We start from the raw sequence: 43,228 nt of genomic DNA on the forward strand, positions 1-43,228 counted from the left end.
GAGCAGATTGGCGATGTCAAAGGTAAAGCCACTACCCTCAACAACATGGCACTGGTATTCGCCCAACAAGGGGACATCCCTAGAGCGATCGCACTCTACGAGCAATCCTTGGAAATATCTGAGCAGATTGGCGATGTCAAAGGTAAAGCCGCAACTCTCAACAACATGGCACTGGTATTCGCCCAACAAGGGGACATACCTAGAGCGATCGCACTCTACAAGGAAGTTGCTGCCACACTTGCACAAATACGTGCTTATAGTGATTTGGTAACAGTTCTGAGTAACTTAGGCTTAACGGATGAAAGCAACGGTTTGGTTTATCTAGCTCAAGCAATTTGGCTGACGCTGAGAATTCAAGCGCCCTTAGCAGATACCATTCAGTTAATCCGTGCTTTATATAATACAGTGCCTCAAGGGGATGAATTAGAAGCTTTGCTAGGTGCAACGGCAATGTTCTTTTGCAATTACCGAGGTGAAAATCATCCCCAGTTAGAGGAACTCCAAAATGTAAGTTTCAAGATGATATCAGGGGCGGCGAGTACACAAGGAATTGAGACACAGGAAGCATTTGAAGCTTGGTATGTCCAGCTACGGCTCAACGATCAAGAATATTTCCTCCCCCGACTCAATCAACGCCTAGAGAAGATTGTCGGGGATGGGTGGTTGTTTGACCGCAGTCAAGTTTCAATCGGTGAATAAACGGAAATGCGATTCCGTTAATCTTAATGATTTTTGTTGGCTTGCCCAGAGAGGAGATGCGATCGCGCTAATCTTAAATTAATTGCTAACAATGTAACCATAACCAGCTTATGCAATCCATTAATCTCACACTGCCAGATGCGATATGGAACCTCAACTAATACAGAGTTCTCAAGAAATTCTTTCTGGTACACCTGTTTTCTATGGAACTCGCGTACCAGTACAAACATTGATTGATTATCTCGAAGCAGGCGATCGTCTCGACGACTTTCTAGAAGATTTTCCCACTGTGAGCCGCGCACAGGCAACAGCGTTTCTCAAGTTAGCTCTGAAAACTGTATTATCTTCTTATGAAAGTGCTGCTTGATGAATGCCTGCCTAAGAAATTAAAGCGAGAAATCATAGGTCATGAGGTTGTGACTGTACCAGAGCAAGGATGGGCAAGTAAAAAGAATGGTGAGTTACTACGACTAGCGAAGACAGAGTTTGATGTATTCATCACCATTGATCAAAACTTAACTGCCCAACAAAATTTGAATAATATCAACTTAGCTATAATTGTTCTCGCATCTCTCAGCAATCGTTTAGAAGTTCTGAAACCTCTGATGTCTAAAGTTTAAGAAGCTTTAGCAACGATTCAAGCAGGTGATGTGGTTACTATTACACCGTAAAGTAAAAAATTCACTCTGCTGTAAAAGCAAAAGCAAATACCGCCTTTAGTGCTTCTGAGGTAAGAGTCGGATAGTTTTCTAGCACTTGTTGTTGTGTGCATCCCGCAGCAAACAAACCTAACAAAAACTCTACAGATAAACGAGTTCCTTTCACAGTCGGCTTACCCAGCAGAATTTTGGGGTCTGAATGAATGTACTCTCGCCAGTCCATAGTTTGTACTCCGACGAAACTACAGTTATTGTTGCACAATATGATTTATGTTGGATTGCTGAGGGGAAATGCGATCGCGTTAATCTTAAATTAATTGGCAATAATGTAAAAAGTTTCTGCAATCTAGTCCTCTAGACTCGTTCACGAGTATCAAAGACTCGTCGGCGAGTATCAAAGACTCATTCACAAGTATAAAAGACTCGTTCACGAGTATCAAAGACTCGTCGGCGAGTATCAAAGACTCATTCACGAGTATCAAAGACTCGCTCACGAGTATAAAAGACTAGTTTACGAGTATCAAAGACTCGTCGGCGAGTATTAAAAACTCGTTCACGAGTATCAAAGACTCGTCGGCTGTTCTGACTTTTCCAAGTATCTGGAAAACCTCTCTCTAAATCTCTCTCCTACAAGGAGAGAGACTTTGAAATTTCCCCCCTTCCCGCGTCGGGGAGGGGGTTAGGGGGTTAGGTTTTTCGTGGGCTTTTTCACTTGACTTGAATTGTCAGATCGGTTGTTTGGTAGAGTGTCTTAGCGACAACATAACGCAGTAAAAACAACTTGGAAGGTGCTTTACCTTCCTAACCCACCTACAAAGGTTATTAATCTACTTCGTACATCTGTTTATGCTTGGCTAAAAGCTCTTGATATTTCTCGTTTGTCTTTGCTTCTACCCACTTGGCTTTAAATATTGCTGCTGATTCCGCTTTAACTGAGTCTACTTCATAGGGAAGAATCTCTTTTTTGTCACCTGAAGTTTCCGAATTTTGTTTATATTTCCTGCCACTCTTATGATTAGCATAACGGCGGGAGCGAGTATAGCCCATTTGGATAAACTTCCTTGCCATATCCGCGCCGACAAAATCATCTTTCTCTAAATAATCAAGAAAAAGCTCGTAGATTTTTTCACTCGACTCTCTAGCAATATCAGGAGTTTTAAACCGCCAGTAGGGAAGAATTTCTGATTTGTATGGTTCAACCAAAAGTACACCCTGCTCACCCTTGCCAACACGATAGAGTTCAGGATGTTGGCGAAAATCGAGATTTTTAAAGTCTAAAGAATAATCAAAAGCCATGCGAAGTGTTTATTATTCATAATAAACTTTAATAAAAAAGTCCAGCTTCTATCTCTGTAGGGAAATTTTGTTTTATTATGCTATCTAGCACCCAATCTGTGAATAGTGCCCTTGCTCCGGGCAATCTGCGTAAAGTGCATCACATTGCCCTCAATGTCCAGGATATGCAAGCTTCCCGCTACTTTTATGGCACAATCCTGGGTTTGCATGAACTGACAGGCGACGAAGTACCCGCAACCCTGGTGGAACTTGTCGCATCTGGGAAAGTAGCCAACTTTATTACCCCGGATGGGACGATAGTGGATTTATTTGGGGAACCAGAGTTATCACCACCAGATTCCAATCCAGAAAAGACATTCACCAGAGCGTACCATCTAGCCTTTGACATAGATCCGCAGTTATTTGAGCAAGCGGTGGCAGTGATCAGAGAAAATAAAATAGCGATCGCTCATGGCCCAGTCACTCGTCCTACTGGTAGAGGAGTGTATTTTTACGATCCAGATGGCTTTATGATTGAAATTCGTTGCGATCCAGAAGTTAGTTAACTTAGAGGCGATCGTAAAAGTATCTACTATGAGCGGGAAACTTATGCAAATATTTAAACTAATCGAAGAGATAATCACAGAACCGCCAATTCCACACGAACCATACAAGCAATCATTGAAAGCTTGGGCGATGTATTGTTTGCGATACAAAGGTTTTAAAGTCATTTATGCCCAAAATGCTGACTTTGCCATTGAAACTAAAGGCGCAGAAAAGCTGTATTTCAAAGTTTCAAATAGCGCCGATGATTTAGATAATTCTTTTAGCTGGATTGTTTGGGATAGTGCAACCAAAAGCGCCAGTCTCATTCCCAAAAAATAGACTGATGTCAAAAAATCGCTGTGACTATCTTCGTTCCCCAGACAACTGCTGCACAAATATTTGATGTTCTGGCGAATTTAATCCCAACTGCAATACAGCCAATACTTGCTGCATATTGCTAGCAAGTAAATCTGACATTGACAACCACAAACCAGGAAATACTTGACTTTTGATAATTCCATCTGCATCCACTTCTAAGGACATATATTCTCCTTGTTGGAGGCGAAACCAATCTAATTTGTTTTCAAATATTTGCCAAACAATATATTCTTTTACCCCATTACGACCATAGACTTTTTTCTTGTCATGTAAATCAATAGCAACACTGCTAGCTGCTATCTCTATTACGAGTTCTGGCGCACCTTCTATATAATCATCATCGCTGAAACGAGATTGTCCTTTAGCTGTTGGTGTGATTAATAGCACTCCATCTGGTTGCGGTTCATTGTCTCGATCTAAGCGGACTGTTGGCTCAATTCCCAATCTTACACCAGGAGTTGATGCTTCATAAACTCCCAACCAAGTGATTGTATGACCATGTGGTTCAGCATGACTTTCAAAACGTAATGGGGATGCCAAGTATACAACTCCTTCAATTAATTCTGCCTTTTGATGACGGGGCATTGCTTGATAGCGTCGTTCAAATTCGTAGCGAGTGAGGCGATCGCCATTTTCTAAAGGAGGAATTCGCTGCTTGAGTGATAGGTTGACCATGATTTTCTGCTCTGGCAAAGAGTATTACTTTATTATGGCTTGGTGCATATTTTTCTTGTGATCCACTGCCCAAGCCTCATCTTGTCAATAAATCGCTAGAATCAGGTTTCTCAAATACCATTAAATGCTGTTGAGGTAACAAGTTTTTGGTTTCCCGCCAAACCAAACCAACAGCTTGCATTTCTTTACGCACTTGCTTTTGAGTCATCTTGTGCAGACCTTTAATCAGAATAAAGGGATTTTCGCCCCGGTACTCAACTAAAACCACCCTTCCACCTGGTTTCAGTCCTTTCACAATTCCTTGCATCACTTCTTGGGGGTACTCCAATTCATGGTAAGTATCTACCATCAGCGCTAAATCGACACTTTCAGGTGGTAGGTTTGGGTCAGTAAGGGTTGCCAAAACAGGTTCAACATTGGTGATATTTTTTTCTTTTTTGAACAACTCAATGATTTCCAACATTTGGGGCTGAACATCTACAGCCAACACTTTACCTGCTGTTAATAGCGGCGCGATCCGAAAGCTTAAGTAACCTGTACCAGCACCAATATCCGCCACCAGATCATTAGGTTTCAGATTGAGGAGATTGACTACCTTACTTGGCTGTTCCTCTCCCTCTCGCCTTGGACGTTCTAGCCAGCCAGCGCCTGTGTATCCCATAACTTTGGCAATTTCTCGCCCCATGTAATATTTGCCGATACCATCTGGATTATGGATAATATGCTGTTCGTAAACTGTGGTGGATGAAGAAGCAGCTTGTGCTGTCAGGGTTGGGTTCAGCAACGAGCAACTCAACATCACAACAAGAGTTACTATAAAGTGGAGAAAATTTGACATTTGTTTATGACTGATCTGGATAGCTATAAGCAGCAACTAAGAGAATTTTATGGTAGTAGAACGACTTATGACCATGAGCAAGGTACTCGCCATCCTCTAGAAGCCAAGCTTCTACTTGAATTTGTGCCGCTAAATTCGGGACAGAAAATCCTTGATGTGGCGACTGGAACAGGTTTAGTTGCAATTCCCGCAGCTGAAAAAGTTGGTTCAGAGGGCTATGTGATTGGGATTGACATGACCCCTGGGATGTTGCAGCAAGCAAGACTTAAGATTGCAGCAGCAAAATTACAAAACATCGAGTTGATTGAGGCAGATGCAGAATATTTTAACTTTAGTGATAGTAGTTTTGATGTTGTCTTTTGCTGTGAGGCAATTGTACTTTTTCCTGATATCCTTGCTACTTTGCAAAAGTGGTACGGCTACTTGAAAACCGGAGGGTATGTAGTATTTACCTGTCCTCCCGAAACTGCTTTTACGGCATCTCTTCAGCAGAGGATCTGCGCTAAAGTTTTGGGCGTATCCTTACCATATATTCTTGAACCACTGGGGACTCTAGAAAAATGTCGAAATTTGCTCAATCAGGCAGGTTTTAGAGATATCGAAATTAAGATTGAGCCATCAGGACGTTATCGCCCTCTTAGGGATAGCAGATTATCTGGGACACTAATTAATATAAATTTTAAAGGTAATCCTTTGTTGTCAAAATTATCACAAGAACAATTAAATCAGTTGCAAGTTGAGTACAAAGTAGAAATTGAAAAACTAGCAACTGATCAAGGTGTTTGGGAAGACACTACAAAGTTCTTTGTTCGCGCTCAAAAATAAGTTGATGAGAAAGCTTTGTTCCTGACCTGACCAATGATTCCTTGATGGTATAGAGTAAGCAGATTTATCCGTGGGTTCAATCCAAAATCCAAAATCTAAAATCCAAAATTGTCTGACAGTTTAATCCCTAGACCGATGTAGAAGTAAACATTTTCAGATTTACTTGAAGCAGCCCCTTGAAAAATTTGTAATCCAACCTTTGGACGCTTATATGCAAAACCTGTCCCTAATGTTAGTGCCTGTACTCGCTGCACAGAAAGTAGCAGGTGACGGTTTAATTAAACCTCTCGGTCATCATGAGCTGCTGTTGGTGCTGGTACAACTCTCACTGTTGCTTCTGGTAGCGCGGGGATTAGGTGAGTTGATGCGCCGGATTAACCTCCCGCCTGTTGTTGGGGAATTACTGGCGGGTGTGCTGCTGGGCCCTTCTCTATTTGGTTTGCTCCTTCCAGACTTACAGGCGCACATCTTTCCCAAAAGTCAAGAACAGTCTAATTTACTTTCGGTGATTTCTTGGTTAGGCGTGTTATTTTTGCTGATTGTGACTGGGTTGGAGACGGATCTAAAGCTGATTCTTCGTAAGGGTAAAACGGCTCTGCTGATTTCACTGGGCGGAATTATTGTCCCGTTTATCACCGGATTTGGACTGGGCTGGTTATTGCCAGCTAGTTTTTTAGCCGATCCCGAAAAGCGATTAGTATTCAGTCTGTTCATCGCCACAGCAATGAGTATTTCGGCAGTACCAGTTATTGCTAAGGTACTGATGGACTTAAACCTGATTCGCCGTGACATTGGTCAAGTCACCCTAGCCGCTGGTATGACTGACGACACCATCGGCTGGATTTTACTTTCTGTGGTTTCAGGTCTAGCTAGTAGCGGCAAATTTGACTTTGGGACAATTTTCCATTCCGTAAGTGCAGCAATATTGTTTCTAGCGATCGCCTTCACCATTGGGCGTACCATCGTAGACCAGATTTTGCGCTGGGTTGATGACTACGTTGGCGGAATCTCCGCTAGTATATCGGTTGTACTGATTCTTTCGCTCTCGGCAGCAGCACTTACCCACGCATTAGGTCTAGAAGCAGCATTAGGTGCTTTCGTGCTGGGGATTCTGGCAGGTCAATCCCGCCGCTTTAGCAATGAAGCAGGACATATGCTAGAAGTCTTCACAGCAGCCTTTCTAGCGCCAATTTTCTTTGCTTCAGCTGGCTTGAAAGTTAACTTGCTAACCCTGTTAGTGCCCCAGACGTTGATATTTGGCTTGATTGTTCTGGTTGTTGCCTGTGTTGGTAAATTTACAGGTGCTTACATTGGTTCTCGCGTCGGCGGCTTGAGTCATTGGGAAAGTTTGGCAATGGGTTCCGGGATGAATGCTCGCGGGGCGATGGAAATTGTCGTTGCCACAATTGGTTTATCTTTGGGAGTGCTGAATCCCCAGATGTACTCGATTATTGTCATGGTGGCGATCGTCACTTCCCTAATGGCTCCACCCCTTTTGCGCTGGACTTTGTCGAAGGTGGTTATGAGTGAAGAGGAAGCTCGACGTTTGGAACAAGAAGAACAGGATAGCCGCAGCTTTATCAAGCAAATCCAGCGTGTCTTAATACCTACTAGCGGTGGCCCTAATATCCAACTCGCGGCGCAACTAGTCGGCCACATGGCTCACCAAAACTCCATAGAAGTTACATCTCTATATGCCCTGAGTGATAAGCAACCTCAAAGCAAAGCCCGCCGGGCGGCAACCCAGGTTAAAGATACCGCTGCCGAGCAAGCTCTTGCCTCTGTGACTGAGGAAATGCAGCTACCTGCTGATACCATTTTGCAAACAAAAACGGAGTCTGGGCGTAGTAAAGCGGAGGTAATTTTGAATGAAGCGAACAAAAGCTATAACTTGATCGTACTGGGAGCTTCTGAACAGATACGCCCCCAGAAAGCACTATTTAATTTGCTTGTAGACCGGGTAGTACAAGAAGCACCTTGTGCAACGATGGTGGTAAAGTCGCACCTACCTCAACCCAAAGGCGAGATATGCAAAATCGCTCAACAACAGCTGACAAAGATTCTGGTGCCAACAGTAGGGACAGAATATAGCAAAAATGCTGTAGAGATGGCAAGTACGATCGCTGCTCAAACAGGGGCATTAGTTATGATCGTTAACGTAATTAATTTGCCGCAGGTTGAGTATATTCTTTACGAGCAGCGATCGCTAGCTCCAGTGAAGGAAATTGCCCATGAGCTGCTCGAACAGCAAGCAGCAATTGGCCGCAATCTGGGTGCTGATGTCAAAACCTATATTCTTCAAGGAACCAGCCCAGAAAGAGAAATCCTCAAGTTTGCCCAAACCAAGGAAGTTGACCTAATTATTCTCGGGAGTAGTATCCGAATGGTTACAGGTCGCGTTTTCTTCGGTCATAGAGTGGATGCAATTCTGAGTAAAGCCCATTGCCCAGTAGCGGTAATTACTACGCCATAGTCCTTCTAATTAGATGCATTTAGTTTGCTTGAATATAGCTATATCCACATAGATTACCAATCTCAGGATCTAAGCAAACTTTTCTTTAATGATTTGACCTTAGCGCGAAGCCCTGGAAGTGACTGCCCTTTGCAAATTAGCTAGAGCGCGATTGTAATCCAGAATAGATGTGACTCGATTACCTTCTGCTCTTGTCAGGTCATTTTCAGCATCAATCACCTCGGTTTGAGTACCCACACCAGCTTGGAACCTCAGCCTTGCTAAATTCACAGCTTCCCTAGCTTGATTTAAAGCCACACTAGAAGTTTGCACATTATCTAAATTGGATTGCAATTGAGAATAGTACTGTTCTACATCAAAGCGAATTTGGTCGCGCTGGCTAGCAAATTGAGACTCTGCGATCCCAATATTAGCTCTCGACTGATCCGCACGCGCTTTTGCTACTCCCGCATCAAACAAACTTAGATTTCCTTGGAGTCCCGCTGAATAACCATCAGTAATGCTGACGCCATCATTATACCGATCTAGCAGATTGTAGTTGCCTACCAAACTAATTTGCGGTCCTAGCTGTGAAAGCGCCTGTCGTCGCTGTTGCTCGGAAATATTTCGTTGTGCCAAATACTGTGGCAATTCTGGACGATTTTGAAACGCTCGGACAATTGTTTGTTCCAGTGTTGGCTGCCAAAGACCCGCTAGTTGTACGGGATCTGCTGCACTGATATTAACTGACTGCGACAGACTTAACAGGGTGGCAAGCTGACGACGGGCAATTTGCTGCTGTGAGATCGCATTAGTCAAGTCTTGTTGGGCATTTGCTAAATTCACCTGAGCTTGCAGCACATCAAACCGCGTACCCACTCCAGCCTGTTCTCTGGCTTGAGTATCCCGCAAACTAGCTTGGGCATTTGCCACAGCAGACCGATTAATTCTTACTGATTCATCAGCTTGTTGCAAATCGTAGTATTGAGTGGTGGCATTCAACGTAATTGTAAGAGACTGACTTTCAACATTCAATTCATCCACACGTAGTTGTTCCTCAGATGCTCGGATAGTTGCCTCTCGATTACCGGAGGAATAAAGGTTATAATTCAGTTGTGCTGAACCATTGAAAGTGGTGCTGCTTTGAGATGAACTGCTAGCAAAACCATTCCCATTATTAGTCACACTACTGTTAAAACTAAGAGTAGGAAATAAGGCAGCTTGAGACTCGCGTAGCCCCGCTCGAGTGCGTTCTAACTGTAATAGGGCTACCTGTAAGTCGCGATTGTTGCGTTTTGCTAGTTCCAAAGCCTGTGCCAAACTGATTGGCACAGTTTGCTGAATCCTTACTTCCTCCGGTTTGGTAGGAAATTGGAGAGGATTGGGATTAGGGTTAAGGTAATCGGGAACCTGTACAGAGCTTGAGGAATTCTGCGGTTTTGGGGGAGTTGCTGCACTTGCTGCATTTGGAAAAAGAATGGCGAACGCTACGGTAATCCAGGTAAAATGCACGAAGAATAAGCTGAACTTCATAATCTAGATGTAGTGATTAATTAGGTTTCTTTGAGGATACAATCACCTGATTGACCTGACAATCGTTTAAATTTTAAATTCCCCCTCAAATAGTTGATATTAACAAATTAGCCTACAATCAAACCATCCTGAACTCGAATAATCCTTTGAGTTTGAGCAGCAATATCAGGTTCATGAGTAACAATCACAATTGTGATTCCTTGGTTATTAAGTTCTGTCAGCAAACTCATCACCTCATGGGAAGTTTCAGTATCTAAAGCTCCTGTTGGCTCATCTGCTAAAACTAATGCAGGTCGGTTGACCAAAGCACGAGCAATAGCTACCCGTTGTTGTTGTCCGCCAGAGAGTTGACTGGGACGGTTAGCTATGCGTCCCCCTAATCCTACCTTTTCTAAGGCTTCTAATGCCCTTTCACGGCGTTTTGGCTTAGGTAAGTTAGCGTAAACCATTGGTAACATGACGTTTTCCAGCGCTGTCGCCCGCGCCAATAAGTTAAATTGTTGGAAAACAAAACCTATTCTTTGGTTGCGGATATAGGCTAATTCATCATCATCAAAAGTCGTCAAGTTTCTGCCTTCAAAAATATAGTCTCCAGTTGTGGGACGATCCAGACATCCTAAAATATTCATCAGCGTGGATTTACCTGAACCTGACGCACCGATAATGGAGACGTATTCCCCTTCCTCTATGGAGAGTTGAATTCCCTTGAGGATTGGAACACTAACTTCTCCTAAGTAGTAGGTTTTGGTAATAGATTCCATCCAAATCATTGTTGTCATATTGATTTAGGCTTAATAAATTGTTAGTTGTTGGTAATTTTCAAAAAACTACATTGACTGTATAACCTGCAAATAATTAAAATTCCGTTTCCAGATTATTTGCAAATAAGCTGTAATGTTAATATGTAAAATTTGTAGTAAAGAGAATATAGTTACTGCAATCCCAGCCACTACTCACCATCTAATTAAGATTGGTAGTTGTGAGCCAAAATCTTGTGAATTACCTTCCTTGGCGTTATCAAATTCTATTTCTAGTTGGTAAAGATTGCCTTGTGAAAATTGCACTAATCCCAGATTAATTAGCGTTATAACTTCAGCAGAAAAGTTTTGAACATCGGGTAAGGTGACTTGTAATGCTGTAATTTCTTTGAATCCAACTTTATGAACTAAAGGAGGTCGCCGTTCTAACGGGTAATTTGGAGGTTTTTGAGTTGCGGGTGAAATGAAAATTAATGGTTCTGATAAATTGTCACTATTGGTTGCGATCGCAATAGAAGCTCTTGGTGACCGATATGCTGCATGGTAATCCCAAGTAGGAAATGGCATTTCTCCTAAATCTGATGCTGTTCGCCGGAATGAAATGCCAAAAGGGCAAGCCTGTGTTTCTTGCCAACGACAGCGTGACCACAAACCTGTAGGGCGAACAAGAGGAGACTGGATTTCGTTAGTGTCAAAAAGCCAAAGTAACTCAAGATAAGCATTATCAAAGAAGAAGCAAACGTTTGCAGTACCTTGACCTTGATGAATTCTCCGGCTACCTTCTGTAAGTCCAAAAGCAGTTAGCAAATCTGCTAGTGGTGCTTCTGTTTCAACACAGACAAAGATATGGTCTAGTTCAAGTTGCATATATTCACCTGTTTTAAGAGAAGCTTTTAATTTTTCCAGTTTGAATTATTTAGTCACTACGTAAAGCGGTGATTGGATCTAATTTTGATGCGTTCTGTGCTGGAATTACCCCAGCGAGTAAGCCAACCGTTAACGAGAGTACAAAGCCAGCAATGATCGACAATAAAGAAATTACAAACGGAAATTTGAAAATGTTTGCAGCTACAAAAGCTAATAAAACGCCGGTCGCAATGCCAATACCTCCGCCGACAATGGAAATCACGATCGCTTCGGCTAAAAATTGATTAAGTATTGCCGAATTGGTAGCTCCTACAGCTTTGCGAATCCCGATTTCTCGCGTCCGCTCAACCACGGAAACTAGCATAATATTGGCAATGCCAATTCCACCAACCACTAACGAAATTCCGGCGATCGCTACCACCATTACTGTAAATAAACCCACAATACTAGTGAAGGTACTAACAATATCAGCTTGATTAGTCAGCCGAAAATCATCAGCTTGCGGCGGATAAATGTTGTGACGCAGCCGTAAGAGATTGGTAACTTGAAACTGAGCGGCTTCTAACTGCTCCTGATTCGCGCCTTTGACTAAAATTCCATTTACAGAAACGCCTACCAGGGCATTGTTACCAACCAGTCTTTTCGACATAGTAGTTAGAGGGATGAAAATCTGGTCATCTCGATCCATCGGGCCTTGAGCGCCTTTAGGCTCCATCACCCCAATTACTTCATAAGCCTCTCCCTGAATCCGAATTCGCTCACCGATCGGATTTACACCCTTTCCAAAGAGCGTGGTTTGGACTGTGGGGCCTAGAATGGCAAGCTGTACGGCAATATCTAGTTCTTCTTGGGTAAAATATCTCCCTTGCTGGGGGTGGGTATTTCTGACTTCTGGGTAGTTTAAATCTGTGCCATAAATGGTTGTTGAGGTGTTCTGTCCTGCATATACAACTTGGGCGCTGCGTTGGAGATAAGCAGAAACCATCTGTGCTGATGGTGCTTGTGTAGCGATCGCCTTTGCATCTTCCCAAGTCAAGGTGCTGCTAGAACCTACTCCTTGACGGACATTCCCGCTTCTTGCGGCACCCGCTAAAATTTGGATGACATCTGTACCCAATGCTTGTATCTGTTGCTCAACCCCCTTTTGCACTCCCTGACCGACAGAAGTAATGGCAATGACTGAGGAAATCCCAATAATCACACCCAACATAGTTAGACCTGTGCGTAATTTGTTACTCCACAAAGTCTCTGCCGCCATTGTCAAGATTTCCAGCAACGGTACTGTGCGGGTATTCTTCGCTTTGTAAAAGCCCTTAAATATCTTAAACATAAGGTTGTATTTAAAACTAACTTTAAGGGGAACCACCACCTTGAGAACGACCACCACCGCCTTGACCACCACCGCCTGAACGACCTCCGCCTCCTCCTCCTAGACCAGGAAAAACTCCTCCTCTTGGTGTTGATTGCGGACGTGACCCTGGTGGGAAACTGAGTAATACCCTTTCGTTTCCTGTCAATCCAGACTTAACTTCGGTAAAGTTATTCGCAGTGACACCAGTCTCGATGGGAGTGAACACAGGTCTATTATTCTTTCCTGCCACAAACACACCTGTGGCATTTTCTTGGCGCACCACTGAGGCTGTTGGCACTACTAAAACATTTTCAACTTGACCGACTTGAAAATCTACTTCCACATTCATCCCAGACCGCAGTAGCCTTTGAGGGTCTAAAAGTGATACTCTCACTTCAAAACTGGTGACGTTTTGCTCTACTATTGCTTGGGCAGCAATTTGGCTGACTTTACCTTCAAAGGTTTTTCCTGGGTAGGCATCTGCTTTAATCGAGACTTTTTGACCAAGGCGGATTTTGGAAATATTTGTTTCCGCTAAACTTGCGACAACTTCATTTGTTGAAGCTAGAGACAAGATTGAAGAAGAAGAAGAAGAAGCTACTTCACTACTGGCTGTTGTAGGTGTCACGAAAGCGCCTGGATCAGCAAACTTCTTTGTCACCACACCATCGAAAGGTGCGCGAATTACCGTGTCATTGATTTCGGCTTGGATGTTTTGCAGCGAGCCGCGAGCAGATGTTACCTGGGCGCGGGCTGCGTCAATATCTTCTTGGCGCGTTCCTGCTTTCAGAAGCGCCAAAGCTTGCTGTCTCTGCTTCACCACAGCTCGGGCTTGCTCAATATCTTCTGGACGCGACCCAGCTTTTTGCAACCCTAGTGCTTGCTGTACTTCATTTACACTAGCTTGGGCGCTGTCGCGAGTTGCACGGTTTTGGTTAAGAGTCTGAAGGGAAATACCGCCTGCATTGTAAAGTTGCTGATTACGAACAAAATCATCTTCTGCTTGGCGAAGGGTGGCTTGAGCGCTTTGCAAGCGTGCCTGTGCTTGGGCAACATCTTGAGAGCGATTGCCTGCTTGTACCTTTTGCAGATTTGCCTCAGCTTCGTCTAATACTCCTTGTGCTTGAGCAATATCTTGAGGGCGATTGCCTGCGATCGCCTTTTGCAAATTCGCCTCGGCTTGTGCCAATTGTCCTTGAGCAGAGGTGAGTTGCCCCCGCAGGTTGGAATCATCCATGTAAGCTACAATCTGTCCTTGCTTGACGAGATCTCCTTCCTTCACCAGCAGTGTTTTCAAGATGCCGGAATTTTTCGGGCTGAGGTTGATTGACCGCTCAGGCTTCACCGTTCCGTTCGCTGAAACTGTGATTGTTAAACTCTGCCTTTCTACAGGCTTTGTCAGCACCCGGCGTCTGGCTTCTTGCCGGGAAACAACTGTTACTTGGTAATAAACTCCATAGCCAATTCCACCCAAAAGGCAAAGAGCAATTAGCCAAGAAAGCCAATTACGTCTGCCCTTTTTTTTCTTTACCTCTGGAACTAAAACTGATGAATCTACGGTATTTGGTGTATCAATTTTCATGTCCACTTTGTCTATAAAGAACGGCTACCGAGCTAGTTATTCACGCCTAAAACTATAGCCTGGTAGCCCTAATACTGACAATTATTTTGAGTTCTTGGTGTTTTAAAGGTTTATTTGCAGTACCAATCCACCAGGAAGTCTGAAGTAATCATCATGCACTCTCACTAATCTCCCAGCAGGAACAATTTCCTGATTAGGAAGAAGAATATCCCCGTTGGGAAGTCTGAAGTAACCTTGATTATGCAATCTGGCTATGTTCCTAGAAGGAATAATTTGCCCATTGGGATATCTGATGTCACCATTACCAAGTCTGACTACTCTGCTATAGGGTTCGTTGTCGCGGTTCCAATTGCCCCTGTCTCCAAGGTTTCTGACTTCTCTAGGATTATATCTGCCATCACGGTTCCAATTGCCCCTGTCTTGGAGGTTTCTGACTTCTCCAGGATTGGATCTACCATCGCGGTTCCAATTGCGCCTGTCTACCGGAGTTGTAACTTCTCTAGAATTGGGTCTGCTGTCGCGGTTCCAATTGCCCCTATTTGTGGGAGTGCTAACTTCTCCGGCATTGGATCTGCCATCGCGATCCCAATCTCGATCGCGTTCACCCGTCTGGGCATTTGCAGGCGCAGTCAAGAGAGCGGGAAGAATGATCAAGGCAGCAGCAGCTAAGACTATCGATACACGGTTTGCTTTCAACATGGAATTGACTCCTTATTTACATTAAAGTTCTATTCTGCTTAGGTTCAGATTCAGCAATTTAGACAGTTGCTTTTGTTTTGGCATCAAGATGTCTAATCTTTAACCTAGCGTATAAATTCATACATAATAATTATGGATCAAAAATTCCCAACCGATGTATGACCAAAGTCACTAGTAATTCCAGACTGATGTATGACGAAAGTCATCAGTTTTTATAATAGGTACTGGGGAAAGGGAGACGCGACTAAATTATTTCTACAAATCTCTTTGCGTCTCGGTGTAAGAGCGTCCCGGCGTCGGTTTACTTAATCCTAGCTTGGTGCAATTCCTTGCCAGACAATATCCACAATGCTCAGCACAAATACTGGCACTTCAGTGGTACGATCTTCAGAATTTAAGTAAGTTCCTATTGCTAATTCGGCAGTTGGCATACTGACTTGGGACGACATCTGCTCTAAGAAAACATAGTTCATCACCGATCCTACTAAGATATGAGCCACTGTCTTGGCATCGCAAGAGCGAAGGCGATCTTGGTTGATCTCACGCTCTAAGAAAGCAGTCAGTACTTTCACATCTAGCATCGGTCTTGGTTCTTTACCTCCAAGTTCTGGCATTGCATTGCCTCGCGATCGCAGCATCATTATTTGAGGCAGCACCTCGCGATAAAATTCCATAATCTGGAGGCAAATATTGATTAGATTTTCTTTGAGATTGCCTTTGCCACAAAGAGATTCCAACTCGTTCACCCAAGGGGGTTTTTCTGGAATTCCCATTGCCGCAAAAAATAATTCTTCTTTCGTTGAGAATCGCTTGAAAATAGAAGCTTCAGAAATACCAGCCTGTTGAGCAATTTCTAATGTTGAAGCACCAAATCCTTGTTGTAGGAAAACTTGACGAGCTGCTTCTAAGATTTGCTGGTTGGTGATTCTGGGTGTACGAGCCATAAATAAGTAATAACTTACTTATTTATATATGGCTTTTGTTATGGGGATGTCAAGAATTAATCACGTAAGATTGTGCTACCGTCAACAGCGGAGATCGTTTAAGCTAGCTGAAAGATTCTTTGATTAGTGGCTTAAAGGCGGTAGTGTGCCTAAACATGTTCGTTTGATTTCTCTTCTAATGGTCTGTAGTTTGTGGAGTATGCCAAAAGCCGCTAACGCGCAGGCATTAATACCCCATACACTGCAACTAGATGCAACAAAGTTAGAAAAGCAGGGGTTGAGCTTGGCACAAGAGGCGGCTCAATTAGCTCAATTTCAACAGGTTGAATTAGCTTTGCCACGGGCGCGGCTGGCAAGTCAACTGGCTCCTAAGAATGATAAGGTGTGGTTGCTGTTAGGTGGATTGCAACTGCAAACTAAAGAGTTTGATGGGGCGATCGCTAGCCTGAAAAAGGCGCAATCTATCAACCCTAAAAATGGTGATATTCTGTTTGCTTTGGGTTCAGCTAATTTTCAGCAGAAAAATTACCAGGCAGCTGTTGTCAATTACCAAGATGGCTTGAAGTTAAAACCCAATGACCCAGAGGGTTTGTTTGATTTGGGTAATGCTTACTATCTGCTGGGTCGATTGCCAGATGCGATCACACAGTACAATCAAGCCGTCTCCCAAGATAAAAAATTCTGGCCGGCGCTCAACAATATTGGCTTAATCAACTACGAACAGGGTAATATCCCCGAAGCGATTAAGCGATGGCAATCTGCTATAACCCTTGAGAAGCAAGCCGCAGAACCTTTATTGGCCTTGGCAGTGGCACTGTATACCAAAGGCGATCACCAACAAGGACTAACTTTGGGAGAAGCCGCACTCCGCATCGATTCACGCTATGCTAATTTGAATTTTCTCAAAGAAAATCTTTGGGGCGATCGCCTACTATCTGATACGAAAAAATTCCTAGAATTACCCCGTATTCAAGCAGCTCTACTGCAACGAGAAAACTCATCATCAGCCCCTAAACAACAGCCTACCCAATAGTAAAGTTAGGAGTTAGGAGCAAAGCCGGAGACGCTCCGCCTCCGGTTAGGAGTTACGAGTTAAAAGTTAGAAGTTAAAAGTTGGGAGTTGGGAGTTAAATATTTCAACTCCTCACTCATAACTCTTAACTCCTAACTCTCTAATCACCACTTGCCTAACAGTACCTTTTTATAGTACATATATACTAACTTAATCCAGGAATTAGTCGCCCAAAAAGCTTGGCGGGTGAGTATTCCTGAAATAAGTCGTTAATTCTCAGTGGTCGTCTTTGGGTAGAAGTGCGATGATTTGGTCAACAAACTGTTGATGGTCAACAACTGGCTTAGAAATGTAGCCATCAGCGCCGCTTTGCTTGAGAAAGTTCTCGCGATCGCCTTCCATAGCATGTGCCGTGACCAGAATAACAGGTAAGTTTGCTGTTTTTGGATCAGATTTTAACATTTGTGTAATTTTGATTCCATCAACAGACTTACCTTGATAAACACTTCTGGACAGAGAAACATCCATCAAAATCAGGTCGGCTTCTCCTGATTGGGCAATTTTTATGACTTCTTCGACATTTTCAGTGTGTTTTACACCCAAGCCGCCACGCTTGGACAAAATTTTGGAAAAAACACGAGCATTAATTAGATCGTCTTCGACAATTAAAACAGTTTTCATGAGAATTTTAGTTATAGAGGTGAGGGGATTCAAGAATTCCAGAATTCAAAATTAAGAAATGCAATCATGGTAAGTATCATGGCTACTAAGTTTATGTAGATTATAGTCGTCTGCATCCTTTTTAATAGTCAATGTACATCTTCGTCATCAAGGATGATACTACTGCTTTTTCTTCTATGACTATCAAAATTTTGTGATCAATCCTATTTCATCCGTTATGCTGTGGTTGCCGCAGTGTTGAGTTCCATCGGCTTTTGTGTAGTTAAATTTCAGGGAAAAAACTCATGGCAAAACAGTTAAACCTGCTCTCAACCGGACAGGTAATTACAACAGCCCTGCACACCGAGATGCAACGGTCTTATCTAGAATATGCCATGAGCGTGATTGTCGGGCGAGCGCTACCAGACGTGCGTGACGGCTTAAAACCAGTGCATCGTCGCATTCTGTATGCAATGCACGAACTCGGTTTAGTACCAGATAGACCCTATCGAAAATGTGCCCGTGTAGTGGGTGATGTGTTGGGTAAATACCATCCCCACGGCGACCAATCAGTTTACGATGCCTTAGTGAGGCTAGTGCAGGACTTTTCTAGCCGCTATCCTTTACTAGCAGGACACGGTAACTTTGGCAGCGTCGATAATGACCCTCCAGCGGCAATGCGCTACACGGAAACGCGCCTAGCACCGATCAGCCATGAGGGAATGCTGACAGAAATTGGTGAAGAAACTGTGGAATTTGTCGGGAACTTCGATAATTCCCAGCAAGAACCAACGGTGCTACCTGCTCAATTGCCGTTTCTGTTGCTCAATGGCTGTTCTGGTATTGCCGTGGGAATGGCGACGAATGTTCCACCCCACAACTTGGAGGAAATTGTCGATGGGTTAATTGCCTTAATCGACAACCCAGATTTGTCAGATGAAAAGTTATTTGAGCTAATTCCGGGGCCAGACTTTCCCACTGGTGGAGAAATAGTTGGTGAGACGGGAATTCGGGAAGCATACACCACAGGTAAGGGTGGAATTCTGCTGCGGGGAGTCGCAACTCTAGAGGAAATTCCAGCCAGTCGGGGAAGCAAGCGACGCACGGCAATTATCATTACAGAATTGCCTTATCAAGTTAATAAAGCTGCCTGGATTGAGAAGGTAGCGGACTTAGTAAATCAAGGGCGCCTGCTAGGAATTTCTGATCTTCGGGATGAAAGCGATCGCGAAGGGATGCGGGTTGTAATTGAACTCAAACGCGATACCAATCCCCAAGAAGTTCTCCAGCATTTATATCACCAAACTGCTTTACAAATGACTTTTGGGGCAATTCTTCTAGCAATAGTGAATGGACAACCCCGCCAATTAAGTTTGCGTCAACTGTTGCAGGAGTTTTTAAGTTTTCGAGAACAGACGCTAAACCGTCGCTACAATTACGAGTTGGAGAAGGCCCAAAGTCGTGTGCAGTTGGTAGAAGGTTTGCTGAAAGCACTGTCTAATTTGGATGAGGTAATTGGAATTTTGCGCCAAGCTCCCGATGGTAGTACGGCAAAAATTAATCTTTGTAGCCAACTGGATTTGAGTGAGGTACAAGGAGATGCAATTTTGGCTATGCCATTGCGCCGCCTCACCAGTTTAGAACAGCAAAATTTGCAGCAGGAATTTGAGCAGCTAAGTGAACAAATTAGATTGTTAGAGCAATTGCTCAATGATCGCCGGGAATTACTCAAGGCGCTAAAAAAAGATTTGCGATCGCTCAAGCGCAAGTACAGCGATCCCCGGCGGACAAAAATAACAGAGGAGCAGAGGAGCAAAGGAGCAGAGGAGCAGAAAAGCAGAGGAGCAGAAGATGATCAAGACAATCCAAAATCCAAAATCCAAAATCCAAAATTAGAACAGCCGGCAGAGGAAGCAATTTTAGAATTTACCCAACGGGGTTATGTCCGCCGTACCCAGCCATCTGGGAGAAAGTCAAAAGGTGAAAATGGTCTGCATGATAATGACTTCATTATCCAAACTGTGTTGACCGACACAGAGAAAGACTTGCTAGTACTAACCGCTGGCGGCAAAGTCTATCCTGTGAACGTGGGAGAAATTCCCCCAACCACTGGACGTTCTCCACGGGGAAAACCTTTGATTACTATGCTCAGTAGTACTGCTCAAGGTGCTCAAGAAGCGGTAGTCAGCCGTTTTTTGCTGCCGGAAAATCTTGAAACTAGGCAGATGATTCTCCTTACAAAACAGGGACGAATTAAGCGTCTGTCTCTGGAAGAATTTACTAACTTGACTCGGCGCGGAATCACGATTTTGAAGCTCAAAGACGATGATGAATTGTCATTTACCCAGTTCACCACTCCAGGGGGGCATCTGATTTTAGCTAGTTCCGGTGGGCGACTGTTGCGCTTTGCAGTCAATGATGAACAATTACCGATTATGGGCCGCACAGCGATGGGTTTACAAGCATTTCGGTTATTGAAAAATCAGCAAATGGTTGGCTGTGTCACTGTCGGTAAAGATGACCAACTGCTGCTAGTTACTCAAGAAGGATATGCCAAGCGGATGGCTGCCAGTCAGCTAAGAGCGGCTAATCGCGGCGATTTAGGCACGCAAGCCCTGAAATTTACCAGCAAAACTGATAACTTAGCTGGTATGGTCATGGCGATGCCTTCTCTACGAGACGCTACGCGAACGGCGGGCTACGCCAACGCATCTGGCGAGGTAGCTTTAGTGACGAATAAAGAGCGGGTAGTGCGGATACCTGTGGAAACAATACCTATCTTAGGCAGAGATGTCAAAGGTGAAAGCATCCTCCAACTCAACCGCGATGAAAAAATCATCACCGTCGCCGAAGTGCGATCGTAAATCAGGGTGATGTTCAACTTGCGACAAACGAACTTGCAGGAGTTGGAGGCGCTGATCCAACTGCGTCTCCAACTCCTGCGGGAGACTGGCAACATTAGACCTCTTGCAAAAGTCCAAAAATCATGAATGTCATTCTGAGCAGAACGCAGTGGAGAGAAGAATCTCACAGCTATTTTGCTCCACTGGATATGACAATTTAAGCATTTATGCAAGAGGTCTATTAAAAGTGACTCTGACACCGCAAACCTAGCAGAAGCAACTCGAAAATATCTTGGCGAAATAAATGCCACTGGGTGAGTTTTTAGCTTGGGTAACTGAAGTGGATAGTCAAATTGTTAGCACTAATACCGCAAGGCGGAAGTCAAAAGCCAAAAGTCAAGGCTTCGGCTTTGCTCAGCCTTGACCCTGAACGCAGTCGACTTGTGCCGAGCGAAGCCGAGGTAAGGGTCAAAAGTCAAAAGTATTATGGAATGGGATTTTTAGAGTTTTTAAATGGTTACTCTATTTACGCTGTGACGTACTAGCGGCTTGGTATTTTTTCAACGACCCCCCTACAAAGGCAATCTCTCAGGCTTAGAAGCCTACGTTATGAACGTTTCTACAATTCCTCCGTGGCGAGGACAGGGAATTGCTACGGCATTGTTAAGGTAAATTATCAGCTTTGTGAGAGCAACTGAGGCAAAACGCCTCTGGCTTCACGTCACTGAGGATGGTAAACGTATCTACGAGAAGCTTAGTTTTGTCTCGACTTCAAAATGGAAATTGTCTCGTACTGACTTAAATTATCAATTTCTTTTAATTACAAATAATAAAATCTATGGAAATCAGGCAATACACATGAATCGTTTGACAATAAATCTCAATAATATAAGATTGTTGATGACCCTAAAAGTCTGAATAACATTTCTTCAACCTCAGTAAATCTAACTGAAGGCTGATATTCTAATATGTATAAATAGCTATTTATATTTATGTCAAGCTATAAAAACAAAACTATAAAAAACGTTGCATTTATCAAAATATTTGTTATATTAATTTACATAAGCCAATAAACCTTAAGAATTAAATTCGGAGTCCCAATCATGACAAATGCAACCACGACAAAAGTTACTACTCCAGTAATTGAAGATCGCAACGCTTGGCGTTGGGGCTTTACCCCACAAGCAGAAATTTGGAACGGTCGCTTGGCAATGATCGGCTTTTTAGCAGCTGTTTTCGTTGAGCTTTTTTCTGGTCAAGGCTTCTTACATTTTTGGGGCATCCTCTAAGTTTTAATATCAAAGATGACCTATAAATAAAAAAACCTGGAGTGCTAATTCACTACCAGGTTTTTTATTTGTTTGTCATTTGCCTAAGCCTAATGACTAATGACAAATGACTCTTGACTACCGAATATATTCCTTGAGAACGCTGTTGCGATTTGGATGGCGTAACTTGCGGAGTGCTTTCGCCTCAATCTGACGAATTCGTTCGCGGGTGACGTTGAAAATCTGTCCGATTTCCTCAAGGGTCTTCATCCGACCATCATCCAAGCCGTAACGCAGTCTGAGAACATCCCGTTCACGAGGACTGAGACTGTCGAGGACTTTTTCAAGGTCTTCGCGCAGAAGATTTTTAGAAACTTGGTCTTCTGGCGTCTCACCATCGGATTCAATAAAATCACCCAACCGAGAATCTTCTTCTTTCCCAATGGGCGTTTCTAGTGAAATGGGTAACTGGGCAGATTTAGCAATAAACCGCAACTTCTCAATGGTCATTTCCATGCGAGTAGCGATTTCTTCTTCAGTGGGTTTGCGACCCATTTCTTGAGACAGGAGCTTGGTAGTTTTCTTAATCCGAGAGATAGTTTCGTAAAGGTGAACTGGAAGGCGAATCGTGCGGGATTGGTCTGCGATCGCGCGGGTAATTGCTTGACGAATCCACCATGTAGCGTATGTAGAGAACTTATAGCCTTTTTCGTGGTCAAACTTTTCAGCGGCACGAATCAAACCGAGACTGCCTTCCTGAATTAAGTCTTGGAACGACAAACCACGATTCATGTACTTTTTGGCAATTGAAACCACAAGACGGAGGTTAGATTGCACCATCTTGTCTTTCGCCCTGCGACCAACATGGAGGCGATAACGAAAGGCTGGTAAGGGTAGTTGCACTGCTTCTGCCCATTCACTATCTCGAGGATCGCGATCCAACTGCTCACAGAGTCTTTCCCGCACCCTTTCTAATTCCAGCAAATCGGCTATTTTCCGCGCCAATTCAATTTCTTCGTCTGCCCGCAACAGCCGAATTCTACCAATTTCTTGCAAGTAAAGCCGAATTGAATCTTCAGTGTAGTGCTTTTTCTTGCTTTGTGTCCGACGACGCGATTTAGCGGCTTTTCCAGACTTTGCGTCGTCCTCATCAGACTGAGGCTCTAAAAATTCCTCGTCACCTTCATCGATGATCAGCAAGTCCTCTTCTTCGTCTATTAAGAGTTCTTCTAACTCGAGCTCAGGCTGATTCATTATTTCTAGGTCAGGCTGATATATGCTTTCGAGTACGTTGTTAGCCTGGTTCATGCCGCGTTCCTCATGCTCCTTGCAGAATCAATTACTCAAGATGTGTTTACTGCTCTTTTAAACGAGCTAGTTGTCAACCGAAAATAAGCTTTTTGGCAGGTTTGCCAGAGATATTTTCGCACGTTTTACACCTCCGGTCGGAGGGTTTCTACTTTAGTTTAAGCAATTACTAAAGGTGACTTGCTTACTTTAGTAAATGTTATATGTGTTGCTATCACACACTGCTTTCAACTAACTGGTCAAAAAAAAGACTCACCTTTATCAAAAAACTTGCCACTCTATACAAACAAATTCAGACTGTTGGCAGATTTTTCTATAAAGACTCTTCCGATTGTAGCCTGTTTCACAGAAATTGCACTTTTTTTGTGTATTAATCATGAATTCCCACAGTAATTGTTAGCCACTATTACCAAAAAGACATTAAAAACGAGAGTTACACCCTTAAATTTTTCTCCACTTTTCGCAATTGCAGTGACGCTCTTATTACATTACAAAGTAAGTAAACTTGCTTGTGCGGAATTACATGTATTTTACACAACCTTAATTACTTAGAAAGAGTGCATTTTATGTTAACTCAGACGATTCGTCTTAATCTAGCCATTTTTACATTTCCTTCATAAATTACGCATTCCTTAGACTAAAGCAGGTCTTGACCTTGGGTAAATACAACAAGGGTGATAGTGCTTGCCTGAAAGCAGTTAACCTTCTGCCTACTAATTATCCTTAACTGAGGAGTTGAGGCTGTGGCAGAATCGACCTGATAGCAGATCAATTTAGGTTTAACTAATTTGGTCTTATTCACACGTTAGCGCACTGCGGCGATTTCAGCCCTATGAAACTTGACAAACTTTTCTTATTGTATACAAGGATATTTTAATCAACTCAAAAACAATTTGCCCTGCGAACTCGCCAATATAGTCCTATTTAAGCCAAAAGTTCATTAGATACATACGATACAATCGCGATCGCCACAAGAGTACATGAAGATATTAACAAGTTTGCTGCCAGATGGTGTGTGCTTCCAGTAGCCATTACCTCGAACAAAGAGAACCCAGAAGATTGGCTAATGATTTAGTTACAAAGTTTATTTGCGTAAGCAAATTGTAAACTTCAATACTTTTATTTCGGTAAGTTTTTGTTATCTTATGATGATAAATCCTCAATAGACTTATTAGCTGCTGTTTGATAGATGATATTTAGTTATTTTCTTAAAGCATAACAAATGTGTTTCTAGCTGGTGGGCAAAATTAATCAGCTAGTCAGTCCAACGAGTATTGTCTTGACTAAATTCCTAATCAAGTTGGTAGTTTTGCTAACAGTAGAACATTGAATTTTCGTAAAATATTGACAATAAGCAAATTATATGGTTTATCACTAACTGAAAAATTTAGAATTTTTGTATTTACGTAGCACTTATTTAGCACTTATGTGTTAAAGTAACCTAAATTTTTTGAATTGATTGTTAGCGTCTAGTTCAAAGTCAGGGTGGCTTTCAAACCTACCCTTAGCGAAAACTAGAAACTATGAGCTTTGCTGAACTACTGTGGTGTTGGGGTGGTGTTTAGACTTGGGGTAAATTAGGTGGCAGAAGTATCTGGTCAACTATATGAACGATGCCATTGCTAGCTGGGATGTCTGACTGAGTAACTTTTGCATTGTTGAGTGTGATTGAGTTGTTGGCACGATCAAACCGTGATTTTAACGGGGAGTACCCTCAACTGTTTTAACTTGTCCAGATGTCAATTGCTGGGAGGTATGACAATAGTTAATGAATTTATAGATATATAGCAGTCCTAAAGGATTTATGAAATTCTCTGTTTCTTTTCTTCTCTTCTCTACCTTGGGCTGCGCCAACGAGACGCTGCGCGTACCCCTATGGGAAAGCAAGCTACACGTAGTGTCTTGTAGAGAAGGCGGTTCGATAGTTTTTACAACTGATTTAGGATTGCTATAGTCATTCATCTAACGGCATACTTTCTCAAGTGAAAAATATTTCTACAAAAGTTTGACTAATTTTATAGTTTGTGATTAGCCAAAAAACGTAGATTTTAGTCTGGATTTTCCGTATTGAAAACAGCTATAAATTATAAAAAAAGCAATGGGTAATAGGTTTTCACCCATTACCCATTACCAACTTCACAAATTTTCAGAGTAGTGTCAGGGAATTGAGATTAGATATCTAGATCGGTGAAGTTGAGTTTAGAACCATAGGTTTCGATAAATTCTCGTCTGGGTGCGACCCGATCGCCCATTAAAATTGTGAAGATGCGATCGGCTTCGGCGGCATCCTCAATTTCGACTTGCTTCATTTTACGGCTTTCTGGGTTCATTGTGGTGTCCCAGAGTTGTTGTGGCATCATTTCACCCAAACCTTTGAAGCGTTGGATGGTATAGTTGGCGTTAGCAGGAAATTTGGCGATTGCTTGATTTTTTTCGCGATCGCTATAGCAGTACTCATGATTACGTCCCCGTTCTACTTTAAACAGTGGGGGACAAGCAATAAAAATAAAGCCTTGTTCGATGAGCGATCGTTGATATCGATAGAAGAATGTTAACAACAAAGTGCGAATATGCGCTCCATCTACGTCAGCGTCCGTCATGATGACTATCCGGTGATACCGCAGTTGGGTAGAATCGAATTCATCACCTTTAACACCTAAACCGAGTGCTGTAATTAACGATTGAACTTCGTTATTTTTATAGATTTTAGCGTCGTCGGTTTTTTCAATGTTGAGAATTTTACCACGTAGAGGCAAGATCGCTTGAGTGCGGCGATCGCGTCCTTGTTTGGCGCTGTTATGGACAAACACACCACAGGCTAATAAAAAGTTATGAGTTTCGGGAACTTCAATGTCATAAACATCCACCTGTTCTTCTAGATATTGAACGCAAGAAACTTCAAGCGTAGAAGTAACCGGAATCTCACTATTTTCGGAAATTACTGAAGCAAGACGCGGGAGACACCAGAGCGGATCATAACGGGTTAACTGTTCAGCCGGCTTGTAAGTACCATCTTTTAACAAGAAACGGTGATCTGGAGTACAGATAACGCTATTACCAGTATTAAATGTTATCCTCACGACTTTAGCATTTGCTTTAGTCATTCGGGGGTTGATAATGCGTTCTACACTTTGAGTACCGTCACTACGAATAGTTAGGCAAAAATGCTCTTTCCCTTCTTTTTGTTCAGCGACAATTTCTTTAAAACTGAGCTTACGCTGATCATCTAATGTCACAAGTGTATCACCATGAAAACATCCACCGGCTGAGTCGCCTTCCACGATGAATATTTCTGATTCGCTGGGGTCGCGAGAACTACAATCTGCCAATTTCCCAGGTAATGGCGAAGATTCCAGCACCGATTTGCGCCGAACTAATTCCCGCGCGTGACGGGCTGCTTCTGCGGCTTTGAAAGCTTGGATAGCTTTATCTAAAATTGAGTCTGCGATCGGCGGATGAAATTCTAGGTATTCGGTGAGGACTTCTCCCACCAAAGAATCGACAATTCCCCGAACTTCGGTGTTGCCAAGTTTGGTTTTGGTTTGTCCTTCAAATTCTGGATCGGGGACTTTTACGGAAATTACGGCTGTCAGACCCTCGCGGACGTGTTCACCACTGAGGTTAGGTTCATTCTCTTTAATTTTATTGCGCTTGCGGGCGATCGTATTTAATGTCCGAGTCAGAACCGCTTTCAACCCTTCTAAGTGCGTACCACCATCTACTGTGCGAATATTGTTGGCAAAACCCAGCACATTATCCGTGTAAGCATCAGTACACCACTGCAAGGAAACTTCCACTTGTACGTTGTTCCGTTCCCCCTGCACATAGATAATTTCTTCATGCAGGGGCTGCTTCTCACGGTTCATGTAGGCGATATATTCTTTAATGCCACCCTTGTAATCGTAGGATTCTACCTTGGGTGTATCGCTTTTCAGTAATTCCAGACGGTGGTCAGTAAACGTAATTTTGACACCAGCATTCAGATACGCCAATTCCCGTAAGCGACCTGATAAAGTGATGTAATCAAACTCAATGCTAACAGTGAATATTTGGGTATCTGGTTTAAAAGTAACAGAAGTTCCGGATCTATCTTCTTTATAAGGCTTGACTTGCAGTTCAGTAACTGGGATACCCCGTTCATAACGCTGAATATGAACTTTTTTATCTCGCCAAACTGTAACTTCCACCATATCAGACAGGGCATTAACAACAGAAATACCAACCCCGTGCAATCCTCCAGAAACTTTGTAGCCACCGCCGCCAAACTTACCACCGGCGTGCAATACCGTCATCACGGTTTCCAAAGCCGATTTCCCGGTGCGCGAGTGAGTATCGATGGGAATACCGCGACCATCATCTGTTACAGTCACCGAACCATCAGCGTTGATATCCACCTCTATATGAGTGCAATAACCCGCCAAAGCCTCATCAATTGAATTGTCCACCACCTCGTAAACTAAATGGTGGAGTCCTCGCGGTCCAGTAGTACCGATGTACATTCCTGGTCGTTTGCGGACGGCTTCCAGACCTTCCAGAACTTGAATCTGATCGGCACTGTAACTGCTCGTCATGTAAACTCTCCTGATGCGTGGGGTTTAAGTCGCCGAAAGGCAAACAAAAGTAAAAACACTCCAAAATTGTAACACAAAACCCTTGCTGGCGTCTGTAGGGCATTTTCAAGAGAAGTTTATACAGGGGTTGCAGTCCCGTGTCAGAGGGGGCAAGGGGAGAATAGTTTAATGACTAATGACTAATGACTAATGACTAATGACTAATGACTAATGACTAAATTAATTGTGATTTGTGGGGCGACGGCAACAGGTAAGTCAGGTTTGGCTTTGGCTTTGGCGATGCAGTTGGGTTCTGTAATTCTCAGTGCTGATTCTCGTCAAGTTTACCGTGAGTTTGATATTGGGACGGCAAAAGCAACTGTGGCTGAACAAAAATTGGTGTCGCACTATTTAATAGATATCTGCGAACCAACAGACATAATGACAGTAGCAGACTACCAGGAACAAACACAAGCTTTAATTGCTTCTGTTAGTGTTACGCCACTGTTGCTAGTTGGTGGCACTGGTTTATACATCCGTTCCATTGTCCAAGGGATGAAAATTCCTCGAGTCGCACCGCAAACAGAATTGCGATCGCAGCTTGAATCTCTCGGTCAACCACAACTATACGCAATGTTACAACAAGTTGATCCAGTTGCTGCACAAAAGATTCATGGCAATGATTTAGTGCGTACCTTACGGGCATTAGAGGTATTTTATGTAACTGGATATCCAATTTCGGAACAACAAGGGGAGAATCCACCAAATTATCCGATTTTGCAAATTGGTTTGGATTGCAATGCTGACAAGTTGGGCGCTCGTATTCAACAGCGTACTGAGGAAATGATAGCAGATGGGTTAGTCGCTGAGGTGGAGTATCTTTGTCAAAAATATGGCGCTGAGTTGTCTTTGTTGAATACTTTGGGCTATCAAGAAATTAAGCAATATTTGGCTGGGAATATTTTCTTGGATGAAGCGAAAGAATTAACAATTTTGCATACGCGGCAATTTGCCAAGCGACAACGTACTTGGTTTCGAGCATATTCCCAAATTGAATGGTTTGATGCGGATGATCCTAATTTATTAGAGAAGGTTTGGTATCGGATAAATGAGTTTATAAGTTGCACGAGTACTTGATATTTTCTGACTCACGCAAAGATGTAAAAAATTTTTATGTCTTTGCGTGAAGGTTCTAGAGAGTTTCGGGATCAACGCCCATAGCCCGTAGCCTATCTGCTAGTAATTGAGTGCGTTGTTCTGCTTGTTCAAAAGTGTCATTTTCAGTGATTAACTGGTTAGCATCTGGCACATAGTAATCATCATCATTGATTAGAACTTGCTGAACCATGACTTTATCCAGTATTTAAGAGTGTTATTTATAGGTTAGTTGATTGGGAGTGAAAAGGTTTAAACTAGCTTGATACTGTGTATCCATAATTGGTGTTATTGAGGTAGTTGTGTCAAAATATACAAAATTAAGTTTGAAGCATCACCACAATGATTAAACCAATACTGCAAAATCGTTACAAAATTATTAAGCGATTAGGATCTGGGGGATTTGGAGAAATTTATCTGGCTGAAGATTTAAATATGTCTGCCATTTATAAATTTCAATGTGTTGTCAAACGACTACAGCCCAAGGTAATGAATCAAAGAATTATAGAAAGATTCCTTCAAGAAGGGGAAACTCTTTTGAAATTGGGTCAAAACCACAGTCAAATTCCCAAGCTGTTCAACTTTTTTGAGGAAGATCAAGAATTATATCTTGTTCAAGAATTGATTGAAGGGCATGACTTAAGCCAGGAAATGACTTTTGGCAAGCAATGGAGTGAAACTGAAGTGATTAAGTTCTTACGAGAAATTCTTGAGGTATTGGCATATGTTCACTATTATGGACATATCCACAGAGATATTAAGCCAGCCAATATCATGAGGCGCTTTCGGGATGGAAAGTTAATACTGATTGATTTTGGTTTAGTAAAAGAAATAAATTTTATAGGACAAACCCCTTGTAGTGTTGATGTTGGAACTCCTGGTTATAAGCCAAGTGAGCAGATAAATGGTACACCTATGTTTAGTAGTGACATTTATGCTGTAGGGATGACAGCAATTCAATTCTTGACTGGAATACCACCGCACCAACTTTTAAAAGACAATAGTGGTGAGGTAATTTGGCGACATCTGACCCAAGTAAGTGACAGGCTAGCTGATATTTTAACAACAATGTTAAAAAACAATTTCCCCGAACGCTATAAAGATGCAAGTGAGGCATTACAAGCTTTAAAAAAACTACAAGCAATAAACCTGGCTGAGTTATATCTACAATCACATGCCGCCTCTCAAACCAATCAAGCCAAGCAAATAGCTCAATCAGATTTATCATTACTCAAGCCAACCTTGATTGGCGATAAGTATGGTTATATTAACCATCGGGAAACGTTTATTATCCCACCCTCTTTTGATATGGCTTGTGACTTTTTTCACGGATTAGCAGCAGTTAATGTTGGTGGTCGAGTAAGTTTGTTTTTTGGCGTTATCGGTGGTAAGTGGGGTTATATCAACAAAAGAGGAGAATGGGCTATCGTGCCAAAGTTTGATGAAGCTGGCAATTTTTATAATGGTGTTGCAAGGGTCGAAGTTGATGGGCGGGAGTATTATATCAATGATAGAGGGGAATCTATTCTTTAGTTAGTTGCATTATAAACCCTGCTTAAATACTGGTACTGTTCCCTCACCTCGCCTTAGTCCGTAACTTAAATAAACTAAATCCCACTTGTATATATGATGCCTCTCCATCCACCCATCCAAATTATTGCTGAAGATGCGTGCGAGTGATCGCCATCTCAGCCTATCGAATATGTATTTTTACTCCCACATCCTTTGAACTGGATATGCATCAAAGACAACATCTATACTTAACAAAGGCATCTTTTCAACTATTGCCTGAGCGATTAAAATTCGGTCAAAAGGGTCGCGGTGATTGCTTGGCAAAGCTTCTAAAGCATAGATATGAGTCAATTCAATGGGTAATAGTTGTAGATTATTTACTCGCTGTTGAGTTTCAATGAAATTAGGAAGCGACGAGCTTAAATTTAGCTTACCAAGCTGAGATTTTATTTGTAATTCCCAAACACTAGCCATGCTAACTATCCAAAAGTTGTTAGTATCAATTAATAAATTTCTAACTCTCTAGGATAGTTTTTCTGGGTTTCCTGCTGACCAAATAATTACGTGAGTATCTAATAACAATTTCATCCCTGACTTTCACCTAACCAAAATTCATCAGGTAAAGGGTCATTAAAATCATCACTTATCCAAATCTTATCTTGGTTTAAACCTAGTACCCGTTTCTGCGGTGGTTGTTGGGGTTGAGCATATTTTTGTGCTAGAAATTCCACAAAATCTAGCACCTGTTGTTGCTGTTCGGGTGCTAGGGTTTGCAGCTTGGCAATTAATTTTGAGGTGGAATCTAAAATTTGGGAAGTCATTTCACCCTCTTTTGTTGAATGTCTAACTCCATGTTACTTTGACCCCAAAGTTAACATAATATTGGATTTTACCATCATTCAACGCACTTGTTAACAGATATCCCACCTTCGGTACTTAAATCATGCGATCGCACTTACTTTACATCAAATGCGTAGACACATTCGCGGAGCGTCTCGTAGAGAAGCGGCTTGTCGTCAGACACCGCTTTTTACTCACCTTTGACTGCTATTCTTGCAACAATAGTAATTAAAGCTTTCCAAAAAAGCCTGCAATACGCAATACATCTACCCTGAACTTTAAAAAACTATGCTTATCCAAGATAAAAAACAACTCAACTGGAAACCCATTATCAAAGCATTCGAGGCTATTCTTGGCAAAAATGGTGTTGTCCAACGCCGCGAAGAACTCATTACCTATGAATGTGATGGTTTAACTGGCTATCGCCAACGTCCGGCTATGGTAGTGTTACCCAGAACTACAGAACAAGTTGCTCAAGTGGTGAAGATATGCAATCAATATTCTATACCCTTCATAGCACGCGGTTCTGGCACTGGTCTATCTGGCGGTGCTTTGCCTTTGGAAGATTCTGTTTTAATTGTAACCTCGTTAATGCGGCAAATCCTCAGCATTGATTTGGAAAATCAACGGGCAATTGTGCAACCAGGGGTGATTAATAGTTGGGTAACACAAGCCGTCAGTGGTGCTGGTTTTTACTATGCTCCTGACCCCTCTAGTCAAATTATCTGCTCTATTGGGGGCAACATTGCCGAAAATTCTGGTGGGGTGCATTGCCTCAAATATGGCGTCACCACTAACCACGTTTTAGGATTAAAAATTGTCACGCCGTCAGGGGAAATTATAGATTTAGGCGGACAAATTCCAGAAATGCCTGGTTATGATTTAACAGGTGTTTTTGTTGGTTCTGAAGGCACTTTAGGAATTGCCACAGAAATTACTTTGCGAATTCTCAAAAGTCCAGAATCAATTTGTGTGCTATTGGCAGATTTCACTAGTATTGAAGCTGCGGGAGCAACTGTTTCTGACATCATCAGCGCCGGAATTATTCCTGGTGGTATGGAAATGATGGATAACTTCAGCATCAATGCAGTTGAAGATGTTGTAGCAACTAATTGTTATCCCCGCGATGCAACTGCTATTTTACTCATAGAAATAGATGGTTTAGAAGTGGAAGTTGCCGGAAATAAGCAGCGAGTTACCGAAATTTGTAAAAAGAACGGTGCGCGTAATGTAACTTCTGCTACTGACCCAGAAACCCGATTGAAATTATGGAAAGGACGCAAAGCTGCTTTTGCGGCGGCTGGACATTTAAGTCCAGATTATTATGTGCAAGATGGTGTAATTCCCCGGACTCAGTTGCCTTATGTTCTGCATGAAATTAAGGCATTAAGTGAACAATATGGTTATAGTGTTGCTAATGTATTTCATGCTGGCGATGGCAATCTTCATCCGCTCATTCTTTATGATAATTCTGTGCCTGGAGCATTAGAGCAAGTAGAAGAAATGGGTGGAAAAATTCTCAAACTTTGTGTCCAAGTGGGTGGCAGTATTTCTGGCGAACATGGTATTGGTGCAGAGAAAAAGTGCTATATGCCACAGATGTTTAGCCAAGTTGATTTAGAAACTATGCAATGGGTACGGCAAGTTTTTAATCCTAAAGGATTAGCCAATCCTGAAAAGATATTTCCCACACCACGCACTTGTGGTGAAGCAGCAAATGCATCAGCTATCAAGCAATTTGAAGGTGTAGAAAGATTTTAAGAAGAAACGAAGTCAGGAGTTAAAATTCAGGAGTCAGAAATTAATAATTAGGAGTTAGGAGTTAGAAGTTTCGAGTTATAATTTATTAGGTTTTGGTATCGTTAAGTATATTCATCACCAGAACTTGCTCCGTATTATTTCAACTATTCTGACTCCTAACTTATGAATTCTGAATTCTGAATCATCATTTCTTTACATCATCCGGGGGATTACAACTTTATTTTGTAGTTATATATATTCCGATCGCACTAGGTCGCGCTTACAAATGAATCGGGTTGTTCGCCATTGTGTTTCTTGCTTGCTGTGTTTGGGATTAGTAATCGCTTTAACAGTTTTTTTACCCTCTTCACTGCCAGTTTATTCCCAAAAGAAAAGTCTTTTAACTACAGAAATTCGCGGCGTTTGGCTAACTAATGTTGGTAGTAGTGTACTATTTCTCCCTTGGGGTATTAACCGTGCTATAAATCAATTATCGGCTCTCAACTTTAATACAATTTATCCTGTAGTTTGGAACCAAGGACATACTTTTTATAAAAGTGCAGTAGCCAAAATAACTACAGGCTCAGAAACTCAACCTTTGCTTAACTTCATGCATGGTGGACAAGATGTTTTAACAAAGATAGTAACACTTGGTAAAAGTAAAGATTTGAGAGTCATTCCCTGGTTTGAATACGGATTCATGACACCGCATTATTCACAATTAGCAAGGCGTTATCCCGACTGGTTGACAATTGGGCAAAAAGGTATAAAGTCTACTCAAGATGCCCCCCCAGAAGAAATCGACAATATTTTAGTAACTAAGCTGGCCTGGTTGAATCCTTTACATCCGCAAGTCCAAGAGTTTATTCAAGAGCTAATTTTGGAAGTAGTCAGGAATTACGATGTAGATGGTATTCAGCTTGATGACCATTTTGGAATGCCTGTACAGTTCGGGTACGATCGCTTCACTATAAAACTCTATCAACAAGAGCATCAAGGTAAAAGTCCCCCAACTGACCCTTTTAACTCAGAATGGATGCGGTGGCGGGCAGACAAAATTACTGATTTTATGGCAGAAATCTACCAAGCTGTCAAGGCAGTTAAGCCCAAACTCAAAATATCTCTATCTCCTAACTATCAAGCTTTTGCTTATAAATACTATTTGCAAGATTGGGAAAATTGGGTAAAAAAAGGTTTAGTTAATGAGTTAATTTTGCAGGTATATCGAAATGACAAAAAGTCTTTTATCGCTCAACTAGAACTTCCATCTATAAAATTGGCTCAAAGTATAATTCCTGTAGGTATTGGGATATCAACAGGAACCTTCAGAAATCCGGTGAAAATGGCACAAGTTAGAGAACAGGTTCAGGTAGTGCGCGATCGCAATTTTGATGGGATCTCCTTTTTCTACTGGGAGAGTCTATGGGGTTACATCGTACCGGAATCACCCCAACAGCGACGCAAAGGTTTTTTTGAAATGTTTAATGCCAGAACTGTCAAATTATTACAAACAAAGAAACTTTGATGCCATTCGCGCCTAAAAATACTAGATTTGGCTTTACATTGCTGTGGACTTTAGCTACTTTTAGCGGATTTTTATTGAGTTTACTCTTTATTGAAATCGGTGAAAAGCCAGATATTGGAGTAATAGAGGCGGCTATCGGCGGATTTGCGATCGCACTTCCTCAAGGTTGTCTTCTCAAAAAACCTATATTTTGTATCAGGTGGATTTTGTCAAGTCTTTTGGGTTGGAGTATCATCACTGCGATCGGTATTGGTGCCGTGGGTTGGATTGTACCTAGCACTCAGATTTTCCCTTTGAGAATCCTGTCTGGGGTGATTTATGGTACACTTGGCGGACTCGGGATTGGATTGGCACAATGGTTGGCAATTCCCCAGCCTATGGCGTGGCGATGGATATTTGTCTCTTCGGTAAGTTGGGCGGTTGCTATCCCCGTGGGTTCTGCTGTCGGGATGATCTTGCACCGCCTAACGCAGTTATTCTTCGGCGAAGTCATGGGATTAGCGATCACTTGGCTGTTGGTTGGTATCCTCACAGGAATGAATGCTCACAAATTGCGATTGTAAGTTACCACTCCTCTACTTATTTCCTTAGATATACTAAACAAAAGTTTATTAATAATTATAACTTTAATTGATGTATGCTGATAATTGCACTGAGATATATGCAATAATCCTAAAAAACTGTTAAAAATCAATTTGAGTAAGTTTGCCCTAACCTGCAAATGTATTTTCGGTTTCAAAAAGCAGGATTTGTGAAGCTGACTCCTATTAGCTTTCCTAGATTTCTGATCAGAAGTAGAGAAAGATCCAAGTTTCGATGAGCAACGGCTGACAAAACTTTGCTATAGGCGCTACAGTGCATCTCCTACAAGCGTAACGACAAGAGAGCGCCTACAAGAGTCAGTAATACCAGAAAGGGACTCTCGCATGAAGATAAATCCAGCAGAATCAACTATAGAGTTGACAAAATTATCACCTCCTCAGATTCTCTTCGGTACAGAAGTAGATGATAAAAGTAGTAGCGAGCAGTTTCTACTGAGCATGTACGATTCTGTGCAAGCATCAATATTTGTAGTTGATGTTCTGGAGGATGGAGATTTTCGGTATGTGGCACTTAATCCCACTCATGAGCGGTGGATAGGCATTCGCTCAGATGATCTCCGGGGCAAAAAACCAGAGGATATTCTCTCCCCAATCGATGCTGCCAAGGTACGTCAGCATTACTCTGAATGTGTGCTATTCGGCAAAACTATTTCTTACGAACAATGTTTGCAATTCCAGGGAATTTCGACTTGGTGGAGTACGACTCTCACCCCACTAAGGGATACTAACTCCCGGATTTATCGACTGATTGGTACTAGTAGCAATATCACCCCTGTTAAGCAAGCCCAAGAAGCAGTCGGACTCCAGGTTGAACGAGAGCAACTGCTAGAAGCGATCGCCGGACGAATTCACCAATCTGTAGAATTAGAGACAATTCTGCATCAGATAACAAAAGAACTCCGGCAGTTTTTGAATTGCGATCGCGTCCTGATTTATCGCTTCGAGCTTGATAGCAGTGGGGTATTCATTGCTGAATCAAGTGTGGCTGCAAGTGATCCATTGTTGGGAAAAAACATCACCGATCCCTGCTTCAATGGCAAACATCGAGAACACTACGGACGAGGTTGCATTCAATTTGTCGAAGATATTTATGCAGCCGGGTTGCATTCTTGCTATATAGATTTCCTGACATCTTTGCAGGTGAGAGCCAATCTGGTTGTGCCGATTTTCAAAGAGCAAGAGATGTGGGGGCTATTGATTGCCCAGCATTGCCACCAACCGCGTCAATGGCAGCAAACAGAAACTGACTTGCTCAAGCAGTTGGCAACTCAAATCGGCATTGCTGCTGGGCAGGCAGAACTTCGTCAGCAGATTAAGCATCTCGAAGCAAAGTTGGAGTCGCAAAAACAGAAGCAGATAAATCAGTTGCAGCAGGTGCGAAACTTTGAAGCCTTGGTGCGACGCATGACAGAACAAATCCGTGACAGTCTGGATCAAACTCAGGTATTGCAGACAGTTACCCAGGAATTAACAGAGTTACTGAACCTTGATCGTTGCCAAATCGAACTCTACAGCACCTGCCAAACTCTGGTTACTATTACCTACGAGTATAGCACGAACCTACCCCCGTGTCAAGGATTGACCAGACAGATTGCAGACCGTCTTGAAGTTTATCAGCCGCTGTTGCAAAAACAACCTTTGCAATTTTTGGAAATTGTGCCGGGATGGGAACCAAAGTTATTGGTTATGTCTCAGATGGCTTGTCCAATTTTCGATACTCAAGGGATTTTGGGAAACATTTGGTTGACAAGACCGACACAAGAGGCATTTGATGAATTTGAAATCGAGTTAGTGCAGCAGATCGCAAATGAATGTGCGATCGCCATTCGTCAAGCCCAGCTTTACAAACAAACCCAGGCACAGGTAAAAGAATTAGAAAAACGCGATCGGCTCAAAAACCAATTTCTCAGAACTCTGTCTCAAGAACTGCGGACACCAATAACTAGCATTAGCCTCGCAGCCCAAACTCTCGAAAGTGTCCTCACACCAGCAGAAATATCAGAGATAGAAATAGTTCCGCAACTGTTGCAGATTCTGCATAACGAGTGTGGGCGAGAAAACAAATTAATTAACGACCTACTCACGCTTACATATCTCGAAGCCGAACCCGATCCCCCAACTTTGATTGCCATTGACTTACAAAGCTGGCTTCACCCCATTGTTGAGTCTTTTCGAGACCTCACCAACTGCCAGCGGCAACGGTTAAAGCTGACTGTTAATCATGCGCTGCCATCTTTAGAGACAGATATCACCGATCTGGAGCGGATTGTCACCGAATTGCTCAACCATGCCTGCAAATATACCCCAGCTGGCGAATCGATCACAGTCTCTGCTGAGCTGATAGCGGATGCAGTAGAGCTTAATATTACCAATTCTGGAATAGAGCTTACCAGCAATGAACTGTCACGGATATTTGAGCCTTTCTATCACCTTTCCAAACATGATCCGTGGAAACATAGCGGCACTGGACTGGAATTGGCATTAGTGCAGAAACTGGTCAGACATTTAGGCGGCTCAATTTATGTAAAGAGTGCAACAGGTAAAACCACCTTCACCGTCAAATTCCCCTTTTAATTCGTTTTTTAGGCGTGGTACTGGCAAATCTGTCAGAAGTCTGCTATGATGGTTATTCGTGCGGGTGACTAGCTCAACGGTAGAGCAGTAGACTCTTAATCTATTGGTTGCGGGTTCAAATCCCTCGTCACCCACTCTTTCCAGCCCTCTAAATTTATCTTTGACTAAATCTTGCCTAAATTGAGGAAAGCGGCAACCTCTCAAAGCCGCATCGCTCAAGGATAAACAGCAAGAAAGTTTTGACTAATTTAACCAAAAACGCCTCTTGTTTTTTAGCAGTCCAGTGGAATGTCTAGCTTGTCCACTGGACGGCTAAAATGTGATGAAAAAGGGAATCATGCCTACCGAGGATGAATATCCAGTTTACGCACAACTTTCCTTAGAAAAACTCCTTCAGCTAGGAGGAGACTATTTCTATGAAGAAGATGATCAGGAATTCGATTCTGAATTTGATTGTGGCTTTATCCCTGGTGAGGGATGCTCGATGATCGGAACAGAGGATTGTGATTTCGATTGCCCGTATCGAGATGAATTAATGAAGCATCCCGCTTACCCTAATGTTGATTTATCAACTTTAGACTGCTAGAAGTGACGAAAAGGGAATTATGAAGAAAATTAAAATTTAATAGTATTATTTGGGTTTAAACTTCCAGCTATCACTAATGCTCTACTAAAAATCTTTGGTTTTTCGGTAAATAATTCAGGTAGGGCAATAATTATCATTTCAGCTAATCTTTCAGCGTGCTGGTCTGAGATGATTTCTGGTATTTGAGTTTTAAGATAATTGATTAAAGGGCAAATTACAGGATCATTCATCAATTATGCCTATCCGATATTACAAACTAGAGGGGAAAACACCCGTTGCCATTGAGTCCTTTATAGATTGGAATTTATGGATGGCAAGAGCTACCTTTGCTGAGACTACAGTTATGTACAACGAATTTAATGACTGCTTGATTTCAACTAAGTTTGTTGGCATAGACTTAAACCCTGGTAGCTGCAACTGCTTGTCTAAGCCGATGGTGTTTGAAACTTTGGTCATGGGTGGGGCACTTGACGGGAAAAGAAACTTTTACCCCACCTGGGAAGAGGCAATACAAGGGCATCTAAAAATATGCACTCAAGTTTTTAAGCTTTCCCCCTGATTGTTAGAGTGAATCGCCAGAAGTTACCTGAGAGACTACCTGCGTAAAGTCGATGTAGTATTCTGCTCCTGGCGCAAAGAATGTCGCGGCATTAGGGTTGTTGATATACATCTCAAGATTTCCACTTGGGGTCGCTTGCCAAAATGATTTATTTTCTTCGCTGCCTGTGTGGACGGGACGCAGCTTAACAGTATTGCCACCACCAGCATGATTGGTTACGCTTTCTACCAAAAATTTAGCTCTTACTGACATAATGAATCTCCAAAGGTTCAACCACTTTTATAGCCTGCTGCAAAAAGTTTCAATTACCCTAAATTCCCTGGCGATTATCTACCCCAAAGTCTCTTAACTCTTTCCAATGTTTCGCGAAACTCCCGCCGTCGCCGATCAAGCTCTGCTTTTCTGGAAGCTTTAGCGACTCGTTCGGGTGATGTAAATAGTCTATTTATAGTAAATCCAGAGCTATTTGTCATGATTAGTACGTTCATTACGAATCACGTAAGCTTCAATTCTTAGCAACTTCTCATTTATGTCTTTAATTTGGGTTTCGATATCTTTAAAGCCATAAGCTATATTTTTAGATATTTCCCTTTGATTGTTAACTAAATGGTTAAAATCACGCCTCTCGTTGACCGCTTTTTCAGCAGCAGCTTCTGCTTTTTGAATAGCCTGCTGATTTTTAAGATCAACTTGTTGTTTCTCAAATTTAATTTTATTCAACCACCAAACAACCCAACCTGATACAGCACAAACAAACGACAATATAAAACTACCGAGCTTGGGATCAAAGTTCATATTTAAGCAACAAATTTTTCGATTGTAATATTCCAATTAAAAGTAAATTTTCTTTGACTATGGAATTTGAGAACCAAGTGTCTAGTAGTAATTCCCGCATTGACAAACTCAGAGGGAATTTTCATATTTAAGATTTTGATATTATCCGAAGGGTAAAAACTTTGAGTCCCATAAAACTCAAATTGGGTTTCGGCTAATGATTGAGAAATTAATGCTTTTGCACCTTGTGGATATATATCCCAATCTTGAGTAATGCGAAACAAACTCCCATCAACAGGTAAAGAGGTTAAAAGTTGCCAATTTTCAGTCAAAACAATATTGTCAACTTTTACCCAGTTCATGTTTAAGCTTCCTTAATATTTTGTCCGCCTTGTCTCCGACGGCGTTGACTACGTTGTACTGGTGGCTCAATTGATTCTACTAATTGAGAGGTTTCATCACTGATTACTTTAGGCGCTTCAGTCTGTTGATTTTTTTGATTATCTTCTGCCATAATTAATCTCCTAAATCAATTTCATTCAAATTCTCTTCTACCTCTTTGATGTATTCATCAATATCATCAAGATATGGCTCAACCATTTCTAGTAAATCATCAGGGGAAATTTTCCCCTGAATCATTGCTTTAGTAGCCTGATCAACAATTATTGATGCTTCGATTGCTAATTGCGCTTCTTGCTTTGGATCACGTGGGATAATAATCACAGAGAAAGATTGTCTAATTTGTCGATTAACTACTATATTCATTGATGATTTATTTAGAATTAGCCAGAAGGAAGTCCAGTGGCTAAATTAGTACCAGTTGGTTTAGCACGGTCAAAACTACGAATTTCAACAAATTCTTCAGGAATAAAATGTAAACCTAAAATAGTAAACTGACCTCCAACTGTTCCTTTTTTGAGGCTATCCATCAAAGATTTTCTTACATCTTCTTCAGTTACAGTTGCCAGCGTAGGAGTGGTAGGTGTGCCCCCTTCAGTATGAGCATCCGGTACAGTCGTAGTTCGCCCATAAGGAACCGAACCACTACGCACACCCGCATAAGTTTTATAATTTCGTTTGGTGATTTTTGATGCTTTTTGTGTTTTCGCTTGAGCAAGACTAGCGGTAGGAACAACAGTAATTATGCATTCAGCTGCATAAAATGCCGGTTCAATGAGCATTTTTGTGAAATCACGCTCAATCCCAAATGCAGCATCAGTTGCTGCCGAAAATAAGCTTTTAATATTGTCACCCTGTACAGTAATGCTTGCCTGCATCGCTGTAATTGCACCTGAACCCGTATTTGGTTCTTCCCCAAAAGGTGTAACCCCAACGTTGAAAATCTTCAAAAATTTGGCGTCTGGCTTCCGATCTACTGTAAGTTTATTGGTTCCCTTGAGGTAATTTAAATATTCCCCAGCAGCTCCACTTGTTGCCGAATAGTTAGTCTCTTTTAGAGTTTGGTGTAATTTTCCAAAACGTTGCTTTTTACGTGGCATGTTTTTTTTATCTACTCAAATAAAATCGCTAACTTCATGCTGCCACAGAAAAAGCTGAAAATTGTTGCTACATAAGGCTTCACGACCTACTTAAATGTGAAAGGCGCTATCCGAGACCTTAAGTCTCTCGGAACGCTATAAATGTCTATAAGGGTCTGAAAAAATCCGTACAGTCTTTTCAAAGAGAATTAAATTCACAATAAACCTAAGTAAAAGTATCTACCCAGTCAGGTTTTGTATTTTGTAATCCTGTGGAAAAATACTCAGAGCGTTTAGCGCCAACTTCTATTTCTAATAGTTGTGGCCCTTTACGAGGTGCAATTGGGCGTAAAATTGCACCATCTAAATAATCTGGATCAATAATTGCTTTGCAAGCTTCGAGCATCTTTTCAGCTTCTTCAACTGAGAAAGCATTGATAATCAATTTTGAATTATCTTTAAGAGTTAACAACACTTCGTACTGTCCTTTTTTGTAATTAGGTAAAGGAGAACTAGTATAATGTTGCACAATTGGATGAGGAATTGTTATAGGGTATCTAGGTGTGTCATAATTATTTTCTCCTAACTTTTCTGCAAACATAAATACCATTTGCGGTCTACCCGCTTCGATACGAATCTGCCACCACTCCGGTACTGCTGTGTAATATTCTTTAGTACATTGTTGTGCTTCAAGTTGGGCAATTCGATGAAAATTAAGTTGCTCTTGGTCTTCAGTGTTTTCAATAACTTTTATTGTTTGATAAGTAAATTTTGGTTGCTTAGTTGTTGGATCGCAACCATCAAATACCTCAACTATAATATCTGTGTAATTCACTTTTTCTTCTTTTCCGTCTTGACCGTCAACTCCATTAATGCCATTAATTCCAGGTTGACCATCAACTCCATTTTTACCATCAGTACCGTTTTTACCGTCAACTCCATCTTTGCCATCAATACCATTTTTGCCATCAATACCGTTTCTGCCATCAATGCCATCTTTCCCATTAGTTCCGGGTTGACCATCAACTCCATTAGTACCATTAATGCCATTAATGCCATTGGTTCCGGGTTGACCATCAACTCCATTAATGCCATTGATGCCATTAATGCCATTAGTTCCGGGTTGACCATCAACTCCATTAATGCCATTACTTCCGTTTGTTCCCGGTTGTCCTGGAATTCCTTGCTGTCCTGGTTGTCCCGGTTCTCCTGGGATTCCTTGCTGTCCTGGTTGTCCTGGTTGTCCCGGTTCTCCTGGGATTCCTTGGGTTCCTTGAGTTCCTGGAATTCCCTGTGTTCCTGGATTTCCTTGCACTCCTGGGGTTCCCTGCGGGCCTGGATTTCCCTGCGGACCTGGGATTCCTTGTGGCCCTGGTTGTCCTTGAACACCAGGTCGCAATGCGATAGCTGCAATCTCAGCTTGCAATCCAGCAATTTGAATTTCTAGAAAGGCAACAGTAGCAGCAATTAGGGGAAACTTAACTAAAATTTCTGCCATTTGCCCAGCAAAGTTGGTAAGCCGATTACCAAGCTCTGCTAATTGTGCCATTTGAGCTTCAATTTGAGCTTCCTCCTCTGCTATTTTGGCATCCTCTGCGGCGACTTTTGCTGCCATCTCAGCTTCAATTTCTGTAAGACGAGCATTGATTTCAGCTTCGGTTGCCTCAACTTGCCCAACTTGAGCTTCTACAGCATTAATTTGGGCTTCTAGTTCAGCATTAAAGCTTTGGATCTCTGCTTGGGCCGCGGCGATTTCCGCTTCCAAAGGTGGGATTTGAGCTTCAACAGTTGCTAATTCTCCTCTAGCTTCTTGGGAAATATTTAGCGCTTGGAAAGCCGTTCTCTCTGCCTCTATCACTTGAGGTTGTAATTCAGTGTATTCAGCTTCTAAAACTCCCATTTGAGATTGCAACTCGACCACCTCGCCTTGAAGCCCTCCCACTGAGCTTTCTAATTGAGCGACTTGTGCTTCCTCGGAGGCAACCTGAGATTGCAACTCGACTACTTCACCTTGAAGCCCTCCCACTGAGCTTTCTAATTGAGCGACCTGTGCTTCCTCAGATGCAATTTGAGATTGCAACTCGACCACCTCGCCTTGAAGCCCTCCCACTGAGCTTTCTAATTGAGCGACTTGTGCTTCCTCGGAGGCAACCTGAGATTG

42 protein-coding genes, 1 tRNA gene and 2 pseudogenes are annotated in these 43,228 nt (G+C 42.2%); 19 read left to right on the top strand and 26 right to left on the bottom strand.

Annotation, left to right across the window (positions count from 1 at the left end; genetic code table 11):
- The 3 genes from V7K85_RS14720 to V7K85_RS14730 form a co-directional block, all read left to right on the top strand.
- Positions 1 to 699: tetratricopeptide repeat protein (locus tag V7K85_RS14720; protein ID WP_334814386.1), on the top strand; the 699-nt coding region annotated here is incomplete at its 5' end.
- A gap of 145 nt (positions 700 to 844) precedes the next feature.
- Positions 845 to 1,066 (top strand): DUF433 domain-containing protein, encoded by a 222-nt coding sequence (locus tag V7K85_RS14725; protein ID WP_334814387.1) that lies wholly within the window; start codon positions 845 to 847, stop codon positions 1,064 to 1,066.
- Entirely contained in the window at positions 1,050 to 1,319 is a 270-nt protein-coding gene (locus tag V7K85_RS14730) for a DUF5615 family PIN-like protein (RefSeq protein ID WP_334814388.1), read from the top strand. Before V7K85_RS14725 ends, V7K85_RS14730 begins: the two co-directional genes overlap by 17 nt.
- Before the next feature lie 61 nt (positions 1,320 to 1,380).
- Here V7K85_RS14730 and V7K85_RS14735 read toward each other — a convergent pair whose 3' ends face one another.
- Positions 1,381 to 1,581: a DUF433 domain-containing protein gene (locus V7K85_RS14735; protein WP_334814389.1), complete on the bottom strand. Its 201-nt coding sequence runs from the start codon at positions 1,579 to 1,581 to the stop codon at positions 1,381 to 1,383.
- Between the two features lie 599 nt (positions 1,582 to 2,180).
- Positions 2,181 to 2,654: a DUF4385 domain-containing protein gene (locus V7K85_RS14740; RefSeq protein WP_334814390.1), complete on the bottom strand. Its 474-nt coding sequence runs from the start codon at positions 2,652 to 2,654 to the stop codon at positions 2,181 to 2,183.
- A 77-nt stretch (positions 2,655 to 2,731) separates the two neighbouring features.
- Here V7K85_RS14740 and V7K85_RS14745 point away from each other — a divergent pair, with 77 nt between their 5' ends.
- A complete protein-coding gene (locus V7K85_RS14745; protein WP_334814391.1) occupies positions 2,732 to 3,199 on the top strand; it encodes a VOC family protein in 468 nt (155 codons plus the stop codon).
- Positions 3,200 to 3,242: 43 nt separating this feature from the next.
- Entirely contained in the window at positions 3,243 to 3,518 is a 276-nt protein-coding gene (locus V7K85_RS14750) for a hypothetical protein (protein ID WP_334814392.1), read from the top strand.
- A 24-nt stretch (positions 3,519 to 3,542) separates the two neighbouring features.
- Here V7K85_RS14750 and V7K85_RS14755 read toward each other — a convergent pair whose 3' ends face one another.
- Positions 3,543 to 4,232: a Uma2 family endonuclease gene (locus V7K85_RS14755; RefSeq protein ID WP_334814393.1), complete on the bottom strand. Its 690-nt coding sequence runs from the start codon at positions 4,230 to 4,232 to the stop codon at positions 3,543 to 3,545.
- A 76-nt stretch (positions 4,233 to 4,308) separates the two neighbouring features.
- Positions 4,309 to 5,070, bottom strand: coding sequence for a class I SAM-dependent methyltransferase (locus V7K85_RS14760; RefSeq protein WP_334814394.1), 762 nt, complete (start codon positions 5,068 to 5,070; stop codon positions 4,309 to 4,311).
- Positions 5,071 to 5,076: 6 nt separating this feature from the next.
- Here V7K85_RS14760 and V7K85_RS14765 point away from each other — a divergent pair, with 6 nt between their 5' ends.
- On the top strand, positions 5,077 to 5,895 hold the full coding sequence (locus tag V7K85_RS14765; protein WP_334814395.1) for a class I SAM-dependent methyltransferase: 819 nt from the start codon (positions 5,077 to 5,079) through the stop codon (positions 5,893 to 5,895).
- Between the two features lie 211 nt (positions 5,896 to 6,106).
- Positions 6,107 to 8,368 carry a cation:proton antiporter domain-containing protein gene (locus tag V7K85_RS14770; protein WP_334814396.1) on the top strand — a complete coding sequence of 754 codons (2,262 nt, stop codon included), beginning with the start codon at positions 6,107 to 6,109 and terminating at the stop codon, positions 8,366 to 8,368.
- Positions 8,369 to 8,467: 99 nt separating this feature from the next.
- Here V7K85_RS14770 and V7K85_RS14775 read toward each other — a convergent pair whose 3' ends face one another.
- The 7 genes from V7K85_RS14775 to V7K85_RS14805 all read right to left on the bottom strand — a co-directional run bounded on the left by V7K85_RS14775 (position 8,468) and on the right by V7K85_RS14805 (position 16,081).
- Positions 8,468 to 9,880: a TolC family protein gene (locus V7K85_RS14775; protein WP_334814397.1), complete on the bottom strand. Its 1,413-nt coding sequence runs from the start codon at positions 9,878 to 9,880 to the stop codon at positions 8,468 to 8,470.
- Positions 9,881 to 9,987: 107 nt separating this feature from the next.
- Entirely contained in the window at positions 9,988 to 10,659 is a 672-nt protein-coding gene (locus V7K85_RS14780) for an ABC transporter ATP-binding protein (protein WP_334814398.1), read from the bottom strand.
- 174 nt (positions 10,660 to 10,833) lie between these two features.
- A complete protein-coding gene (locus V7K85_RS14785) occupies positions 10,834 to 11,505 on the bottom strand; it encodes a VOC family protein (protein WP_334814399.1) in 672 nt (223 codons plus the stop codon).
- Between the two features lie 49 nt (positions 11,506 to 11,554).
- The gene (locus V7K85_RS14790; RefSeq protein ID WP_442940587.1) at positions 11,555 to 12,835 is read right to left on the bottom strand and encodes an ABC transporter permease; all 1,281 of its coding nucleotides are present in this window, start codon (positions 12,833 to 12,835) and stop codon (positions 11,555 to 11,557) included.
- Between the two features lie 22 nt (positions 12,836 to 12,857).
- Positions 12,858 to 14,438 carry an efflux RND transporter periplasmic adaptor subunit gene (locus V7K85_RS14795; protein WP_334814400.1) on the bottom strand — a complete coding sequence of 527 codons (1,581 nt, stop codon included), beginning with the start codon at positions 14,436 to 14,438 and terminating at the stop codon, positions 12,858 to 12,860.
- Positions 14,439 to 14,540: 102 nt separating this feature from the next.
- Positions 14,541 to 15,137: a hypothetical protein gene (locus V7K85_RS14800; RefSeq protein WP_334814401.1), complete on the bottom strand. Its 597-nt coding sequence runs from the start codon at positions 15,135 to 15,137 to the stop codon at positions 14,541 to 14,543.
- Positions 15,138 to 15,448: 311 nt separating this feature from the next.
- Positions 15,449 to 16,081, bottom strand: coding sequence for a TetR/AcrR family transcriptional regulator (locus V7K85_RS14805; RefSeq protein WP_334814402.1), 633 nt, complete (start codon positions 16,079 to 16,081; stop codon positions 15,449 to 15,451).
- Positions 16,082 to 16,226: 145 nt separating this feature from the next.
- Here V7K85_RS14805 and V7K85_RS14810 point away from each other — a divergent pair, with 145 nt between their 5' ends.
- A complete protein-coding gene (locus tag V7K85_RS14810) occupies positions 16,227 to 17,114 on the top strand; it encodes a tetratricopeptide repeat protein (RefSeq protein ID WP_334814403.1) in 888 nt (295 codons plus the stop codon).
- A 255-nt stretch (positions 17,115 to 17,369) separates the two neighbouring features.
- Here V7K85_RS14810 and V7K85_RS14815 read toward each other — a convergent pair whose 3' ends face one another.
- Entirely contained in the window at positions 17,370 to 17,774 is a 405-nt protein-coding gene (locus V7K85_RS14815) for a response regulator (protein WP_100898542.1), read from the bottom strand.
- 284 nt (positions 17,775 to 18,058) lie between these two features.
- Between V7K85_RS14815 and gyrA the strand changes: the two genes are divergently transcribed.
- The gene (gyrA, locus tag V7K85_RS14820) at positions 18,059 to 20,617 is read left to right on the top strand and encodes a DNA gyrase subunit A (protein ID WP_334814404.1); all 2,559 of its coding nucleotides are present in this window, start codon (positions 18,059 to 18,061) and stop codon (positions 20,615 to 20,617) included.
- 1,082 nt (positions 20,618 to 21,699) lie between these two features.
- Positions 21,700 to 21,885 carry a chlorophyll a/b-binding protein gene (locus tag V7K85_RS14825; RefSeq protein WP_334814405.1) on the top strand — a complete coding sequence of 62 codons (186 nt, stop codon included), beginning with the start codon at positions 21,700 to 21,702 and terminating at the stop codon, positions 21,883 to 21,885.
- A gap of 117 nt (positions 21,886 to 22,002) precedes the next feature.
- Here V7K85_RS14825 and rpoD read toward each other — a convergent pair whose 3' ends face one another.
- The 3 genes from rpoD to gyrB all read right to left on the bottom strand — a co-directional run bounded on the left by rpoD (position 22,003) and on the right by gyrB (position 27,743).
- The gene (gene rpoD / locus V7K85_RS14830) at positions 22,003 to 23,172 is read right to left on the bottom strand and encodes an RNA polymerase sigma factor RpoD (RefSeq protein ID WP_334814406.1); all 1,170 of its coding nucleotides are present in this window, start codon (positions 23,170 to 23,172) and stop codon (positions 22,003 to 22,005) included.
- A 1,561-nt stretch (positions 23,173 to 24,733) separates the two neighbouring features.
- Complete coding sequence (locus V7K85_RS14835; protein WP_334814425.1) at positions 24,734 to 24,841, bottom strand: fasciclin domain-containing protein; 108 nt, start codon at positions 24,839 to 24,841, stop codon at positions 24,734 to 24,736.
- Positions 24,842 to 25,343: 502 nt separating this feature from the next.
- A complete protein-coding gene (gyrB, locus tag V7K85_RS14840; RefSeq protein ID WP_334814407.1) occupies positions 25,344 to 27,743 on the bottom strand; it encodes a DNA topoisomerase (ATP-hydrolyzing) subunit B in 2,400 nt (799 codons plus the stop codon).
- A gap of 210 nt (positions 27,744 to 27,953) precedes the next feature.
- Here gyrB and miaA point away from each other — a divergent pair, with 210 nt between their 5' ends.
- Positions 27,954 to 28,859 (top strand): tRNA (adenosine(37)-N6)-dimethylallyltransferase MiaA, encoded by a 906-nt coding sequence (gene miaA, locus V7K85_RS14845; protein WP_334814408.1) that lies wholly within the window; start codon positions 27,954 to 27,956, stop codon positions 28,857 to 28,859.
- Between the two features lie 133 nt (positions 28,860 to 28,992).
- On the opposite strand, the pseudogene V7K85_RS14850 reads toward miaA, so the two are convergent.
- Positions 28,993 to 29,070 (bottom strand): annotated as a pseudogene (locus V7K85_RS14850) (Uma2 family endonuclease); the annotation flags it as partial.
- Between the two features lie 149 nt (positions 29,071 to 29,219).
- Between V7K85_RS14850 and V7K85_RS14855 the strand changes: the two are divergent.
- Complete coding sequence (locus V7K85_RS14855; RefSeq protein WP_334814409.1) at positions 29,220 to 30,410, top strand: protein kinase domain-containing protein; 1,191 nt, start codon at positions 29,220 to 29,222, stop codon at positions 30,408 to 30,410.
- Positions 30,411 to 30,587: 177 nt separating this feature from the next.
- Here the strand turns inward: V7K85_RS14855 and V7K85_RS14860 are convergent, their stop codons facing one another.
- Both V7K85_RS14860 and vapB read right to left on the bottom strand, forming a co-directional pair.
- Positions 30,588 to 30,893, bottom strand: a complete 306-nt coding sequence (locus V7K85_RS14860; protein ID WP_334814426.1) for a type II toxin-antitoxin system VapC family toxin — start codon at positions 30,891 to 30,893, stop codon at positions 30,588 to 30,590.
- An 80-nt stretch (positions 30,894 to 30,973) separates the two neighbouring features.
- Positions 30,974 to 31,210 carry a type II toxin-antitoxin system VapB family antitoxin gene (gene vapB / locus V7K85_RS14865; protein ID WP_334814410.1) on the bottom strand — a complete coding sequence of 79 codons (237 nt, stop codon included), beginning with the start codon at positions 31,208 to 31,210 and terminating at the stop codon, positions 30,974 to 30,976.
- A gap of 307 nt (positions 31,211 to 31,517) precedes the next feature.
- Here vapB and glcD point away from each other — a divergent pair, with 307 nt between their 5' ends.
- The 6 genes from glcD to V7K85_RS14895 all read left to right on the top strand — a co-directional run bounded on the left by glcD (position 31,518) and on the right by V7K85_RS14895 (position 38,256).
- Positions 31,518 to 32,990 (top strand): glycolate oxidase subunit GlcD, encoded by a 1,473-nt coding sequence (gene glcD, locus V7K85_RS14870; RefSeq protein ID WP_334814411.1) that lies wholly within the window; start codon positions 31,518 to 31,520, stop codon positions 32,988 to 32,990.
- Positions 32,991 to 33,255: 265 nt separating this feature from the next.
- Positions 33,256 to 34,494, top strand: a complete 1,239-nt coding sequence (locus V7K85_RS14875) for a glycoside hydrolase family 10 protein (protein ID WP_334814412.1) — start codon at positions 33,256 to 33,258, stop codon at positions 34,492 to 34,494.
- On the top strand, positions 34,494 to 35,057 hold the full coding sequence (locus V7K85_RS14880; protein ID WP_334814413.1) for a hypothetical protein: 564 nt from the start codon (positions 34,494 to 34,496) through the stop codon (positions 35,055 to 35,057). Before V7K85_RS14875 ends, V7K85_RS14880 begins: the two co-directional genes overlap by 1 nt.
- A 363-nt stretch (positions 35,058 to 35,420) precedes the next feature.
- Positions 35,421 to 37,670: a sensor histidine kinase gene (locus V7K85_RS14885; protein WP_334814414.1), complete on the top strand. Its 2,250-nt coding sequence runs from the start codon at positions 35,421 to 35,423 to the stop codon at positions 37,668 to 37,670.
- 62 nt (positions 37,671 to 37,732) lie between these two features.
- A tRNA-Lys gene (locus V7K85_RS14890) sits at positions 37,733 to 37,804 on the top strand.
- Between the two features lie 203 nt (positions 37,805 to 38,007).
- Entirely contained in the window at positions 38,008 to 38,256 is a 249-nt protein-coding gene (locus V7K85_RS14895; protein ID WP_334814415.1) for a hypothetical protein, read from the top strand.
- A gap of 29 nt (positions 38,257 to 38,285) precedes the next feature.
- On the opposite strand, the gene V7K85_RS14900 is transcribed toward V7K85_RS14895, so the two are convergent.
- On the bottom strand, positions 38,286 to 38,486 hold the full coding sequence (locus V7K85_RS14900) for a hypothetical protein (protein WP_334814416.1): 201 nt from the start codon (positions 38,484 to 38,486) through the stop codon (positions 38,286 to 38,288).
- Positions 38,487 to 38,491: 5 nt separating this feature from the next.
- Between V7K85_RS14900 and V7K85_RS14905 the strand changes: the two genes are divergently transcribed.
- Positions 38,492 to 38,815, top strand: a complete 324-nt coding sequence (locus tag V7K85_RS14905; protein ID WP_334814417.1) for a hypothetical protein — start codon at positions 38,492 to 38,494, stop codon at positions 38,813 to 38,815.
- A 3-nt stretch (positions 38,816 to 38,818) separates the two neighbouring features.
- On the opposite strand, the gene V7K85_RS14910 is transcribed toward V7K85_RS14905, so the two are convergent.
- From V7K85_RS14910 to V7K85_RS14940, 7 genes and pseudogenes are all read right to left on the bottom strand, one after another.
- Positions 38,819 to 39,067 carry a hypothetical protein gene (locus V7K85_RS14910; RefSeq protein ID WP_334814418.1) on the bottom strand — a complete coding sequence of 83 codons (249 nt, stop codon included), beginning with the start codon at positions 39,065 to 39,067 and terminating at the stop codon, positions 38,819 to 38,821.
- A gap of 210 nt (positions 39,068 to 39,277) precedes the next feature.
- Positions 39,278 to 39,610 (bottom strand): hypothetical protein, encoded by a 333-nt coding sequence (locus V7K85_RS14915; protein WP_334814419.1) that lies wholly within the window; start codon positions 39,608 to 39,610, stop codon positions 39,278 to 39,280.
- Between the two features lie 2 nt (positions 39,611 to 39,612).
- Positions 39,613 to 39,951: a hypothetical protein gene (locus tag V7K85_RS14920; RefSeq protein ID WP_334814420.1), complete on the bottom strand. Its 339-nt coding sequence runs from the start codon at positions 39,949 to 39,951 to the stop codon at positions 39,613 to 39,615.
- A gap of 2 nt (positions 39,952 to 39,953) precedes the next feature.
- Entirely contained in the window at positions 39,954 to 40,103 is a 150-nt protein-coding gene (locus V7K85_RS14925) for a hypothetical protein (protein ID WP_334814421.1), read from the bottom strand.
- A gap of 2 nt (positions 40,104 to 40,105) precedes the next feature.
- Positions 40,106 to 40,354 carry a hypothetical protein gene (locus V7K85_RS14930; protein WP_334814422.1) on the bottom strand — a complete coding sequence of 83 codons (249 nt, stop codon included), beginning with the start codon at positions 40,352 to 40,354 and terminating at the stop codon, positions 40,106 to 40,108.
- Positions 40,355 to 40,371: 17 nt separating this feature from the next.
- Entirely contained in the window at positions 40,372 to 41,088 is a 717-nt protein-coding gene (locus V7K85_RS14935; protein ID WP_334814423.1) for a hypothetical protein, read from the bottom strand.
- 205 nt (positions 41,089 to 41,293) lie between these two features.
- Positions 41,294 to 43,228, bottom strand: a pseudogene (locus V7K85_RS14940) (hypothetical protein); the annotation flags it as partial.

Origin of the sequence: Nostoc sp., from assembly GCF_036917615.1 — a bacterium.
Lineage (GTDB): Bacteria > Cyanobacteriota > Cyanobacteriia > Cyanobacteriales > Nostocaceae > Nostoc.

Excerpts from the sequence above, each read along its gene's own strand:
- V7K85_RS14725 (WP_334814387.1), top strand. The coding sequence starts at position 845 with ATGGAACCTCAACTAATACAGAGTTCTCAAGAAATTCTTTCTGGTACA.
- V7K85_RS14730 (WP_334814388.1), top strand. The coding sequence starts at position 1,050 with ATGAAAGTGCTGCTTGATGAATGCCTGCCTAAGAAATTAAAGCGAGAA.
- V7K85_RS14735 (WP_334814389.1), bottom strand. The coding sequence starts at position 1,581 with ATGGACTGGCGAGAGTACATTCATTCAGACCCCAAAATTCTGCTGGGT.
- V7K85_RS14740 (WP_334814390.1), bottom strand. The coding sequence starts at position 2,654 with ATGGCTTTTGATTATTCTTTAGACTTTAAAAATCTCGATTTTCGCCAA.
- V7K85_RS14745 (WP_334814391.1), top strand. The coding sequence starts at position 2,732 with ATGCTATCTAGCACCCAATCTGTGAATAGTGCCCTTGCTCCGGGCAAT.
- V7K85_RS14750 (WP_334814392.1), top strand. The coding sequence starts at position 3,243 with ATGCAAATATTTAAACTAATCGAAGAGATAATCACAGAACCGCCAATT.
- V7K85_RS14755 (WP_334814393.1), bottom strand. The coding sequence starts at position 4,232 with ATGGTCAACCTATCACTCAAGCAGCGAATTCCTCCTTTAGAAAATGGC.
- V7K85_RS14760 (WP_334814394.1), bottom strand. The coding sequence starts at position 5,070 with ATGTCAAATTTTCTCCACTTTATAGTAACTCTTGTTGTGATGTTGAGT.
- V7K85_RS14765 (WP_334814395.1), top strand. The coding sequence starts at position 5,077 with ATGACTGATCTGGATAGCTATAAGCAGCAACTAAGAGAATTTTATGGT.
- V7K85_RS14770 (WP_334814396.1), top strand. The coding sequence starts at position 6,107 with ATGCAAAACCTGTCCCTAATGTTAGTGCCTGTACTCGCTGCACAGAAA.
- V7K85_RS14775 (WP_334814397.1), bottom strand. The coding sequence starts at position 9,880 with ATGAAGTTCAGCTTATTCTTCGTGCATTTTACCTGGATTACCGTAGCG.
- V7K85_RS14780 (WP_334814398.1), bottom strand. The coding sequence starts at position 10,659 with ATGACAACAATGATTTGGATGGAATCTATTACCAAAACCTACTACTTA.
- V7K85_RS14785 (WP_334814399.1), bottom strand. The coding sequence starts at position 11,505 with ATGCAACTTGAACTAGACCATATCTTTGTCTGTGTTGAAACAGAAGCA.
- V7K85_RS14790 (WP_442940587.1), bottom strand. The coding sequence starts at position 12,835 with ATGTTTAAGATATTTAAGGGCTTTTACAAAGCGAAGAATACCCGCACA.
- V7K85_RS14795 (WP_334814400.1), bottom strand. The coding sequence starts at position 14,438 with ATGAAAATTGATACACCAAATACCGTAGATTCATCAGTTTTAGTTCCA.
- V7K85_RS14800 (WP_334814401.1), bottom strand. The coding sequence starts at position 15,137 with ATGTTGAAAGCAAACCGTGTATCGATAGTCTTAGCTGCTGCTGCCTTG.
- V7K85_RS14805 (WP_334814402.1), bottom strand. The coding sequence starts at position 16,081 with ATGGCTCGTACACCCAGAATCACCAACCAGCAAATCTTAGAAGCAGCT.
- V7K85_RS14815 (WP_100898542.1), bottom strand. The coding sequence starts at position 17,774 with ATGAAAACTGTTTTAATTGTCGAAGACGATCTAATTAATGCTCGTGTT.
- gyrA (WP_334814404.1), top strand. The coding sequence starts at position 18,059 with ATGGCAAAACAGTTAAACCTGCTCTCAACCGGACAGGTAATTACAACA.
- V7K85_RS14825 (WP_334814405.1), top strand. The coding sequence starts at position 21,700 with ATGACAAATGCAACCACGACAAAAGTTACTACTCCAGTAATTGAAGAT.
- rpoD (WP_334814406.1), bottom strand. The coding sequence starts at position 23,172 with ATGAACCAGGCTAACAACGTACTCGAAAGCATATATCAGCCTGACCTA.
- gyrB (WP_334814407.1), bottom strand. The coding sequence starts at position 27,743 with ATGACGAGCAGTTACAGTGCCGATCAGATTCAAGTTCTGGAAGGTCTG.
- miaA (WP_334814408.1), top strand. The coding sequence starts at position 27,954 with ATGACTAAATTAATTGTGATTTGTGGGGCGACGGCAACAGGTAAGTCA.
- V7K85_RS14855 (WP_334814409.1), top strand. The coding sequence starts at position 29,220 with ATGATTAAACCAATACTGCAAAATCGTTACAAAATTATTAAGCGATTA.
- vapB (WP_334814410.1), bottom strand. The coding sequence starts at position 31,210 with ATGACTTCCCAAATTTTAGATTCCACCTCAAAATTAATTGCCAAGCTG.
- glcD (WP_334814411.1), top strand. The coding sequence starts at position 31,518 with ATGCTTATCCAAGATAAAAAACAACTCAACTGGAAACCCATTATCAAA.
- V7K85_RS14875 (WP_334814412.1), top strand. The coding sequence starts at position 33,256 with ATGAATCGGGTTGTTCGCCATTGTGTTTCTTGCTTGCTGTGTTTGGGA.
- V7K85_RS14880 (WP_334814413.1), top strand. The coding sequence starts at position 34,494 with ATGCCATTCGCGCCTAAAAATACTAGATTTGGCTTTACATTGCTGTGG.
- V7K85_RS14885 (WP_334814414.1), top strand. The coding sequence starts at position 35,421 with ATGAAGATAAATCCAGCAGAATCAACTATAGAGTTGACAAAATTATCA.
- V7K85_RS14895 (WP_334814415.1), top strand. The coding sequence starts at position 38,008 with ATGCCTACCGAGGATGAATATCCAGTTTACGCACAACTTTCCTTAGAA.
- V7K85_RS14900 (WP_334814416.1), bottom strand. The coding sequence starts at position 38,486 with ATGAATGATCCTGTAATTTGCCCTTTAATCAATTATCTTAAAACTCAA.
- V7K85_RS14905 (WP_334814417.1), top strand. The coding sequence starts at position 38,492 with ATGCCTATCCGATATTACAAACTAGAGGGGAAAACACCCGTTGCCATT.
- V7K85_RS14910 (WP_334814418.1), bottom strand. The coding sequence starts at position 39,067 with ATGTCAGTAAGAGCTAAATTTTTGGTAGAAAGCGTAACCAATCATGCT.
- V7K85_RS14915 (WP_334814419.1), bottom strand. The coding sequence starts at position 39,610 with ATGAACTTTGATCCCAAGCTCGGTAGTTTTATATTGTCGTTTGTTTGT.
- V7K85_RS14920 (WP_334814420.1), bottom strand. The coding sequence starts at position 39,951 with ATGAACTGGGTAAAAGTTGACAATATTGTTTTGACTGAAAATTGGCAA.
- V7K85_RS14925 (WP_334814421.1), bottom strand. The coding sequence starts at position 40,103 with ATGGCAGAAGATAATCAAAAAAATCAACAGACTGAAGCGCCTAAAGTA.
- V7K85_RS14930 (WP_334814422.1), bottom strand. The coding sequence starts at position 40,354 with ATGAATATAGTAGTTAATCGACAAATTAGACAATCTTTCTCTGTGATT.
- V7K85_RS14935 (WP_334814423.1), bottom strand. The coding sequence starts at position 41,088 with ATGCCACGTAAAAAGCAACGTTTTGGAAAATTACACCAAACTCTAAAA.